This window comes from Streptomyces sp. NPDC127098, from assembly GCF_042722465.1.
GTDB lineage: Bacteria > Actinomycetota > Actinomycetes > Streptomycetales > Streptomycetaceae > Streptomyces > Streptomyces millisiae.
Window position 1 is genome coordinate 55,871 of the sequence record NZ_JBHXFJ010000005.1, and the last position, 56,393, is coordinate 112,263.

The following is a 56,393-nucleotide window of genomic DNA, read 5'->3' on the forward strand; positions in this document are numbered from 1 at the left end:
GCATGACGACGGCCAGCGACGGCGCGTGGTGCCGCACGCCGATGAGGTGGGGCCCCGCCGGGTCGGTCAGCTCCCGGAGGGCGGCCGCCACGGAGTCGTCATCGCCGGACGGGAGCCCTGGTGGATCGCTGGTGCGCATCGTCGTCAGTCCTCCAGGGCCGAGCGGAGGTCCCACAGGGTGCGCCAGGTGTGGGAACCCTGTTCCGCGCGGCGGCGGACGGCGGAGTCCCAGTAGCCGCGCAGGCAGGCGGCGTCGGCCGGCTCGTCCTTGCGGATCACGCCGAGCAGGTGGCCGGGCAGCAGACCGAGCACGTCCCGCTGCGAGGGGAAGTAGGCGGCGGCCAGGGCGAGCGAGCCGGCCACCGAGACGGCCTCCGCGGTGCTCATCACGCTGGTGGGGCGCTCCACCTCCCAGCCCTCGGTCGAGCGGCCCTCGCGCAGGTCGCGGAAGGCGGTGACCAGTGCTTCGAGGACGGCGTCGTCCACCTGGTAGGGGGCGCCGGCCCGCTCGACCGCGGCCCGGGACTGGCGGCGGACCAGCGCGGTCTCCTCGTCCAGGTCGGAGATGGGGCCGACGGTCTCGAAGTTGAACCGGCGCTTGAGCGCGGCGGACATCTCGGAGACGCCCTTGTCGCGCAGGTTGGCGGTGGCGATGAGGGCGAAGCCGGGGGCCGCGTGCAGTTGGGCGTCCGGCGTGCCGGCGAGCTCGGGGACGGCGACCCGGCGCTCGGAGAGCAGGGAGACCAGGGCGTCCTGCACCTCGGGCAGGCAGCGGGTGATCTCCTCGACCCGGGCGACGGCGCCGGTGGTCATGGCGGTGAGCACCGGGGAGGGCACCAGGGCCGCGCGGCTCGGTCCCTTGGCCAGCAGCAGGGCGTAGTTCCAGCCGTACCTGAGCTGGTCCTCGGTCGTGCCCGCGGTGCCCTGGACGGTGAGGGCGCTGGTGCCGCAGACCGCGGCGGACAGCAGCTCGGAGAGCATCGACTTGGCGGTGCCCGGCTCGCCGACGAGCAGCAGCCCGCGTTCGCCGGCGAGGGTGATGACGCAGCGTTCGACCAGCGCCCGCTCTCCCACGAACTTCCGCGTGACGACCAGCCGGCGCGGCAGCGCGGCGTCGGGCGCCTGGTCCTCGGGGAGAGTGAGGGCGCGCCCGCCGCTGCCCATCACGAAGGTGACCACGGCCCGCGGGGTGAGCCGCCAGCCGGGCGGGCGGGGTCCGCTGTCGTGCGCGGCGAGGAAGGCCAGCTCGGTGGCGAACTCGTCCTCCGGTGGCGTGATCTGCCGGGGCGGGGAGGCGGTGGGGGCGGTCATCGGCTGCCCTTCCTGGTGGCGCGGGTGATCAGCTCTTCGTAGGCGGGCGCGTCGCCGTCCCGGACGCGCGCCCAGGCGCGCTCGAACAACTCGGGGACGGGCAGGTGGGGCACGCCGTAGGTGACGGGGCGGGGCCGGTAGAGCGGCTCCTTCCAGGTCTCCACCGGAAGCAGCGGGGCCTTGTGGTCGGCCCAGCCGCCGGGCAGGAACACCCGGCGGCCGGCGCGGGCGCGCTGGGCGGTGACGACCAGGTCGGTGGCGGCCAGCTCGGCGTTGGCCCGCCTGATCCGGGCGGGTTTCCAGCCGGTCCACCGGGCCCGATTACGGTCCGTGGGGTCGGGCAGAGCGAGCAGTTGCAGGTAGCCGGCGGCGGCGTCCTCACTCAGGCCGAGCCGGGCGGCGACCTCGGCGACGAGTTCGGGGACGCTGCGCGACGGGTCCTGGGCGTATCCCTCGGCGCCCGGCGCGCCAGCTCGCACCGCTCGCTCGAGCTCGGGGCCGAGGACGGCGCGCAGCGCGTCGAGCGGGCGGCTGCTCCGGGCGCCGACGAGGCCCTCGACGAGGCCGAGCGTCGGGTCGTCGGGGCCGGTCAGGCCGGCCGGGCGCAGCCAGGTGGCCTCGGTGGCGCCGTACCAGGGGAAGACGACGAGCGCCTCGCCGATCCTGACCAGACTGTCCGCGCCGGCGCCGCCGGCCTCTGGCAGGCCGTGTGCCTGCCGCAGCCGCTTGGCGGTCGAGCCGCCGGCCTCGGCCCATTCGATGCCGATGTCGAGGACGAGTCCGGGGTCGGCGAGCCGGCGGCGCAGGCCGTCGAGCGCGCCCGGCAGGGCGGCTCGCAGCGGGTGACCGAGCGGCAGGCCGTAGGCCAGGGTGGCGAGCGCGGTGACGGCGGAGGCGAGCTCGTGCTCGTCGGGCACCGCCTCCGGGTCGTCGGCGCGCAGCCGGTTGTCCTGGAGCCGCTGGGTGGTGGTGGCGCGGAGCCAGGGGGTGTGGTCGGGGTTGAGCACGGCCGTGGCGGCGCGCGGGTCGAGGCCGAGTTCGGCGATCGCCTCCTCGGGCACCAGGTGGTGGCCGCCGAAGTGGCTCCGCCAGGCGCTCGCCGCGGCGGCGGTGGCCGGGCCTTCGGCCCAGGCGGTGGCCGGTTCCCGGGGCAGCAGGGCGCCGACCACGGTGGACGTGCCCCGGGTGCCGAGGGCGCCGAGCAGCTCCGCCGCGGCCTCCGCCTGCCGGGGCTTGAGGCCGAGCAGCGTCAGCGTCTCGCCGGCGGGTTGGCTGGGCAGGCCGGCCAGCAGCAGGGTGGCCTGGGCGTGGCCGAGCCCGGTGGCGGCGGCCAGGGCGGCGGCAGGCTCGGGGCGCCAGGCCACCGGTCCTTGCTCCCTGACCAGTCGGACCACGGCGGCGAGCTGCCGGGCCGGGGGCCGCCCGGGGAAGGCCCGCTCCTCGACGAGGGCGAGCGGCGGGACGGGCCCGAAGGCGCCGGTCGGGTCGTGGTCGAGGGCGAGCCAGTGGGTGCGGTCGGCCTCCCGGTCCTCGCGCAGCGCGCCCAGGATGACCACGGTGCGCTCGCCGTGGCGCAGCACCTGGCCGCCGCGCCGGGCGGTGACGCCCCGCTCGGCGAGCACCAGGCGGCGCAGGGCTCCCGGGCCGGCCAGCGGCCCCTCGGCGAGGGCGTCGAGGAGCAGCAGCAGGGTCTCGCGCTCGTCCTCGCCAAGGGCCGGTCCGGTGGCCCGGTGGGCGATGGCACGCTGGGCGGCGAGCAGCGGCGTCCAGTCGAGGGCGTGGGCGGGCGCGGTGCGCTCGTCGGTCGACCAGCCCCGGGGCAGCGGCTCGGCGCGGTACCTGACGGGCAGCGGGCGGCCCGTCGCCGGCCGGCCGGCGAGCACCTGGCCGACGGCGCGGAGCTGCTGGAGGACCGCCCAGGAGCTCGCTCCGGCGTAGGGCACCCGGACCGCGGGGGTGACCAGGCCTTCCACGGCCCGCAGCAGGCTGGCGTTGTCGCCGTGGCGCGGCCGGTACTCCTCGAACATGGCCGTGTCCGCCGGCTCTGCGTCCTGGGTCGCGCGGTCGGCGAGCCGGGCCGCGGAGGCGGCGATCCCGGCCGCCACGCCGGCGATGCCGGTCACGCCGCGCAGCAGTGCCTGGTCCGTGATCTCGGGCAGTTCCCGGGCGACGGCGGCGGCGAGGGCCCGCTCCTCGGCGCAGCGCCGCTCGGCCACGGGCAGCTCGTCGCCCGCTTCGAGGGCGGCGAGCTGGATCGCGCGCTGCTCGGCGGTGGCCGCCGCGACGGCCGCGACCAGCCGCTCGGCGGCCTCGTCGGTCAGGGCGCGCAGGGCCCGGGAGCCCGCCGCGTCGCGGGGGCGCAGCAGGTGCCAGAACGGGGCGGGCGGCACCAGCGGGGTGCCGGCGGCGAACGCGCCGCCTGGCTGGCCGAGGGTGGCGCTGCCCAGCGCGCCGCGGACCGGGTGGGCGCCGTCCTCGAAGAGGGTGAGGTCGCCGCCGTGGACCGCGAGCACCGGTGCGGCGCCGCCCGGCAGCCGGGGCGCGCCGACCGGTATCTGCCGGCGGCCACCGCCGGCGAGGGTCACGGTGCGGCCGTCGGGGGTGCCGGCCCTGAGGACCAGGCCGTCCTCCCCCTCGGCGCGCACCCACCAGCCGAGCTGGCGGCCGTCGGTGCCGAGCGGTGTGTCGGCGAGGGCGGGGGGCAGCGGCAGCAGCGCGCAGTGCTCGACCAGCAGTCGGGCGTCGTCGGTGACGGCGCCGGCCAGGAAGTCGGGCAGCGAGGCCCGGCCCGCGGCGCCGGTGGCCGGGTCGTACTCGTGCCAGGCCCACCGCCCGTCGCGCAGGGTGAGTGACCAGTGGCGGCCGGAGTCGTCGGCGAGGAGCGGCCGTTCCTCGGGCAGCGCGGTGTCGCCGGCGTGCAGCGGCCGGCCGCCGGTGGCGCGGCCGCCGCCGGGGAGGGCGAGGGAGACGGAGGTGTTGGGGCGGTGCCAGGCGCCGGGGCGCTCGCCGCCGAGCGTGAAGACCTCCTCGGGGCGGGCTGACCAGTAGGCGCGCTGCTCGCCGCGGTGCCACCAGGTGACCAGCAGCTCCCCGTCGACGTAGCGGAACTCGGGCCGCTGCCACTGCAGTTGGTCGGGGATGCGCAGCTCGTGCTCGAGCAGGACGCCCTCCGGGCCGACGACGACGGCGCGGCTGGCGTTGCCGACGATCAGGGCGGGCCACGCCTGGTGGACGCTGAGCTGCCGCTGCTGCCCGGCGCCGCCGGTCTCGCCGAGGAGCCGGACGGCCTCCTCCAGGGCGGGCCAGCCGAGCTCGTCGAAGATGCCGGCGCGCAGCGTGCGGGCGACGACCGGGCCCAGGCGGTGCCCCGCGATGCGGGCCACCGCCTCGGGGTTGACCTCGGCGACGGCGGTGCCGAAGGGCAGCAGCGCGTCCAGCGCGGTGCGGCCGGCGGGCAGGCCGGGCGCGGCGACGAACTCGTCGGTCCTGGCGCCGAGCCAGTCGCGCAGCACGCGACGCAGCACCGGGTGGGCGACGACGGCCGCGAGCGCCTCGCCGGAGCGCCTGCCGCCGGTCTCGCCGACGACGGTGGACAGGGCGGGGGCGAACCGGGGGTCGGCGGCGACGGCCGCCAGGTCACGGCGGTCGGCCTCGGGCGCGCCGAGCCAGCTGGTCAGGTCGAGCCTGAGCCGCGGCGGCGGGTCGGCCACCGGGAAGCCCTCGGCGAGGCAGAGGTCGAGCAGTTCGAGGTCGGTGCCGCCGCGCCAGCCGGTGGCCTGGGCGATGGTCACCGGCCGGCCGTCGGCCCGCAGCCTGGGCGCCATGCGGCGGACGAGCGCGTAGCTGGCGGGCGAGTGGCGCGGGCCACGCCACCCGCGGCTGAGGTGGGCGGCCCAGCGGGAGAGCCAGTCGGCCGCGTCCACCTCGGGCGCCGCCTCCTGGGCGGTGAGCAGGGCGTCGGCGCCGGCCTCGGCCAGCAGGCCGAGCCAGAGCGTGTCGCCCTCGTCCTCGGCGGCCAGGCTGCTGGGGATGATCTCGATCAGCCGGCGGCGGATCTCCGGGCGCTCGCGGCCGAGGGCGGCCAGTGCCTCGCGGTGCCCGGTCCAGAAGGACCGGGGCGCGCGGACGAGGGCCGGGGAGTCGAGCAGCTCGGCCAGCACGGCGCGCTCCTCGGCGGCCACGTCGAGCCCGGCCGCTCTGAGCAGCCGGCGGCTGTCCTGCGGGAAGGAGGCGTAGGGCGCCAGGCCGGCGGCGCAGCGCTCGACCGTCAGCTGCCGGAACTCGGCCCATGCCTCGGCGGCGGGCAGCCGCCGGGTGAGGTCCCTGACGTGCTCCTTGAGCTCCTTGGCGGTGAGCGCGCCGGCGAAGGCGAACTCCAGGAAGACGGCCCGCTGCCTGGCCTCGTCCACCGGCAGGCCGTGCGCCCGCTCCGCGGTGCGGGCCCGACCGAAGAACGCGGCGGCGTACCGGGGGTTCTCGGCGGCGAGGAAGGCGCGGGCCGCCTGCTCGTAGTAGGTGGGCAGGAAGTGCGGCACGGAGCGGGCGAGGCGCTCGCCGAGCTCCTCGAAGCCGTCCCTGGCGTGGCCGGCGCGCGGCCCGGCGAGCCGGGCGAGCCGCTCGATGTCGCGGACCAGGGCCAGGGCGTGGTGGCCGTTGGCCGGGTCGTTGACCAGGGCCCAGGCGGGGAAGCCGAGGGTCTCGCGGCGGACCTGGCCGACGACGGGGGCCTCGCCGTCGCGACGCAGGCCGAGGAAGTCGAGGGCCAGGTCCTCGGCCTCGCCGAGCGTGCCCGGGACGAGGCGGACGATCCGCCGGTCGTCGAGGACGGGGTGCGTGTAGGTGCGGGCGGTCAGGCCGTCCGCGTCCGCGCCGTCGTGGCTGCCGGGCAGCAGGATCGCGCCGGCCTCCAGGTCGGTGGCGTCGCTCACTTGTCCTTCTCCTTCTCGAGGTCGCGGCCGGCGTACAGCGCGGCGGCCATGCGCATGCCCTCGGACCAGGCGACGGGGCCGACGTCCCCGAGGCGCAGGCCGCGGCCCGCCGGGTCGCTCCAGGTGAGCGGCCCCGTCTCGGTCTCCTCGTAGCCGTCGTACTCGCCGAGCCAGACCCGGGCCTCGACGGTGCGGCCGGCCTCGAAGACGGGGCAGACGGCCTGGCCGCCGCGCACCCGGTAGCCGAGGGAGGTGGCGCGGCCGATGAGGAACCGCAGTTGCTTGAACCGGCCGCCGGCGAAGGTGTCGACGCGGTCGGCGGCCGGGTCGACGCCGCCCGGCCGCCACACCTCGCGGTGCAACTGCCCGACGCCCTGCCGCAGGTCGAGCTCGGTGGCGAAGTCCCGCAGCTCGTCGAGGTCGTCGAGGAGCACCGGGTGCGGGATACGCAGGCGCTCGGGGCGGACGCGCACGGTGTCGCCGTCCAGGTCGACCAGGCCGATGCCGCGCTCGGGGTCGGCGTCCCGCAGGAAGCCGGCGACGGCGCCGCTCTCGTCGGTGACGACGAGGTCCCGCAGGGCGGCCCGCCAGGCGGTGTCGGGCCAGACGGCGACGAGCGCCGCGGCGGGCACCGGCAGGGACCTGGTCATCCAGCGCTCGACGCTGGCCAGGCACTCGCGCTCGTGCCGCGCCAGCCACTCGGTGAGCTGGCGGAGCTGGACGACGGCCGGCTCGTCGGCGATCCTGGCGGGCACGGACCTGAGCTGGCGGCCCGCCCTGTTGCGGCAGATCACGCCGCCCGAGTCGTCGAGCGCGACCTCGTAGTCGCCTGCCCGGATCCACCCCATGACCATCTCCCTGTGGTCGTGCTTACGATGATCGCGACTCTAGAAGCAGCCACTGACAGTGGCCCCTGACAGCACGGCGCCCCCGGGAGGGCGCGCCGGACGGGAGTGAGATGGGGGACGGCGCGGATGCCGGGAGACGACCGGTGCGCTGGGGGATCCTGGCGACCGGCTCGATAGCGGCGCGGTTCGCGGGCGACGCGCTGTCGCTGCCGGACGCGGATCTGGTGGCGGTGGGTTCGCGGGCGTCGGGGCCGGCGCAGGCGTTCGCCGAGCGCTTCGGGATCCCCCGGGCGTACGGGAGTTGGGCGGAGCTGGTGGCCGACCCCGAGGTGGACGCGGTGTACGTGGCGACGCCGCACAGCGCGCACCACGCGGCGGTGCGGCAGTGTCTGGAGGCCGGCCGCGCGGTGCTGTGCGAGAAGCCGTTCACGCTGAACGCGGCGGAGGCCGGGGCGCTGGTGGCGCTGGCCAGGGCGCGTGGCCTGTTCCTGATGGAGGCCATGTGGATGTACTGCAACCCGGCCATCCGCCGGATGGTGGGCCTGGTGCGGGACGGCGCGATCGGCGAGGTCCGGTCGGTGCAGGCCGACTTCGGGATCGGCGGCCCGCTCGATCCCGGGCACCGGCTGCTGGACCCGGCACTGGGTGGCGGGGCGCTGCTGGACCTCGGCGTCTACCCGGTCTCCTTCGCCCACCTGGTGCTCGGCGAGCCGGACGAGGTGGCGGCCTGGGCCCGGCTGAGCGGCGGGGTGGACACCAACACCGGCCTGGTGCTCGGCTACGACTCGGGCGCGGTCGCGACCCTCAGCTGCTCACTGGTGGCGGACACGCCACTGGTGGCCTCGGTGACCGGCTCGGCCGGCCGGATCGAGTTCCCGCGCGGCTTCTTCTTCGGCGACCGCTTCGTGCTGCACCGGCCGGGACGGGACCCGGAGGAGTTCGTCGAGCCGGGTCCCGCGGCCTCGTTCGTCCACCAGATCACGGAGGTGACCCGCTGCCTGCGGGCCGGCGAGCTGGAGTCGCCGCTGGTGCCGCTCGACGGCAGCCTGGCCGTGATGCGGACGCTGGACGCCGCCCGCGCCCGCATCGGCCTGCGCTACCCGGGCGAGGCGGCGGCCTGACCCGGCCGCCGGTCGCCACCGGCCGTCCAGCGGGAGTCGGTCACGCCCCCCGGTCGTGGCCCACCCCGCCGGAGGCGGGCTCGCGGGCCGCGACCCACTCCCGCTGGCGGGCCAGCTCGGCCTTGGCGTCGGCCAGTTGGACGGCGACCGCCGACGGCGCCGTGCCGCCGCGGGCCGAGCGGGCGGCCAGCGCGCCCGGCACGTCGAGGACCGTGCGGACCTCGGGGGTGAGGCGCGGCGAGATCTTGGCGAACTGCTCGTCCGTCAGCTGGTCGAGCTCGATGCCCTCGGCCTCGCAGACCTTGACGCACTCGCCGGCGATCTCGTGCGCGTCCCGGAACGGCACGCCCTGCTTGACCAGCCACTCGGCGATGTCGGTGGCCAGCGAGAAGCCGGCCGGCGCCAGCTCGGCCATCCGCTCCTCGTTGACCGTGAGGGTGGCCAGCATGCCGGTGAACGCCGGCATCAGCACCTCGAGTTGGTCACAGGAGTCGAAGACCGGCTCCTTGTCCTCCTGGAGGTCGCGGTTGTAGGCGAGCGGCAGCGCCTTGAGGGTGGCGAGCAGCCCGGTGAGGTTGCCGATGAGCCGCCCCGACTTGCCGCGCGCCAGCTCCGCGATGTCCGGGTTCTTCTTCTGCGGCATGATCGAGCTGCCGGTGGAGAACGCGTCGTGCAGGGTGACGAAGGAGAACTCCTTCGTGTTCCAGACGATGATCTCCTCGGCGATCCGCGAGAGGTCGACGCCGATCATCGCGGTGACGAACGCGAACTCGGCGGCGAAGTCCCGGGAGGCGGTGCCGTCGATCGAGTTGGCCACCGAGCCGCCCTCGAAGCCGAGGTCGGCCGCGACCGCCTCCGGGTCGAGACCGAGCGAGGAGCCGGCCAGCGCGCCCGCGCCGTACGGCGAGACCGCCGTGCGCGCGTCCCACTGCCGCAGCCGCTCGGCGTTCCTGGCGAGCGCCTGGACGTGCGCCAGCACGTGGTGCGCGAAGAGCACCGGCTGCGCGTGCTGGAAGTGGGTGCGGCCCGGCATCGCCGCGCTCGGGTGGGCGTCGGCGAGGCCGATCAGCGCCTCGGTCAGGTCGGCCAGGAGGCCGGCGATGATCCGGGCGTGGTCCCGCAGGTACATCCGGAAGAGCGTGGCCACCTGGTCGTTGCGCGAGCGGCCGGCGCGCAGCTTGCCGCCGAGCTCGGGGCCGAGCCGCTCGAGCAGCCCGCGCTCCAGCGCCGTGTGCACGTCCTCGTCGGCGATGGTGCCGGTGAACGAGCCGTCGGCGACGTCGGCCGCGAGCCGGTCGAGGCCGGCGAGCATGCGGTCGAGCTCGTCCCCGGTGAGCAGCCCGGCCCGGTGCAGCACCCGGGCGTGGGCGCGGGAGCCGGCGATGTCGTAGGGCGCGAGTCGCCAGTCGAAGTGGACGGAGGCGCTCAGCCGCTCCAGCGCGGCGGCCGGTCCGTCCGCGAACCGGCCGCCCCAGAGACGGACGTCCTGGCCCTGGGTCGCGTCGGTCACTGGGCCAGGTCCCGCCGGGCCGCGATCTTGCTGGACATGCCGAAGATCTCGATGAAGCCCTTGGAGAGCGACTGGTCGAAGGTGTCGCCGGTGTCGTAGGTGGCGAGGCTGAAGTCGTAGAGCGACTGGGCGGACTTCCGGCCGGTGACGACGGCCCGGCCGCCGTGCAGGGTCATCCGGATGTCGCCGCTGACGTGCTGGTTGGCCTCGGCGACGAAGCCGTCGAGGGCGCGCTTGAGCGGCGAGAACCACAGGCCGTCGTAGACCAGCTCGGACCAGCGCTGCTCGACCTGCCGCTTGTAGCGGGCCAGCTCGCGCTCGACCGTGACGTTCTCCAGCTCCTGGTGGGCGGTGATGAGCGCGATGGCGCCTGGCGCCTCGTAGACCTCGCGGGACTTGATGCCGACCAGCCGGTCCTCGACCATGTCGATCCGGCCCACGCCCTGGGCGCCGGCCCGCTCGTTGAGCTCCTGGATGGCCTGCAGGGGGGTGACGGGGCGGCCGTCGACCGCGACCGGGACGCCGTGCTCGAAGCTGATGACGACCTCGTCGGCGCTCCTGGGGGTGGCCGGGTCCTGGGTGTACTCGTAGATGTCCTCGATCGGCGCGTTCCAGATGTCCTCGAGGAAGCCGGTCTCGATGGCGCGGCCGAAGACGTTGGCGTCGATGGAGTACGGGGACTTCTTGGTGGTGGCGATCGGGAGGCCCTTGTCCTCGGCGAAGGCGATGGCCTTGTCACGGGTCATCGCGTAGTCCCGGACGGGGGCGATGCACTTCAGGTCGGGGGCGAGGGAGGTGATGCCGGCCTCGAACCTGACCTGGTCGTTCCCCTTGCCGGTGCAGCCGTGGGCGACGGTGTCGGCGCCGTGCTTGGCGGCGGCGGCCACCAGGTGCTTGACGATCAGCGGCCGGGAGAGGGCGGAGACCAGCGGGTACCGGTCCATGTACAGGGCGTTGGACCTGATCGCCGGGAGGCAGTACTCGTTGGCGAACTCGTCCTTGGCGTCCACGACCTCGGCCTCGACGGCGCCGCAGGCCAGCGCGCGCTTGCGGATGACGTCCAGGCTCTCGCCGCCCTGGCCGACGTCGACGGCGACGGCGATGACCTCCGCACCCGTCGCCTCGGCGATCCAGCCGATGCAGACAGAGGTGTCCAGGCCACCCGAGTAGGCGAGTACGACGCGCTGGGTCACGGGGGTCTCCTTCAGATGCATGCGTGGACAGGAATAAGTATGCAGGGCTTCGCATGGTTCGTCAATGCGAGCGACAAGGCTGGGCAAACCCCCCGGACGGGTAGGACATACGGGCGAACGTACGACGACTCGCGCCGACCCCGGTCATCACACGCGGGAGAACGCCCATCTCACCCATACGAGTGAATTACGAGCAGGCGAACGCGCTCCGTTGCCCCTTTGGCCTGAGCGGACCCCCTGGTCAGGGCGGTCGAACAGATCGACAACGGCGCGCGTTGTCTTCTCCCGGCGCGCGGCGGATGCGAAACGCGCCGTTCCAGCGCGCCGGGGAAAACGGCCAAGCTGACAACACGATCGTTGTCCGCCGCCTCGGCCGCCCCGGCCGTCACGGCGAGGCGGCGGGCGCGTGCGCGGGACCGTCACCGCGCGGCGGCGAGCCGCCCCTCGCACCAGTCGACCGTGCCGGGTCAGCGGACCCGGCACCGAAGCCAGCGGAGGTCCCTCATGACCACACTCCCCGAGACCGCGGACGAGCGGGCCACGGCGCTCGCCGCCCTGGGGCGCACCCGCGAGCTGCTCGACCCGGGCCTGCGCGACTGGGTCGGCCGGCTGCCGGAGCCGGTGGCCCGGGTCGCCTCCTACCACTTCGGCTGGACGGACAGCGCCGGCCGCCCCGGCGCCGCACCGGCCGGCAAGGCGCTGCGCCCGGCCCTGGTGTTCGGCTGCGCCGAGGCGATGGGCGCCCCGGCCACCGAGGCGCTGGACCCGGCGGTGGCCGTGGAGCTGGTGCACAACTTCTCGCTGCTGCACGACGACATCCTGGACGGCGACACCACCCGCAGGCACCGGGCCACGGCCTGGGCCGTCTTCGGCTCGTCGGCGGCGCTGCTCGCGGGGGACGCGCTGCTGGTCCAGGCCAGCCGGGTGCTGACCGAGGACCCGCTCGGCAGGGCGCGCACGGTCACCGGATTACGGTGGCTGGCCGAGGCCACCACGCGGCTGATCGAGGGCGAACAGGCCGACATCGGCTTCGAGGAGCGCGCGCACGTCTCGCTGGCCGAGTGCCTGGCGATGACCGAGCGCAAGACCGCGGCGCTGCTCGCCTGCGCCTGCGCTCTGGGCGCGCTGTGGGGCGGCGGCCCGCCGGAGCGGATCGAGGCACTGCGGCGGTTCGGCACCCACCTGGGCATGGCTTTCCAGCTCGTCGACGACCTGCTGGGGATCTGGGGCGACCCGAAGGTCACGGGAAAGCCGGCCGGCGCCGACCTGGCCAGCCGCAAGAAGTCCCTGCCGGTGGTCGCCGCGCTCGACTCGGGCACCCCCGCCGGGCGGCGCCTCGCCGAGCGGTACGGCGCCTCGCGGGGGCGCTCCGCCGAGGCGGAGCCGGCCGAGATCGCCGCGCTCGCCGAGCTGGTGTCCGAGGCCGGCGGCCGCGCCTGGGCGGAGGAGGCGGCGGAGCGTGAGTTCACGCAGGCCATGGAGGCCCTGCGGGCGGCCGAGCCGGCCGAGCCGGCCGCCGCCGGGCTGGCCGCGCTGGCCCGTCTCGCCTGCCGCCGCGACCACTGAGCCGACGAGAGAAGGCGGGAGCCCGCGGAGAGCCCCCGAGGAAGGAAGCGTCACCGATGGGGAAGGTACTGCTGGCCGCGCCGCGCGGCTTCTGCGCCGGCGTCGAGCGCGCGGTCGCCACCGTTGAGGAGGCGCTGTCGCGGCACGGGCCGCCGGTCTACGTGCGCCGCCAGATCGTGCACAACACGCATGTGGTCCGGGAGTTGGCGGCGCGCGGCGCGGTGTTCGTCGAGGAGCTGACCGAGGTGCCCGAGGGGGCCCTCGTGGTGTTCTCGGCGCACGGCGTGGCGCCGGCCGTGCACCGGCAGGCGGCCGAGCGCCGGCTGACGGTGGTCGACGCGGTCTGCCCGCTGGTGACCAAGGTGCACCGGGAGGCCGAGCGCTTCGCCGCGGACGGCTACGAGATCGCGCTGATCGGCCACGCCGACCACGAGGAGGTCGTCGGCACCGTCGGGCACGCCCCGGGGCGCATCCACGTCGTCGAGTCGCCGGCGGAGGCCGAGCGGCTCGACCTGCGGGATGAGACCCGGGTGGTCTGGCTCTCGCAGACCACGCTCGCGGTCGACGAGGTCGCCGAGACGGCGCGGGTGCTGCGCGAGCGCCTGCCGGCCCTGGCCGACCCGCCGGGCGACGACATCTGCTACGCCAGCCAGAACCGGCAGGACGCGGTGCGGGCCATCGCGCCGCGCTGCGACCTGCTGCTGGTGGTCGGCTCGGCCAACTCCTCCAACTCGGCGCGGCTGGTGGAGGTCGCGCTGCGCGCCGGCGCCCGGGCCGCCCGGCTGATCGACACGGCCGACGAGATCGTCGACGCGTGGTTCGAGGGCGTCTCCACGGTGGGCGTGTCGGCCGGCGCCTCGGTCCCCGAGGCGCCGGTGACGGAGCTGGTGGCGGCGCTCGCCGAGCGCGGCTACCGGGAGGTGGAGGAGGTGCCGGTGGCCCGCGAGACGCTGCGCTTCACGATGCCACGGCGGCTGGCGCCCGGCTGACGGCGCCGTGCCACCGCGAGACGGGTGCCGGCGCGCGCCGGCGTCGGCCGTCAGTCCGCGGGCTCCTCCCGCTCCCGCTCCTTCTGTTTCTGGGCGAGGCGCAGCAGATGCCCGGCGAGCGACTGCCCGCCCGCCGGGTCGCGGCTGATGAGCAGCAGGGTGTCGTCGCCCGCGATGGTGCCCAGGATGTCGTGCACCTCGGCCTGGTCGATCGCGGAGGCGAGGAACTGCGCGGCGCCGGGCGGGGTGCGCAGCACGACGAGGTTGGCGGAGGCCTCGGCCGAGATCAACAGCTCCCCGGCGAGCCGGGCGAGCCGCTCCTCCTTGGCCGACTCGCCGAGCGGCACCCGGGGGGTCCGGAAGCCGCCCTCGCTCGGCACCGCGTAGATCAGCTCCCCTCCCGCGTTGCGGATCTTCACGGCGCCGAGCTCGTCCAGGTCGCGGCTGAGCGTCGCCTGCGTGACGCTCAGCCCGTCGTCGGCGAGGAGCTTGGCCAACTGGCTCTGTGAACGCACCGGTTGACGGTTGAGAATCTCCACGATGCGCCGGTGCCGTGCGGTCCTGGTCTGGGGCACGGACGATCCCTGTGGTCCCAGAGCCTTCTGCCCGGCCGTCACGGGCTGCCGCTCGTCGGTCATGCTCCCCCTTCGGGTCATCTGGCTGACGCCGACGCGTCCGCGTCGTCGAGGATCCGGGGCAGCGCCGCGAGCAGCGCGTCCACCTCGGCGTCGCCGATGATCAGGGGCGGAGCGAGCCGCACCACCTCGGGGGTGGCGGCGTTGACCAGGAATCCGGCCTGCTGGGCCGCCTGCTGCACCTGCGCGGCCAGCGGCTCGGTGAGCACGATACCGAGCAGCAGGCCCGCGCCCCTGACACGGTCGACCAGCGGATGGCCGAGATTCCACACGCCGTCACGCAGCCGCTCCCCCGCGGCCTTGACCCGCTCCAGCAGCCCCTCGGACTCGATGGTGTCGAGGACCGCGAGGGCAGCGGCGCAGGAGACGGGGTTGCCGCCGAAGGTGGAGCCGTGCTTCCCGGGCCCGAACAGCTCGGCCGCCTCGCCGAAGGCGAGGGTGGCGCCGATCGGCAGGCCGGCGCCCAGCCCCTTGGCCAGGGTGACCACGTCCGCCTCCACGCCCTGTGCCTGGCCGGCGAACCAGTGGCCGGTGCGACCGATACCGGTCTGCACCTCGTCGAGCACCAGCAGCGTGCCGGTGGCCCTGGTGATGGCCCTGGCCTCGGCCAGATAGCCCTCGGGCGGCACGATCACGCCGTTCTCGCCCTGGATCGGCTCCAGGATCACCAGGGCGGTGTCGGTGGTGACGGCCGCGCGCAGCGCCTCCGCGTCGCCGTAGGGGACGTGGGTGACGTCGGCCGGCAGCGGGTGGAAGCCCTCCTGCTTGGCCGGTTGGCCGGTGAGCGAGAGCGCGCCCATCGTGCGGCCGTGGAACCCACCCTGGGTGGCCACCATGTGGGTCCTGCCAGTGAGCCGGCCGATCTTGAAGGCCGCCTCGACCGCCTCGGCGCCCGAGTTGGAGAAGTAGGCGCGGCCCGGCCGCCCGGACAGGGCGAGCAGCCGCTCGGCGAGCGCCACCGGGGGCTCGGCGACGAAGAGGTTGGAGACGTGGCTGAGCAGGGCGACCTGGTCGGAGACCGCGCGCACCACGGCCGGATGGCCGGTGCCGAGGGAGTTGACCGCGATGCCGCCGAGGAAGTCCAGGTACTCCTTGCCGTCCGCGTCCCAGAGGCGGGCGCCCTCGCCGTGGGTGAGCGGGACCCGGGGGGTGCCGTAGTTGTCCATCAGCGCGCCCCGCCAGCGCGTGGTGAGGGCCTCGTTGCTCGTGGCTGTGCTCGTGGCGGTGCTCGTGCCGGTACTCATGACGGCTGTCCCGTCCCCTCTCCGTTGTCGTGTGCGGCCGGCGGGTCCGGCACGACCATGGTGCCGACACCCTCGTCGGTGAAGATCTCCAGCAGGATGGCGTGTTGGACCCGGCCGTCTATCACGCGCGCGGTGCCCACGCCGTTGCGCACGGCGTGCAGGCAGCCCTCCATCTTGGGCACCATGCCGCTGGCCAGCTCCGGCAGCAGCCGCTCCAGCTCGCTGACGGTGAGCCTGCTGATCACCTCGTCGCTGGTCGGCCAGTCCGCGTACAGGCCCTCGACGTCGGTCAGCACCATCAGGGTCTCGGCGCCGAGCGCGGCGGCGACGGCGGCGGCCGCGGTGTCGGCGTTGACGTTGTAGACGTGGTGGTCGTCGGCGCTGCGGGCTATCGAGGAGATCACCGGGATGCGTCCGTCGTCGAGCAGCGCCTCGACGGCGCCGGTGTCGGTCGCGGTGATGTCGCCGACCCGGCCGAGGTCCACCGGCTCGCCGTCCACCTGGGCGTAGCGCTTGGTGGCCGTCATCAGGTGGGCGTCCTCGCCGGTCATGCCCACGGCCAGCGGCCCGTGCCGGTTGAGCAGGCCGACCAGCTCGCGCTGCACCTGGCCGGCCAGCACCATGCGGACCACGTCCATGGTCTCCGGGGTGGTCACGCGCAGTCCTGCCCGGAACTCGGAGGTCAGGCCGAGCCGGTCGAGCTGGGCGTTGATCTGCGGGCCGCCGCCGTGCACCACGACGGGCCGCAGGCCGGCGTGCCGCAGGAAGACGACGTCCTGCGCGAAGGCCGCCTTGAGCTCCTCGTCCACCATGGCGTTGCCGCCGAACTTGATGACGACGGTCTTGCCGTGATGGCGGGTCAGCCAGGGCAGCGCCTCGATGAGGATCCGGGCCTTGGGGAGCGCGGTGTGCTTGCGGGTGGTGCTCTTCTGCGGTGTCGTCGTCATGAGGAGTAGGCGCTGTTCTCGTGCACGTAGTCGGCGGTGAGGTCGTTGGTCCAGATCACGGCGGTCGCGTCGCCGGCGGCCAGGTGGGCGGTGATGCGGACCTCGCGGTAGCGCATGTCGACCAGGGCGCGGTCCTCGCCGAAGGAGCCCTTGCGGCAGACCCAGACGCCGTTGATGGCGACGTCGAGCTGGTCGGGGTCGAAGGTCGCCGAGGTGGTGCCGATGGCGGAGAGCACCCGGCCCCAGTTGGGGTCCTCGCCGTGGATGGCGCACTTGAGCAGGTTGTTGCGGGCGATGGAGCGGCCGACCTCGACGGCCTCGTCCTCGGTGGCGGCGCCGGTGACCTCGATCCTGATGTCCTTGGAGGCGCCCTCGGCGTCCCCGATCAGCTGCCGCGCGAGGTCCGCGCAGACGGTCCTGACCGCCTCGGCGAAGGCGTCCGGCTCGGGCACCACGCCGGAGGCGCCGGAGGAGAGCAGCAGCACGGTGTCGTTGGTCGACATGCAGCCGTCGGAGTCGATCCGGTCGAAGGTGGTCCTGGTGGCGGCGCGCAGCGCCGCGTCCAGCGCCGGGGCCTCGACGTCGGCGTCCGTGGTGAGGACCACCAGCATGGTGGCGAGCCCCGGCGCGAGCATACCGGCGCCCTTGGCCATGCCGCCGACGGTCCAGCCGGCGCCCTCGGCGACGGCGGTCTTGTGCACGGTGTCGGTGGTCCTGATGGCGATGGCGGCCTTCTCGCCGCCGTGCGCCGAGAGCTCGGCGACCGCCTTGTCGACACCGGGCAGCAGCTTGTCCATGGGCAGCCGGAGGCCGATCAGGCCGGTGGAGGCCACGGCCACCTCGCCGGCGCTGTGGCCCAGCGCCTCGGCGACGCGCTCCGCCGTGGCGTGGGTGTCCTGGAAGCCGAGCGGTCCCGTGCAGGCGTTGGCGCCCCCGGAGTTGAGGACGACGGCGGTGACGGCGCCGCCCTTGAGCACCTGCTCGGACCAGACCACGGGCGCGGCCTTGACCCGGTTGCTGGTGAAGACGCCGGCGGCGGCGCGACGGGGGCCCTGGTTCACCACGAGCGCCAGGTCGGGCGCACCGCTCTCCTTGATTCCGGCGGCGACGCCGGCGGCTGTGAAGCCCTTGGCGGCGGTGACACTCATGGCGCGACTCCGATCGTGGAAAGGCCGAGCTCCTCGGGGAGGCCGAGGGCGATGTTCATGCTCTGCACCGCGCCACCCGCGGTGCCCTTGGTGAGGTTGTCGATGGCGCTGACGACGATCAGGCGGCCGGCCGACTCGTCGAGCGCGACCTGGAGCAGCGCGGCGTTGGACCCGGCGACGGCGGCCGTGTTCGGCCACTGCCCCTCGGGCAGCAGCCGGACGAATGGCTCGCCCGCGAGCGCCTTTGCGTACGTCTCGCGCAGCTCGGCGGCGGTCAGCCCCGGCCTGGCCCTGGCCGAGCAGGTGGCCAGGATGCCGCGGGACATGGGCGCCAGGGTGGGGGTGAACGAGACCGTGACCCGCTCGCCGGCGACCGCCGAGAGGTTCTGGATCATCTCGGGGGTGTGCCGGTGGCCGCCGCCGACGCCGTAGGGGCTCATGGCGCCCATGACCTCGCTGCCCAGCAGGTGCGGCTTGAGCGAGCGGCCGGCGCCCGAGGTGCCGCTGGCGGCCACGATCACGGCCTCCGGCTCGGCGAGGCCGGCGGCGTAGGCCGGGAAGAGCGCCAGCGTGACGGCGGTCGGGTAGCAGCCGGGCACGGCGATCCGCCGGGCACCGCGCAGCGCCTGCCGGCCGCCGGGCAGCTCGGGCAGTCCGTAGGGCCAGGTGCCGGCGTGCGGCGAGCCGTAGAACCGCTCCCAGTCGGCCGCGTCGGAGAGCCGGAAGTCTGCGCCGCAGTCGACGATCAGCGTCTCGTCGCCGAGCTGCTCGGCGACAGCGGCCGAGTGGCCGTGCGGCAGGGCGAGGAAGACGACGTCGTGACCGGCGAGCGCGGCCGGCGTGGTCTCCTCGACCACGCGGTCGGCCAACGGCAACAGCTGCGGCTGGGACACGCCGAGCCGCTGCCCGGCACTGGTGTTGCCGGTCAGCGTGCCTATCTCCACCTCGGGGTGCCCCAACAGCAGCCGCAGGATCTCCCCACCCGCATAGCCGCTCGCTCCCGCCACCGCAGCGCGCAACGCCATCGCCTCCTTGTTACGATGGCATGACTATACGCAGCGTGGCACTTTTATGCAACGGGTGCCTCGTGTGGGGCGCCACGCGAGGTCTGCCCACCCACCAGCCCTTTCACGCGTCGCGCGCGGCGGCGGCTCCGCGGCCGCCGGGGCGTTCCGTGTCGGGTTTTCCCCCACCCACCCGCCCGCGCTTCGCGCGGGGGCGGGCACGCGGCGGCTCCGGCCCCGCCGTGCGCCCCGGTGCTGCACGCGGGGGTTTGTTCCCCACCCACCCACCCTTCTCCGCCCTTCGCGCGAGGTGGCGGCTCCCACCGCCGGCCGGTCCCGTTCCCCGCGCTGCGCGCGGCGGCCCGCTGCGCGTGGTGAGCGGGCCGGCAGGAGCAAGGGCCCATGGCGGCTTCGCCGCCGGGCCACCCGGCCCCCGCCGCGCGAGGCCACCTGCCAAGGGCGGGTGGGTGGGCGCGGCACGGCCGCAGGGCGCGGCTCGTGGCGGCGAAGCCGCCAAGCCGGGCTCTGCGGGCCACCGCCCCCGCACGGCGCCGCCACGCGGTGACAGGTACCACCTAGACCGCAAGGCGTATATGTATTCGAGCCGCCTGCCGCGTCGGTCCGGGCTCAGCCGAGCCGCAGGCTCCAGTGCCCGCGGCCGCCGCTGAGGCTGACGACGGAGAGCGGGTGGACCTCGGTGCGCCAGTAGGAGAGCGGGGGCGCCTTGAGCGCGTAGAGCATGGCGGCCCTGATCACCGAGGGTTCGGTGACGGCGACGACCCGGCCGTCGTCGTCGATGGGTCGGGTGTCGAGCCAGCCGCCGACCCGGGAGACGAAGGACAGCAGGGCCTCGCCCCCGTGCGGGGCGGAGCGCGGGTCGGCGAGCCAGACGTCGACCGCGGCCGGCTCGCGGGCGGTGACCTCCTGTAGAGTCAGCCCGTTCCAGCGCCCCATGTCGCAGTCGCGCAGGGCGGGTTGGGCGAGCGGGGCGAGGCCGATGGCCTCCCCCGTCTGTCGGCTGCCCGGGGTCGGCGAGCAGTAGCGGAGCTCGGCGGCGGTCAGCGGCAGCAGGGCCGGGATAGCGCGCTCCAGCGCTCGCCAGCCGGCGGTGTCGAGTGGGCGGTCATCGCCGAAGCGTGCGTCGAGCAGGCTGGAGCTGCGGGCTGCGGCGATCAGCGTGACCAGCATGGCGCGATCGTACGAGCACTCGAATATCCGCACCACTACGCTGAGGTAAATCTCACGACGGTTCCGGTGGGCCGCCCAGCGCGTCGCGCCAGGCCGCGCCCAACCGCCGTACCCCCTCGACCAGCTCGGCGTGCCCGGCGGCGGGCGCGAAGCTGAGGCGGACGTGGGCGGCGGGCGGCTCGGCCGCGAAGTACGGGCGGCCGGGCGCGACGGCGACGCCGGCCCGCAGCGCGGCGGCCGTGAGCGCGGCCTCGTCCGAGCCGGGTGGCAGCGGCAGCCACAGGTGGTAGCCGCCGCGCGGCGGAGGCGCCTGGGGCCCGGCGGGGCCGGCCGCGAGCGCCCGCGTCATCGCCTCCCGCCGCTCCCGCAACTCCCGTGCCACCGCTCTGAGATGACGGCCCCACGCGGGTGCGCCGACGAGTTCGAGCGCCGTCTCCTGGAGCGGTCGCGGGACGAAGAAGCTGTCGACGATCTGGATGGAGCGCAGCCGCTCGGCGACCGGACCACGCGCGGCGAGGGCCCCGACCCGCAGGCTGGCCGAGGTGACCTTGGTCAGCGAACGGACGTGCACCACCGTGCCGTCCGGGTCGTCGGCCGCCAGGCTCGCCGGCAGCGGCCCCGCGTCCTCGTGGCCGAGCAGCCTGGCGAAGTCGTCCTCGACCACGAAGGCGCCGGCGGCCCGCGCCGCGGCGAGCACCTCGGCCCTTCGCTCCGGCGCGAGCACCGCGCCGGTCGGGTTCTGGAAGAGCGGCTGGCAGACGAAGACCCGCGCCCCGCTGGCGCGGAACGCCTGTCGTAGCAGGTCTGGGCGTACCCCGTCGGCGTCCACCGGCACGGGGACGGGACGCAGCCCCGAGGCCCGGGCGACGGCCAGCATCCCGGGGTAGGTCGGCGACTCCACGAGCACCGGGGCACCGGGCGGTGCGAGGGCGCGGAGCGCGGTGGTGAGGGCACTCTGCCCGCCGGCGGTGATCAGCACGTCGGCGGCGGCCACCGTGCCGGCGCCACCGTCGATCTCGCGGGCGAACCAGGCCCGCAACTCCGGCAGACCGGCCATCGGCGGGCGCTCCCAGGCGCCCGGGCGGCGCCCGGCCCTGGCGAGCGCGGCGGCCAGCGCCCGCTCCGGCCGCAGTGCGGGCGCCAGGTAGCCGCCGTTGAGCTCGATGACGCCGGACGGCGGGGGGACCAGGGTCGCCAGCACGCCCTCGGCCTCCACGGTGCGCGGTACCTCGTCGGGTGAGGGCTCGGCGGTGAGGGCGATCTGCTGCCAGGAGGTGTCGCCCGGCGGCGGGGTCGCCGGGCGCGGCCCGGCGCGGAAGGCACCGGCGCCCGGGCGGGTCACCACGAGACCCTCGGCGGCCAGCGCCGCCAGCGCGCGGGCGACGGTCCCCGGGCCGACCTGGTGGCGCCGCATCAGCTCCCGGCTGGAGGGCAGCCGCGCCCCCGGCCGGTAGCGGTCCAGATCCCGACGCAGCAGGCCGGCCAGCTCCGCCTCACTGCTACCGTGTTTCATGACGGATCACCATAGCGCTACCGCCCGCGCGCCGATAGCGGTGCCGGCCGGAACGACGGACCGGGGTGGCATCGCCCTCGCCGCCCTCGGGGTCCTCGCGTTCTCGTTCACCTTCCCCGGCACGGTCTGGGGTCTGGACGGGCTCGGCCCCTGGACACTCACCTGCGCCCGCGTCGCGCTGGGCGCGGTCGTCGCCGTCGGCTGGCTCGTGCTGGCTCGCGTCCCGCCGCCCGAGCGCCGGCACTGGCCCGGCCTCGCGACCGTGGCCGCCGGCACCGTGATCGGCTTCCCGCTGCTGACCACGCTCGCCCTCCAGACCTCGTCCACCGCGCACGCCGCCGTGGTGGTCGGGCTGTTGCCGATCAGCACCGCCTGCTACGTCACGCTCCGGACGGGCAGCCGCCCGTCCCGCGCCTTCTGGGGCGCGGCGCTGGTCGGGGCGGCCGCGGTGCTGGTCTTCGCCATCCAGCAGAACGGCGGCGCCCCCACGGCCGGCGACGGCTACCTGCTGCTCGCGCTGCTGATCTGCGCCGCCGCCTACGGCGAGGGCGGCCGGCTGGCCGGCGAGATGCCGGGCTGGCAGGTGATGGCCTGGGCCCTCACGGCCAGCCTGCCACCGGCCACGGTCGGCCTCGTCGCCGCGCTGGCGACCGAGCCGGCCGAGCTCACGGCGCGCTCGGCCGTCGGCCTGCTGTGGGTGGCCTTCGGCTCCCAGCTCCTGGGCATCGCGGTCTGGTACCGCGGCCTCGCCCGCGCCGGCATCGCCAGGGCCAGTCAGTTGCAGCTCGCCCAGCCGCTGCTCACGCTGGGGTGGGCGGTGCTGCTGCTCGACGAGCGCCTCACGCCGGCCGCACCACTGACGGCGGTGGCGGTGCTGGTCTGCATCGTGATCACCCAGCGGTCCCGCGGCTGACGTGCCCCGGCGCGGCGCTGGCGCCAAGTCGGCCAAACCCACAGCCCGCCCGACCGCCATCCTCCGCCCCCGGGGCATCGCGGACTCGCCCACGCCGGCATCACCAGGACCAACCAGCCGCACCCCGACGGTGGTGGTGCCGGAAACCGCATCGTGATCACCCAGCGGTCCCGCGGCTGACGTGTCAGAGGGCGCGACGTAGACTGAAAGTGGTGACGTAGGTCACACCGGAGGTGGCGGCCAGTCCGCTGTCGAAGGGCGACCCGCCGCGGGCCTCCGGGAACGGCGAGAGGCGACGGGAGGGTATCCCGATGCGAGCGAAGACAGGCGACCGGATGGTCACGCACGGCAGGACCGTCGGCGACACCGACCGGGTCGCCGAGGTCATCGAGGTCCTGGGCGAGAACGGCGAGCCGCCCTTCCGGGTGCGCTCGGCCGACGGCCACGAGAGCGTGGTGTCCCCGGGGCCCGACTCGGAGATCAGGAGCGGGCGCCGCCGGATCCTCGGGCGCGGCTGACGCCGCACCCCACCGTGAGCGGGCGCCGCGGCGCCCGCTCACGCGTAGTGGTCGCGGTACACCCGGGACATCGCGCCGAGCGGGTCCGCCTTGACCTGCTTGGCCGAGTAGAAGGCGTTGCCGCCCACCTCCGGGTGGTCGGCGCACAGCGTGAGGTGCCGGGACAGCTCGGCCGGGTCCTGCCAGGCCGAGCCCTGCGCCGGATCCCCCACCTTGTAGATCGCCTCACCGATGTGGAGTTCGACGCCGGTGCCCCTGGCGACCTCCGACCACCAGGAGACGACGGTCGCGTAGTCGGCGCCTTCCTGCCCGATGTGCCAGTAGGCCTGGGGCAGCACGTAGTCGATCCAGCTCTCCCGCACCCACGTGCGGGTGTCCGCGTACAGGTCGTCGTAGGTCTGCACGCCGGCGTCGGTGTCCGAACCGAGCGGGTCGGTCGTCTTGTTGCGCCAGACGGCGAACGGGCTGACGCCGAAGGCCACGTCCGGCTTGGCCTCGCGCACGCGCGCCGCCATCTCCCGCACCAGCAGGTCGATGTTGTGCCGCCGCCAGTCACCGCGGTCGTCGAAGTCCCCGCCGTGCTCCTCGAAGGCCGCGTCGTCGTCGAACTCCTCGCCGGACACCGGATAGGGGTAGAAGTAGTCGTCCCAGTGCACGCCGTCGATGTCGTAGGACTCGACGGCGTGCATCATCGCGTCCTGCGTGAAGGCGCGCACCTCGGGCAGGCCCGGGTTGTAGTAGAGCCGGCCGCCGTAGGGCACCGCCCAGCCGGGGTTCCGGCGCGCCGGGTGATCGGCCGTCAGCCGGGAGGGGTCGGCGTGCGTCGCGATCCGGTAGGGGTTGAACCAGGCGTGCAGCGCCAGGCCGCGCTCGTGCGCCTCGGTGACCGCGAAGTCCAGCGGGTCCCAGCCGGGATCCCGGCCCTGGGTGCCGGTCAGCCACTCCGACCACGGCTCGTGCGGCGAGGGCCAGAACGCGTCGGCCGTGGGCCTCACCTGGAGGAAGACCGTGTTCAGACGCCAGCGGGCCGCCGCGTCGAACAGGGTCGTCAGCTCGGCCCGCGCCGCGTCCGCCGAGAGCCCCGGCTTGCTCGGCCAGTCGATGTTGGCGACCGAGGCGATCCACATGCCGCGCAGCCGCGTCGCTCTCGCGCCGCCCCCGGCCGCCGCGCCGGGCGCGGCCAGCGGAACCGCTCCGCGGCCGGCGGCGACCGAGGACTGACTGAGCGTCAGCGCCCCTGCCATCGTGCCCAGCGTGGCGATCGCCAGGCTCCTGCGGGTCATGCGTGCCATCGAAAGCCCCCTGTCGGTATCACCATGTTACGTATACCCAGCACAGCGTGACGGACTCTCAGTCGCAACGAGCACGTGACACACCCCTTATGCGAACAACATTCGACAGTTAGCATCGGCCGCACGCACACCTGGGAGCGCTCCCACCCTTGTTGCCACCCCCAACCGCCGCCCGCGGCGGACGAGTAAGGAGAGGAGCGCCAGCGTGCGAAGAGGGAGACCGGCGACGGCCCTGCTGGCCGGTATGGCTCTCACCGGCGGGCTGCTCACCGCCGCGACGACGGCTCCGGCGAGTGCCGCGGCCGACCGGGCCCGGGAGGCGGTCGACGCCGAGGTCGAGGCGGCCGCCGACTACACGTGGGACAACGTCGCGATCGGCGGCGGCGGTTTCGTGCCGAGCATCGTCTTCAACCGGACCGAGCCGGACCTGGTCTACGCCAGGACCGACATCGGCGGCGCCTACCGCTGGAACCAGTCGGACCAGTCCTGGATCCCGCTGCTCGACCACGTCGGCTGGGACGACTGGGGCCACACGGGCGTCGCGTCCATCGCGACCGACCCCGTCGACCCCGACCGCGTCTACGCCGCCGTCGGCAGCTACACCAACGACTGGGACCCGAACAACGGCGCGATCCTGCGCTCCGCCGACCGTGGCGAGACCTGGCAGACCACCGAGCTGCCCTTCAAGCTCGGCGGCAACATGCCGGGCCGCGGCATGGGCGAGCGCCTGGTCGTCGACCCCAACGACAACGACGTGCTCTACCTGGGCGCGCCGAGCGGCGAGGGGCTGTGGCGCAGCACCGACGCCGGGGTGAGCTGGCGGGAGGTCACCTCGTTCCCCAACCCCGGTGACTACGCGCCCGACCCGAGCGACTCCACCGGGTACCAGAGCGAGCTGGTCGGCGTCGCCTGGATCACCTTCGATCCGTCGACGGGCTCGCCCGGCAGCCCCACCCGGACCATCTACGCCGGCGTCGCCGACCTCGGCGAGAGCGTCTACCGCTCCACCGACGGCGGCGCGACCTGGCAGGCGGTCCCCGGTCAGCCCACCGGCTACCTGCCGCACAAGGGCGTACTCGACGAGGAGACCGGCGACCTCTACATCGCCACCAGCGACGACGCGGGCCCCTACGCCGGCGCCGACGGCCAGGTCTGGCGGTTCGACACCGGCGCCGGCACCTGGACCGACGTCTCCCCGGTGGCCGCCGGCAGCGACCGGTACTTCGGCTTCAGCGGCCTGACCGTGGACCGGCAGAACCCCGGCACCGTGATGGTCACCGCCTACAGCTCCTGGTGGCCGGACACCCAGATCTTCCGCTCCGCCGACGGCGGGGACAGCTGGAGCCGGTCCTGGGAGTTCACCAGCTATCCCAACCGGAGCAAGCGCTACACGATCGACATCTCCTCGGTGCCCTGGATGGACTTCAACGCCACGCCGCAGCCGCCCGAGGAGTCGCCCAAGCTCGGCTGGATGACCGAGGGCATGGAGATCGACCCGTTCGACGCGGACCGGCTCTTCTACGGCACGGGGGCCACGCTCTACGGCACCACCCAGCTCACCAACTGGGACCGCAACCAGACCTTCACCATCCGCCCCTTCGTGCGCGGCCTGGAGGAGACGGCGGTCAACGACCTGGCGAGCCCGCCGAGCGGCGCCCCGTTGCTCAGCGGCCTCGGGGACATCGGCGGCTTCCGGCACACCAGCCTCACGCAGGTGCCGTCCGACGCCTTCCCCTCCTTCGGCACCACCACAGGCCTGGACTTCGCCGAGCTGGCGCCGGCCACCGTGGTGCGGGTAGGCAACCACGTCAGCGAGTCCACGGCACCGACCGTGAACTTCTCCACCGACGGGGGCGGCAACTGGTTCGCCGGCACCGCGCCGGCCGGGGCGCACGGCGGCACGGTGGCGGCGGCGGCCGACGGCAGCCGCTTCGTGTGGAGCCCGGAGGGCGCCGGGGTGCACTACTCGGTGGGCTTCGGGAACTCGTGGACCGCCTCCCAGGGCATTCCGCAGGGCGCGCGGGTCGAGGCGGACCGGGTGAACCCCAGCCGCTTCTACGGCGTCCACCAGGGCACGTTCTACGTCAGCACCAACGGCGGGGCCTCCTTCACGGCCGCCGCCACCGGGCTGCCGACGGGCGACGTGCGCTTCGCCGCCGTGCCGGGGCGCGGCGGCGACATCTGGCTGGCCGGCGGCGGCCTGTGGCGCTCCACCGACTCCGGCACCAGCTTCGCCCGGATCTCCGCCATCGACGCCGACACCGTCGGCTTCGGCGCCGCGGCCCCCGGCGCCGCGTACCAGACGCTCTACAGCAGCGGCGTCGTCGCCGGCGTCCGCGGCATCTACCGTTCCACGGACACCGGCGCGACCTGGGTGCGGATCAACGACGACGAGCACCAGTGGGCGTGGACCGGCGCGGCCATCACCGGCGACCCGCGGGTGTTCGGCCGGGTGTACGTCAGCACCAACGGCCGGGGCGTGATCTACGGCGAGACCGCCGAGCCAGGCGGCGGGGACCCCGGCGGCCCGGAGGACCCGGAAGAGCCGGGGGAGCCGGGGGAGCCTGGGAACGCGCCGTGCCGGGTCGGCTACCGGGTGTCCGGGCAGTGGCAGGGCGGCTTCCAGGGTGAGGTCACGGTGACCAACACCGGCACCACGGCCCTCAGCGACTGGCGGCTGACCTGGTCCTTCCCCGCCGGGCAGACCATCAGCCAGCTGTGGAACGGCAGCCACACCCAGAGCGGCCGGAACGTGACCGTCACCCCGGCCTCGTGGAACGCCACCCTCTCGCCGGGCGGCTCCACCACCGTCGGCTTCCTCGGCAGTTGGAGCGGCGCCAACGGCAGTCCGACCGCCTTCGCGGTCAACGGCACCTCCTGCGCCGTCGGCTGAGCCGGGCGGGAGGGCCGGCCCGGCCGGCCCTCCCCCTCCGCCCCGGGGGGTAACGTCATCCCTGCGACGACGATCACGTGGCACGGCAGGCGGCGGAGCGGAAGGGCTGGTCGATGAGTGACATCGAACGCGTCGGGGTGGTGGGCTGCGGCCAGATGGGCGCCGGGATCGCCGAGGTGTGCGCCCGCTCGGGCCTTGACGTGATGGTCGCCGAGACGACGGGCGAGGCGTTGGAGCTCGGCCGCACCCGGCTGGTCGCCTCGCTGGACCGCGCCGTCGAGCGCGGCAAGGTCACGGCGGCCGACCGGGACGCGGCGCTCGACCGGCTGACCTTCACCACCGATCTGGGTGAGTTCGCGGAGCGCGACCTGGTGATCGAGGCGGTGGTCGAGAAGGAGCCGGTGAAGACGGAGATCTTCCAGGTGCTCGACCAGGTCGTCACCCGACCGGACGCCATCCTGGCGTCCAACACCTCGGCCATCCCGCTGGTCAACCTCGCGGTGGCCACCACACGGCCCACCCAGGTGCTCGGCATCCACTTCTTCAACCCGGCCCAGGTGCAACGGCTGGTCGAGGTCATCCCCGCGCTCACCACGGCGGACGGGACGGTGCGGCGGGCCGAGGCGCTGGTCACCGGGGTGCTCGGCAAGCATGTCATCCGCGCCCAGGACCGTTCCGGGTTCGTCGTCAACGCGCTCCTGATCCCCTACCTGCTGGCGGCCGTCCGGATGTTCGAGTCCGGTGCGGCCAGCAGGGACGACATCGACAGCGGCATGGAGCTCGGCTGCGCCCATCCGCAGGGCCCGCTCAAGCTCGCCGACCTGATCGGGCTCGACACGGTGGTCTCCATCGCCGAGTCGATGTACGCGGAGTACAGGGAGCCGTCGTACGCCCCGCCGCCCCTGCTGCTGCGAATGGTCGCCGCCGGCCAGCTGGGCAGGAAGACGGGCGCCGGCTTCTACCGCTACTGAGGCGGGCGGCCGGGATGCGATCTCCGATCCGCCGGGGTGCCATGGGAGTGAGGTGAGGAGGTGCTCCCATGGCGAGGGCGATCTGGAGCGGCGCGCTGTCCTTCGGCCTGGTCGCGATGCCGGTGCAGCTCTTCACCGCTACCCGGAGCCACACCATCCGCTTCAACCAGATCCAGCGCGGCACCTCCGACCGGGTCCGCAACAAGCGGGTCAACGAGCGCACCGGTGACGAGGTGCCGGCCGAGGACATCGTCAAGGGCTTCGAGATGGGTGACGAGTACGTCATCGTCGAGCCGGGCGAGCTGGACGACATCGCGCCGGGGCGCTCCAAGGGCCTGGAGATCTCGGGCTTCGTCGGCCTGGACCAGGTCGACCCGATCTACTTCGACCGGTCCTACTACCTGGCCCCGAAGGGCCCCGAGTACGCCAAGGTGTACTCCCTGCTGCTGGACGCCCTCACCGAGTCCAACAAGGCGGGCGTCGCCACCTTCGTGATGCGCAACCGGGAGTACCTGGTCGCCGTCAGGGCGGACGGCGAGGTCCTTGCGTTGCACACCCTGCACTGGGCGGACGAGGTGCGCGAGCCGCGCCGCGAGATCGGCGACCTCCCGGAGCGGGCGAACATCTCGGACAAGGAACTACGCACCGCCATCCAGCTGGTGGACGCACTGAGCATGGAGTGGAACCCCGAGGAGTTCCACGACACCTACCAGGAGCGGGTGCTCGAACTGGTGGAGGCGAAGCGCACCGGCGCGACCGTGGAGAAGGGCGCCCCGCCGCCGCGCTCCACCAACGTGATCGACCTGATGGACGCGTTGCAGGCCAGCGTCGAGAGCGCGCGCGGCCGACGCGGCGGGGGCGGGGGCGGCGAGCGCAAGGGGGCGCGGGCCCGTAGCCGGGGGCGCGCGGGCGACAGGCGGCGCGCCGAGCTTGAAGGCCTGAGCAAGTCCGAGCTGTACCAGCGGGCCACCGAGGCCAGCATCCCCGGCCGCTCCTCGATGAACCGCGAGGAGCTGATCAGGGCGCTCGCGGCATGACGTCGCAGGTCGTCACCGTGGACGGCCACCGGGTCCCCCTGTCCAACCTGGACAAGGTCATCTACCCGGACGGCACCACCAAGGGCGAGGTGCTGCACTACTACGCGACCCACGGCGACGTGCTCCTCCCCCACCTGCGGGACCGGCCGCTGAGCCTGCTGCGCTACCCGGACGGCCCCGAGGGCGAGCGGTTCTTCACCAAGCACGTGCCGCCCGGCACCCCGGAGTGGGTGACCGCCCGCGACGTCCCGCGCTCCGGCGGGGGCACGATGCGGCAGGTGCTGGTGCAGGACCTGCCCAGCCTGGTGTGGGTGGCCAACCTGGTGGTCGAGCTGCACACCCCGCAGTGGCGGGTGACCGACCCCGGCGTCGCCGATCGCCTCGTCCTCGACCTCGACCCGGGCGAGCCGGCCACCATCGTGGACTGCTGCCGGGTGGCGCTGTGGCTGCGGGACCGGCTGGCCACCGACGGGCTGACCGCCTACGTCAAGACCTCGGGGGCCAAGGGGCTGCACCTGCTGTGCCCGCTGCGGCCGGTGGCATCGGTCGACTCCTCCGACTACGCGCGGCTGTTGGCCACCGAGGCGGCCAGGGAGCTGCCGGACCTCGCCATCGCGGTGATGGCGCGGCGGCTGCGGCCCGGCCGGGTCTTCATCGACCACAGCCAGAACGCGGCGCGCAAGACGACGGCCACGCCGTACACGCTGCGGGCGCGGGCCGCGCCGACGGTGTCGGCGCCGGTGACGTGGGACGAGGTCGCCTCCTGCGGGTCTCCTGCGGAGCTGGACATCCGGCTGCCGGACGTGCCGGGACGGCTGGCCGAGCACGGCGAGCTGCTGGCGGGACTGGCCGCCGGCGAGGACGCGGCGGCGCTTGGCCCCTACTGAGCGCGTGAGCGCTCCGCGCCGGGGTGCGGAGGCGCTGCGCGCGGGCCCGGCGGCCGAGAGGGGCGGCTGCGCCGCAGGGCCGTGCCCGGCGCTCCGCGCCGGGGTTGCCCCCACCCACCCGCCCTTTTTCACGCGCTGCGCGCGGTACACGGCCCGGCGGGGTCGAAGGCCCGCGGCGGCTGCGCCGCCGGGCCACCCGGCCCGTGCCGCGCGACGACCCGCCCGGAGGGCGGGTGGGTGGGCGCGGCACGGCCGCAGGTCGACACGGCCGCAGGCCCGACCTCGGCGGCTACGCCGCCTGGTCGGCCGGTGGCCAAGGCCAAACGACACCGCCCCCAGCCAACGGGACGTCCGTGGCCGAGGTCCCTTCGAGCCGCTCAGGCCGGCAGGCCGACCGTCACCACCGAGACGCCCTCCGCCCGCAGGGCGGCGACGGCCGACGGGTCGGCCGTCGCGTCGGTGACCAGGGTCCAGTCGCCGGGCAGCCTGGCCCAGGCGTGGAACGGGCGGCGGCCCACCTTCGCCGCGTGCGCGAGGACGTAGACGCGTTCGGCACGGCGGGCCATCAGCTCCTTGAGCCGGGTCTGCCGCAGGTCGGCCTCGCAGATGCCGAATCCGGCGGCGACCCCGTCGGTGCCGAGGAAGAGCCGGTCGAAGCTGAGGTGTTCGAGGGCGGCCTCGGTGAAGGGGCCGACGAAGCTCTGGCTGACCGGGCGGAGGGTGCCGCCCAGGCACTCGACGCGTACGCCGTCCGCGTCGGCCAGCTCCTCCAGGGCGGGGAGCCCGACGGTGGCGACGGTCAGGAGCTCGGCGTGGCGCAGTTCGTGGGCCAGCGCGCGGACGGTGGTGCCGCCGTCGAGCAGGATCGTCTCGCCGGAGCCGATCTGGTCGGCGGCCCAGCGGGCGATGGCCCGCTTGGCCTCGAACGCCTCGCCGGTGCGCTGCCGCAGCGACGCCTCCGGGTGCGCGACGAGCGCCATCGCCCCGCCGTAGGTCCTGGCCATCCGTCCCTCGGCGGTGAGCTGGGCCAGGTCACGGCGGATGGTGGAGGGCGAGACGCCGAAGCTGCGCGAGAGGTCGGCGACGCTCGCCAGTCCTGTGGTGGTGGCGAGGCGCACGATCTCGTCGCGGCGGGTGCGGGATCCGGCGGGCGGCATGGCGGTCCCCGTCAGGAGGTCGGCCTGGTGGCCATCTCGGCCGCCTGGCGCAGCGCCTCGACCATGCTGCCGGCGTCGGCGGTTCCGGTGCCGGCGATGTCGAAGGCGGTGCCGTGGTCGACGGAGGTGCGGATGACGGGCAGGCCGACGGTGAGGTTGACGCCGGCCTCCAGGCCGAGGACCTTGACCGGGCCGTGGCCCTGGTCGTGGTACATGGCGACGATCAGGTCGTAGTCACCGCGCCCGGCGAGGAAGAAGGCGGTGTCGGCGGGGAGCGGCCCGCGGGCGTCGATGCCCTCGGCGCGCACCTGCTCCAGCGCGGGGACGATCTTCTCCTCCTCCTCGCCGTAGCCGAAGAGGCCGTTCTCGCCGGCGTGCGGGTTGATGCCGCAGACGCCGATCACCGGGGCGGGGACGCCGGCGCGCACCATGGCCTCGTGGCCGCGCCGCACGGTCCTGGCGACGAGCCCCGGCTCGATGCGGTGAACGGCGTCGATCAGGCCGATGTGGGTGGTGACGTGAATGACCTTCACGGTGGAGGTCGACAGCATCATGGAGACCTCGTCGACGCCGGTGAGCTTGGCGAGCAGCTCGGTGTGGCCCGGGTAGAGGTGGCCGGCGGCGTGCAGCGCCTCCTTGTTGAGGGGGGCCGTGCAGATGCCCTGGACGGCGCCGGCCTGGGCGAGTTCGGCGGCGACCCGCACGAACTGGTAGGCGGCGTCGCCGGCGACCGGCGAGAGGCGGCCCCAGGGGAGGTCGGCCGGGAGCAGGGCGAGGTCGATGACGTTGATCCGGCGGGGGGTGAACTCGGCCTCCGCGGGCGTCTTGACGGGCACGATGTCGACCTCGGACGCGCGGCCGAGGAGCGTGGCGGCCTGGCGGAGGCGTTCGGCGTCGCCGATGACGACGGGGCGGCAGCGGGCGAGGGTGTCGGGGTGCAGCACCGCCGGGACGATCACCTCGGGGCCGATGCCGGCACCGTCGCCCATGGTGACGGCGATGAGCGGCAGCGGCCCGGTGCCGTCGCCGGTGTTGCCGGCGGGGGCGGCGGGGGTGGTTGACGAGCTCATGGGTGGACCTTCCGCTTGGTGGGGGTGGTCGGGGCGGTGGGTGAGGCGGTGGGTGAGCCGGGGCGTAGGGCGCGCACGATCCGGCGCAGCGAGTCGGGGCCGCCGAAGCTGCCGGGGCGGGTGACGACGGACCGCTCGTCGCGGGTGCGGGAGAGGACCGCGCCGTGGTGGATCTGTCCTCGCGGTTCGAGTTCGTGGACGGCCAGCGTCTCCAGGACGCGGCGGGCGGTCTCGCCGCCGGTCAGGACGAGGTCGACGGGGCGGGGGGCGGCGGCGACGGTGGCGGCGGCGAGCGCGGCGAGGCCGCGGACGACGGCCCGTGGGTCCTCGCGCCGTTCGCCGGTGCCGGTCGGGGCGACGCTGAGCACGGTCACGTCCTCGGCGAGCGGCAGGGCGCCGAGCGGTGAGGGGGCGACGGCGGCGGCGAGGGCCGCGCTCGGCAGGGCGTGGTGGACGGCGCCGTCGGCGGTGAGCTGCGATATCTGCGCGGCGGTGACGGGTTCGGCGCTGCCGACGACGACGAGCACGGGCCGGTCGCCGCGCGGCGGCGGCAGCGACGGCGGGCCGCCGGCCTGGTCGGAGGCCAACTGGCGGCCGAGGGCGGCGGCCAGGCCGCCGGCGCCGATGAGGCGGGGCGCCCTGGGCAGGGCGAGGGCGGCGCCGGCGATGGCGTCGAGGTCCTGGTCGGTCTCGGCGTCGCAGGCGGCGAGCCGGCCGGCGGCGGTGGCGGTGGCGAGCGCGGCGGCCAGCCGGGCGCGGGGGGCGCGCACCGTGCCGAGGTCGATGAGCTCGACGGGCAGCGGCGCGAACGCGTCGGCGAGGGAGCGGGGCGGGGCGGTGGTCTCGACCCGCCAGGCGTCGGTGAGGTGCAGGGGGGTGTCGCCGAGGTGGACGACGCCCGAGCGGACGGTGCGGCCGGCGGCGGGCAGCGCGGGCGCGGCGAGCACGGGCGCGCCGCCCTCGGCCAGGGCGGCCGCGGTGGCGGCGGTGTTGCCGCGCAGCAGGGAGTCGATCTTGGCGAGCACGGGGGTGCCGGGGTCGACGCCGGCCAGTGCGGCGCGGACCCGGTCGGCGGCGGGGGCGGGCGGCAGATAGCGGGAGTCGAGGTCGAGCACGGTGGCCTCGCCTGGCGAGCGCGGGGCATCGGCGTGTTCCTGACGAAGTGTCACCGGATGAACGAGGAGCACTCGGCTGCGCGTTGTGCGCGAAAGCAGCCCGGCGGCGGTCTCGGCAGCGCCGGACAGGTCGTCCGCGATGGCGAGCAGTCGCCGGCTGGGGGCGGGTGGCACGTGGCCTCCTCGTGCGCGCGGTTCGCGCTGGTGGGATCCGGTGAGATCAAGGTGTGGCGCGCTGGCCGACGCGCCTTCGCGGACGACGTGGGCCGGCGTGCTGCGGTCGATGATGGCACACGGCGCGTGATTTACGCGAGGGGTCTTGCGCACAACGCGCATGCATGCGACTGTGGCCGACACGACAGCCCGGCCGGGTCATCTGCGGGCCGCCCTGTCGAGGCCACTGAGTCACAACCCCTCAGAACACCCCGCTGAACAACAGGGACCACTTCCCCGGTCCCCCTCCAAGCGTCAAGAGGTCAACGATGACCCGATTCACCCCTCCGATCCTCGGCCGCCGCACCCTGCTGGGCCTGGGCGCCGGCCTGGGCGCCGGGCTCACTCTCGGCCCGTTGACCGCCTGCGCGGGCCCGACCGGGGCGCCGGGGCCCGGCACCGTCAGCCTCGGCCTCAACCGCTCGCTGGTCAGCCTGGACAACAAGCTCAACCAGTTCGACGCCGCCGTCACCGTGCAGCGCGCGGTGCGTCAGGCGCTCACCAACATCGGCCGGGACCTCAAGCCCGAGCTGGTGCTCGCCGACCGCTTCGACCTCGACGAGTCGGGCGTCTGGACCGTCCGGCTGCGCGACGGCGTCCACTACTCGGACGGCACCCCGGTGACCGTCGAGGACGTGGCCACCGCCGTGCGCTACTACGGCGAGGTCAGCGGCTCCTTCATCGTCGGCCTCTTCCCCGAGATGCCCACGGTCGAGCCGGTCGACGACCGCACCTTCCGGCTGCACACCGAGCGGCCCGTCGCGGTGCTCGACTACCTGATGGCCAACATCCACATCACCCCGGCCGCCGCCAACGAGCCGGCCGAGCTCTCCGGCGGCGTCGGCTCCGGCCCGTACGTGGTGACCCGCGCCAACTCGGGCACCGGCGAGTACGAGCTGGCCCGCAACGAGCGCTACTGGGGCCCCGCGCCGAGCGTCCACGGCGTGCGGGTGCGGTTCGTGCCCGAGGAGTCGAGCCGGGTGGTGGGCCTGCGCAGCGGCGAGCTCGACGTGATCGACTCGATCAGCCCGGACTCGGCCGACCAGCTCGACGGCATGCGGGGGGTGCGGATCCAGCGCTCCCCCGGCACCCGGATCAACCAGCTGTTCTTCAACTTCCGCAAGCCGCACGGCCATCCGCTGGCCGACCCGGCCGTACGGCAGGCCCTCAGCTACGCCATCGACGGCCGGGCCCTGATCGACAACGTGCTCACCGGCTCGGCCCAGCAGGCCGAGGGCGTGGTGCCGGCCGCCCTGGAGGGCGCGGCCCGCACCGGCGCCTACACCTACGACCCCCGGCAGGCGCGGCAGCGCCTCGACGCGCTCGGCGTCCGCGACCTCGAGGTGCGGATCATCTGGGAGACGGGCGAGTTCGCGGCCGACAGCTTCATCATGGAGGCCGTCCAGGAGATGCTCCGCGACATCGGGGTCCGCGCCACCCTCAGGCAGTTCGAGCCGGGCGGCGACATCCTCCAGTGGCGGCAGGGCCGCCGCGGCGACTGGGACGTGCTGGGCAACGGCTACGGCAACCCGACGGGGCTCGCGCTCACCAGCCTCCAGGGCATGTACGCCGGCACCCCGGAGCGCGAGGAGACCAGGGACACCTACCAGGGCTTCGTGTTCCCCGAGATAGCGGGGCTGATATCCGACGCCACCGCCGAGCCCGACCGGGACGCCCGCAACCTGCTGCTGACCGACGTTCAGCAGCGGATCTGGGACCTGTGGCCCTGCCTGTGGGCCTTCGTGCCGGACGCGGTGCTGGCGCACCGCACCCGGGTGGCCGACCCGCCGCTCAAGCCCGTCAACTCCTACGACCTCGCCGCCGTGCGGATGGAGGGCTGAGCGATGGTCCGTTACCTCGCCCGCCGCCTCGGTCAGAGCCTGCTGACCATCTTCCTCACCGTCTCCACCGTCTTCATCCTGGTCCGCCTCGCCCCCGGCGACCCGGCCACCTCCTACGCGGGGCCCAACGCCACCACGGAGGACCTGGCCAGGATCCGCGAGCAGTTCGGCCTCGACCGCGGGGTGTTCACGCAGTACCTGATCTTCCTGCGCGACCTGTTCACCGGCGACCTGGGCACCAGCTACTCCTTCCACGCGCCCGCGTTCGACGTGGTGATGGACCGGCTGCCGTACACCACCACGCTCGCCATCTCCGCGATCGCGCTGACCACCGTGGTCGCCGTGCCGCTCGGCGTCTGGATGGCCAGGCGCGCCGACACCAACCGGGAGCTGGGCACCAACATCGTCACCATCGCGGGGCAGTCCATGCCGGACTTCTGGAGCGGCGTGATGCTGCTGACCGCGTTCGCCGTGCTGATCCCGGTGCTGCCCTCGTCGGGCTTCACCACCTGGGGCGGCCTCGTGCTGCCGACCGTCACCGTGGCGATCCTGCAGATGGCACTCATCTCCCGCCTGGTGCGCCGCGAGATGGCCGGCGCCCTCGCCTCCCCCTACATCACCGTGGCCCGCTCACGCGGCGTCTCGGAGCGCGCCCTGACTTGGCGTTACGGGATGCGCAACTCGGCCATCCCGGTGCTGACCGCGCTCGGCACCCGGTTCGCCGCGCTGCTCAACGGCGTGGTCGTGGTCGAGGTCGTCTTCGGTTGGCCCGGCGTGGGCTCCCTGGTGGTTCGGGCCCTGGAGACCCGCGACTACCCGCTGATCCAGGCGACGGTGCTGGTCACCGCCGCCCTGGCGATCCTGGTCCAACTCCTCATCGACCTGGCCTACCCGCTGCTCGACCCGCGGGTGCGCCTCGGAAAGGCGGCCTGAGCCATGAGCACCGCCCTGGAAACCACCGCCGGCTCCGGACGTCCGAGCGCCGTCACCGCGAAGCAGCTGGCCGCGGCGACCGCCACCAGGCGCCGCCGCGCCGCCCGGCTCAAGCTGTGGATCGGCTCCGTCTGCACCCTGCTCGTGGTGCTGCCGATCGCCCTCGCGCGGGTCCTGCCGCTGCCGGGGCCCGACGACCAGGACCTCGCGCAGCGCCGGCTCGCGCCGTTCACCGACGGGCACCTGTTCGGCACCGACCAGCTCGGCCGGGACCTGCTGTCACGGATCCTGCACGGCGGCCAGGTCTCGCTGACCATCGGCGTGCTGGCGGTGGTGGTCTCCGGCGTCATCGGCATCGTGGCCGGCGCCTCCGCCGGCTACTTCGGCGGCTGGGTCGACTCGGTGGTCTCCCGGCTGCTCGAGGCCCAGATGTCGCTGCCGCTGCTGATGATGCTGCTGCTCGTGGTCGCCCTGTTCGACCCCTCGGTGCCGGTGATCACCAGCGTCATCGCGGTCGCCCAGTGGCCCGAGGTGGCCAGGCTCACCAGGTCCCTGGTGCTGGTGGAGCGCGAGAAGCCCTATGTGGCGGCGGCCAGGATGCTGGGCCTGCGCCGGGTGCAGATCCTGCTCCGGCACATCCTGCCCAACATCATCCGCCAGGCCACGCTCGTCGTGCTCCTGCTGCTGGCCCAGGCCGTGCTGCTGGAGAGCGCGCTCAGCTACCTGGGCGCCGGGCCCCAGCGGCCGTTCGCGACCTGGGGGCGGATCATCTCCGACGGCCAGGACTACATCACGACCTCCTGGTGGCTGGTCACCCTGCCAGGACTGGTGATCGTGCTGCTGGTGGTCGGCGTCAACCTGATCGGCGACGGGCTGCGGGACCGCTCCCGGGTGCGCAGGACCGTCGCCGCGGCAACGGAGGGCAACTGATGGCCACCACAGAACCCAAGCCGGCCGCCCCCGACGAGCCGCTGCTCGACGTGCGCGACCTGGGGATCGAGCTCATCACCGAGCACGGCGTGGTGCGCGCCGTGGACGGCGTCAGCTTCAGCATCGACAGCGGTGAGACCGTGACCCTCATCGGCGAGTCGGGCTCGGGCAAGTCGACCACCGCGATGGGCATCCTGCGGCTGCTGCCCGAGGGCCTTGCCGTGGTCTCGGGCACCGCCAGGATCGCCGGCGTCGACACCGTCGCCGACCCGGGCGCGATGTCGAGGATCCTGGGCCGCAAGGTCTCGCTGATCCCGCAGGACCCGATGACCGCGCTCAGCCCGGTGCACACCGTCGGGCGGCAGCTGGGCGAGGCCCTCAGGCTGCGCCACCCCGAGCTGTCCAGGGCCGAGGCCCGCGCCCGCGGGGTGGAGCTGCTGGCCCAGGTCCGGATCAGCAAGCCGGAGAGCCGCTGGGACGCCTACCCGCACCAGCTCTCCGGCGGCATGCTCCAACGGGTGCTGATCGCCATCGCGCTCGCCGCCGAGCCCGTGCTGCTGGTGGCGGACGAACCCACCTCGGCGCTCGACGTCACCGTGCAGGCCGGCATCCTCGACCTGCTGCTCGAACTCCAGGAGCGCACCGGCATCGGCATCCTGATGATCACCCACGACCTGGGCGTGGCGCGGCTGGTATCCGACCGCATCCACGTGATGCGCGAGGGCCGCTTCGTCGAGTCCGGGCCCGTGGAGCAGGTCGTCGACGCGCCCGCCGAGCCCTACACCAGGAAGCTGCTCGCCGCGGTGCCGGTGCTCGGCCCCTGGGACGAGGGCGACCCCGCAGACAGCGTCCCCGAGGAGGCCGGACGATGAGCACCCCCTTTCTGTCCGTCAGCGGACTGCGGGTCGACTACCCCGTCCCCGGCGGCGTCCACCGGGCCGTCGACGACCTCAGCTTCAGCGTCGAGCGCGGCGGCTCGCTGGCCATCGTCGGCGAGTCCGGGTGCGGCAAGTCCACCGTGGCCCGTTGCCTGGTGCGGCTGCTCAAGCCCACGGCGGGCCGGATCGAGCTGGACGGCGTCGACCTGGCCCCGCTCTCCGAGCGCCGGCTGCGCCCGCTGCGGCACCGGGTGCAGATGGTCTTCCAGGACCCCTACGGCTCCCTCGACCCGCACTCCACGGCGCAGGAGATCGTCGCCGAGCCACTGCGCGTGGCGGGCGACCGCGACAAAGCCCACCGCGCGAAACGCGCGGCCGAACTGCTCGACCGGGTCGGCCTGCCGACCAGCGCGCTGCACCGCAGGCCCGCCGAGTTCTCCGGCGGTCAGCGGCAGCGGATCGGCATCGCCCGCGCCCTGGCCAGCAACCCCGAGCTGCTGATCTGCGACGAGGCCACCTCGGCGCTGGACGTCTCGGTGCAGGCGCAGGTGCTCAAGCTGCTGCGCGAACTGCGCGAGGAGTCGGAGCTGACGTTCATCGTGATCTCCCACAACCTGGGCGTGGTCCGGGAGATCAGCTCGGAGATCATCGTGATGCGGGACGGCCGCCTCGTGGAGTCCGGGTCGACCGAGCGGGTGCTCGCCGCGCCGTCCGACCCCTACACCAGGGCGCTTCGGCGCGCCGCCCTTGACCCGGCGGCGATGCGGGGCCGCAAGCCGCGCTCCGTGGTCAACACAGTCAGCGCCCGGAGCTCCGGGCCGTCGAGAGGAGAAGTCGCGTGAGCACCGAGTTGCCCGGCGTCCGGGTTCCGCTGTCCCCCCTGGTGCTGGGCACCATGACCTTCGGGGACACCGTCGACCCGGCGGGCGCCGCGGCGATGCTCGACCTGGCGCTCGACGCCGGGATCACCGCGGTCGACACCGCCAACGCCTACGCCGGCGGCGCCACCGAGGAGATCCTGGCGGACCTGCTGACGCCGGCCCGCCGGGAGCGGATCATGCTGGCCACCAAGGCCGGCATGCCGCACCCCGACGCCGGTGACCACAGCCCGCTCTCGCCGGCCGGCATGCGGGCCGCCCTGGAGGGCAGCCTGCGGCGTCTCCGTGCCGACCACGTCGACCTGTTCTACCTGCACCAGCCGGACCGCTCGGTGCCGCTGGCCGACACCCTCGGCACGGTCGCCGAGTTCGTCGCCGAGGGCAAGATCAGGGCGCTCGGGGTGTCCAACTACGCCGCCTGGCAGATCTCCGAGCTCGGCCGGGTCGCCGACGCGGTGGGCGCCCCGCGTCCGGTGGTCGCCCAGCAGCTGTACAACCTGCTGGCCCGCCGGGTCGAGGAGGAGTACCTGGAGTTCGCGGCCACCTCCGGGCTGCGGACGATGGTCTACAACCCGCTGGCCGGCGGCCTGTTGACCGGCCGGCACCACTTCGAGGACGCGCCGGGCGCGGGCCGGTTCGGCGACTCGCGGCTGGCCCCCATGTACCGGCAGCGCTACTGGAACCCGCGGCTCTTCGAGGCCGTGGCGCGGCTCGCGGACATCGCGGAGCAGGCCGGCGTGGGCCTCGCCGAGCTGTCCGTGCGCTGGCTGCTGGGCCGCGACGGGGTGACCGCCGTGCTGCTCGGCGGCTCCCGGATCGAGCACTTGCGGGCCAACATCGCGGCCGCGCAGGCCGGGCCGCTCCCCGCCGACGTGCTGACGGCCTGTGACGAGGTCGGCGCCGAGCTGCGCGGCCCCATGCCCGCCTACAACCGCTGACCGCCGACACCCCCATCCCCCCGCACACACGACCGAGAGTGAGGCCGACCCCCGTATGGATTCCGCCCGTTTCGCCGCCGCCCTGCGCTCCCGCGAGAAGCTGATCGGCTACTGGTCGATCGTCGGCTCGCCCGTGATCAACGAACGGCTCGCCAGGCTCGGTTACGACTACGTCTGCCTGGACGCCCAGCACGGGCTCTTCGGATACCAGGAGATGCTGCAGTCGCTGACCGCCATCGACGCGGGCGGGGCCTCGGTCGGCATGGTGCGCGTGGTGGCCAACGACCCGGCGCCCATCGGCCGGGCGCTGGACGCCGGCGCCACCGGCGTCATCGTGCCGCTGATCGACACGGCCGAGCAGGCCGCGGCGGCCGTCTCCGCCTGCCGCTACCCGCCGGTCGGCCGCCGCTCCTACGGGCCGATGCGCGCCCAGCTGCGGATCGGGCCCAAGCCGGCCGAGGCGCACGAGGCGACGGTGGTGCTGGCGATGATCGAGACGGCGGCCGGTCTGGCCAACCTGGACGAGATCTGTGCCACCCCTGGTCTCGACGGCGTCTACGTCGGCCCCTCGGACCTGCGGATCGCGCTGGGCGGCGAGACGTCGACCGACCCGGCGCTCGACACGGAGTTCGAGGCCGCGCTGGTGCGGGTGCGGGAGGCCGCCGCGGCCGCCGGGATCGCCGCCGGCATCCACACCTCGGACGGCGCCTCGGCCGCCCGGCGGCTCGCTGAGGGCTACACCTTCGCGACCGTCTCCTCCGAACTGATCCACCTGGAGCAGGTCGCCCGCGACCACCTGACGACGGCCAGGTCCTGAGCCGGGCGACGCGAAGGAGTTGAGTGGCATGAGCGACACGCCAGCGTGGGGCGAGGCGCCGCCCGAGCACCCCGACGGGGTGCTGCGGCCGCGTCCGGAGGACCCGGGCGTGGTCGAGGCGTACCTGCCGGCGCCCGCCGTCCAGAACCACGCCGCGAGCCTGACGGTGCTGCCGGACGGCGCCCTGGGCTGCGTCTGGTTCGGCGGCACCCAGGAGGGCGTGCCGGACATCTCGATCTGGTTCTCCCGGTTGGCGCCGGGCGGCGCCGGCTGGGAGCCGCCGGTGCGGCTCTCGGACGACCCGACCCGCTCCGAGCAGAACCCCCTGCTGTTCCCCACCCCGGCCGGCGACCTGTGGCTGCTGTACACCGCCCAGCGCGCCGGTGACCAGGACACCGCCGAGGTCAGGCTGCGGGTTTCCCGGGACGGCGGGCAGAGCTGGGACGGTCCGCGCACCCTCTTCCCGGCCGGGCCAGAGGGCGGGGTGTTCATCCGCCAGCCGCCCGTGGTGCTGCCCTCGGGACGCTGGCTGCTGCCGATCTTCCGCTGTGTGCCGGTGCCGGGCGCCAGGTGGACCGGCGAGCGCGACACCAGCTCGGTGCTGATCAGCGACGACGCCGGGGCGAGCTGGCGGGAGCGCCCGGTGCCGGAGAGCACGGGTCAGGTGCACATGAACGTCCTGCCCTTGGCGGACGGCACGCTCGTCGCGCTGTTCCGCAGCCGGTGGGCCGACAGCGTGTACCGCTCGGTCTCCCTCGACGACGGGGAGAGCTGGACGCCGCCGACGCCCACGGAACTGCCCAACAACAACTCCTCGCTACAGTGCGCGGTGTTGGCGGACGGTCGGCTGGCGCTGGTCTTCAACCACAGCAGCGCCGCCGACGCCACGGCCCGCCGCGTCTCGCTCTACGACGAGATCGACGAGGCGGGCCGGGCGGGCGAGGCGGGCCCGCCGGCCGCCGAGCCGGCCGGGCGGGCCTTCTGGGGCGCACCGCGGGCGCCGCTGACGCTGGCGATCTCGCCGGACGGCGGCCTGAGTTGGCCGCTGCGCCGGGATCTGGAGGCGGGCGACGGCCACTGCCTGACCAACAACTCCCGGGACCGGCTCAACCGGGAGCTGTCCTACCCGACGATCCGGCAGACGCCGGACGGCGCGCTGCACGTCGCGTTCACCTACTGGCGGCAGACCGTCAAATACGTTCGGCTGCCGCCGGACTGGGCGGACGGACCAGCCACCGCCGGTCGAGCCGGCTGACGGAGGCCCGGTCGAGGAGGGTGGCCGTGGCGCAGCCGGTCGGCAGCGTGCCCGCCTCGACGTCGGCTATCAGCCGGGCCACCGCCCGCCGGTGCCGGCCGAACGCCGGCACCGACACCGCCCGGCCGCGGGCGAGCTGGCCGGCCAGCGCCGCCTCGGCCGGAACGTCGAGCAGCAGCAGGTGGAAGCCGCGCGCCCGCCGCCTGGCGTCCCTGGCCAACCAGCGCCTGACGAACGCGTTCCGGCCGCAGTCGTGCACCAGGACGCCGGCGGGCGAGCGCAACGCCCGCCATAACCGGACGTAGTGGGTGATCCTGACAGCCGGCCGGTAGGCCCCGTACGGCAGCCAGCGGGGCAGCCGGGCCGCCCAACGCTCGCGCTCGTGCTGGGAGTCCACCAGCACGAGCCGGCCGCCGGCGGGCGCCGCCACCCGGCTCATCAGGGTGGACTTGCCGCTGCCCGGCAGCCCGGAGACCACCACCCGGTCCCCCGGCCGCCACGGCGGCGCCGGGGCCGCGCGGGCGGCCGCCGGGCCGCGCAGATCGAGGACCGGCGTGCCGCCCGCGGGACCGCCCTCCGGACCGCTCGTGCCCTGTCGGAGCATGTGATCACTCCCCGCCTCGTGAGGCCCTCCGAACCGAGGAACCTCTTTGCCGTTCCTTTAACGGTCCGTGCCCCCGATGTTATCCGCCGGCGCCGAAACGCGGGGGTGCCCGCCGGAATTCGGACACCGATCCGCGCCACCCGGCCGGTCCCGCGTGGAGGCGCGCGACGAGCCGGAGCGAGGCGGGACACTGCCGGTATGACGGGGATGAGACTGTTCGCCGCGGTGTTGCCGCCCAAGCCCATGTTGGACGAACTCGCCGTGGTCGTCGAGGAGTTGCACCGCCTGCCGGGCGCCGGGCGGCTTCGCTGGACCGATCCCGGCGGCTGGCACCTGGTGTTGGCGTTCTTCGGCGACGTGCCACCCGAGCGGGTGCCGGAGCTGCGCGAGCGGCTTGGGCGGGTGGCGGCCCACCGCGCCCGGCACGAGCTGTGGCTCGCGGGCGGCGGCCGGTTCGCGCAGCGGGTGCTGTGGGCCGGGGTGGACGGGGAGGTGGCCGTGCTGCGGGGTCTCGCGGCGGCGACCTCGGCCGCCGCCCGCCGCTCGGGGATCGCGCTCGACGACCACCGCGCCTACCACCCGCATCTGACCATCGCCCGCGGCCGGGACCGGGTGGACCTCGCGCCCTACGCGGCGGCCCTGGGCGACGTGGCGGGCACCCCGTGGACGGTCGGCGAGTTCACCCTGCTGCGCAGCCACCTGCCGGCCGAGGGCATCCCTGGACAGCGCCCGCGCTACGAAACGCTGGCCAGCTACGCGCTGCGGCCCGCCGACGCCGGCAGAGGACGGGCGTAGGCCGCGGCGGCACCTGCCGGGTCCACCAGGCGAACCACCCGCGCCAGGTCGTCCGGGGCGGCCGCGAGCCTGACCGGCGTTCCCGCGTCGTCGAACTCGGCGACGTGCCAGCTCCGCGGGACGGTCTCGCCGTCGGCGCCCCTGGCCCGCCTGACCTCCCTGAGGCGGAGCCGCCCGGTCGGGATCGGCCGTGCCGCGAACCGGCCGGGGCCCGAGTGCGGCGTCACCGCGGGCGGGCCGCCCCCGATCACGACATGGGTGCCGAAGCCGTGCGGACTGTAGTCGGTGTGCTCCAGGAACCGGGCGGAGACGAACACGTCCTGGTCCGGGGCGGCCGGCGCCGCTCCCCCCGCGACGGTCTCCGGGCGCCGGACCCGGGTGGCGCGCCAGGCCCAGGCGAGCAGGCCGACCGTGACCAGCGAGCCGGCGGCCGCCCAGCCGGCCGTCTCCGCGGAGCCGAGCGGGGCGGTGGGCCGCAGGTAGCACAGCGGCAGCAGCCACAGCGCGGTCCCGCCGAGCGCCCCGGCGAACGGCAGGGCCGAGGGCAGGACCTCGTCCTCGGGCAGCCGGCCCCAGCGCCGGAGCAGCACCAGCCTGGCGGCCGGGTAACCGGCGGCCAGCGCGAGAGCGGCGGAGACGACCGGCAGCTCACCGGCGCCCGGTACGTGCTCGCGCCACACGTGGCGCTCACCCGCGACTTCCATCGCGCGGCCCCGCCAGAAGGTCAGCTCGACGGCGTCGCCGGGCTGGAAGGCGTGGGCGGCCTCCGCCGAGACCGCGACGCGCTCCAGCGGCCGGCCGTCGGCGAGGTACAGCCAACTGCTCTGCCGCGCCCGGTTCTCCGGGGCCGGGTCGGTCTCGGCGATCACGGCGGGCAGGATGGTCAGGCACTCGTCGCCCTCCCCGGCCGGCGTCTGGTCGGCGCACGGCACGGCCGACCGCCACGCCCGCCGCTCGGAGGCAAGGTGTGGCGCGAGCAACGCGGCGCCGACCGCCCCCGCGAGCAGCAGCACGGTCAGCACCAGCGGCACCAACCGGCGGCCGCCGCCGGCGGTGCGGTTCGAGATGACCACCAGACGGTCGGACTCCGGCGCCCCGTACCTGCGGTGCAGCGCGCGCAACGCCGCCACGTCCGCGTCGAAGCTCCCGTCGTCCGCGGCTCCGCCGCGGTAGGGCAGGGGCAGACGCCACTCCCGCCCCTGCCGCGTCAGCACGCTGACGCGGTAGTACTGCCCGTACTTGTAGGTGTCCGTCACCCGCACCCGCAGGTCGGCGACGTCGGCCCAGGCCACCCTCCGCCGGCGGACCATGACCCGCGAGCGCAGGCCGTACGCGTCGGCGCTCACCCGGGCGGAGAGCCCGTAGGGCCCGCTGACGCCCAGCACGGCGAAGAAGAAGCCGGCGGTCAGCCAGAGGGGCAGGAGTTCGCCCCACATCACCCCGGCCACCGCGGCCAGGGCGACACCGGCCGCCCCCACCACGGTGAGAATCCACAGGGCGGTTCTGCGGTCGGCCCGGAAGTCCAGATCCCCCACGTTGTTCATGCCACGCATCATGCCTTGCCGACACCGCCACACGCAGGGCCGCGTCGCGGCAGCACTTCCGCCCGTCAGCCAGCCGGATTACGGCAGGCTGACGGGCGGAGGGCCCGCTTACGGCGAGTGGTCGTCTTTACGGCGAGTGGATGTCCGCGCCCGGGCCCAGCGGCAGGTCGAACCCGTAGAAGATGCCGAGCACCGCGAGCCAGGCGATCAGGAAAGGCACCACGAACACCGACAACCTGGAGAGCAGCGTGCCGAGTTGGGCGCTCGGCTCGTAGCGCCGCAGCAGCGCCAGGGTCAGGAACAGGTAGGGGTTCATCGGCGTGATCATCTGGGTGGCCGAGTCGCCGATGCGGAACGCGGCCTGGGTGAACGCCGGTTCCAGGCCGAGCAGCATGAAGGTGGGCACGAACACCGGCGCCATCAGCGACCACAGCGCGGAGCCCGAGGTGATGAAGAGGTTGAGCACGCACACCAGCAGCACGAACAGCGCGATGCCGAGGAAGCCGGTCAGGCCCGCCGACTCCAGCAGCGAGGCGCACTTCACGGCCAGCAGGGTACCGACGCCCGACCAGTTGAAGACGCCGATCACCTGCGAGATCGCGAAGATCAGCACGATGTAGCCCGACATGTTGGTGACCGAGTCGGCCATCAGCCGGGGCACGTCGTCGGCCTTGCTGAGGCTGCGGACGGTCACCCCGTAGACGACGCCGGCCAGCAGGAAGGCGACGAACAGCAGCGGCACGATGCCGGTCAGCACCGGGGACGGCACCAGCGCGCCGCCCTCGCCGCGCAGCGGCGAGTCGGGCAGCAGCCAGCCGGTGACCACCACGGCGGCGTAGCCGAGGAACACCAGGGCCGCGTTGCGCAGCCCGCGCCGCTCGACGGCCGTGACCTCGGTGGTGACGCCGTCCGCGCCGAGTTCGCTGCTGGGGTCCAACTCGGGCTGCGGCAGCCGGGGTTCGAGCACCCGGGCGGTGAGGAAGCCGCCCATCAACGCCAGCACCGCGCTGGCGGCCGCGGTGAAGAAGTAGTTGACCAGGATGTGGGTGGGGGCCTCGGCGCCGTTCGGCAGCACGGTCACCGCGGTCTGGGTGATGCCGGTGTAGAGCGCGTCGAGCGAGCCGATGATGAAGCCGGCCGCGTAGCCGGCGCAGACGCAGGCGAAGGCGCCGATGAGCCCGGCCACCGGGTTGCGGCCCGCGCTGCGGAAGGCGAGCGCGGCCAGCGGCGGGATCACCAGGATGGCGATGTCGCTCATCACGTGGCCCTGGCAGGCCACGAACGCCATCGCGTACGGCAGCACCCGCGCCGGCGCCCGGGCGATGGTGGCCCGCACCACGGCCTCCAGCAGCCCCGTCTTCTCGGCCACGCCCACCGCCATCATCATCAGCAGCACGGTGCCGAGCGAGGGGAAGCCGGTGAAGTTGGGGATCAGGTTCTCCAGCAGCCAGCGCAGGCCCTCGCCCGTCAGCAGCCCCTTGACCTGCAACTCGTCCTCGGTGCCCGGCACGGTGACGCTCGCGTCGAACGCGGCGAGCACCGTGGAGACCACGGCGAGCACCACGAAGAGGAGGGTGAACAGGTAGAACGGGTGGGGCAGCCGGTTGCCGGCGCGCTCTATGCCGCCGAGCACGCGGTCCAGGAGCCCGGGGCCGGAGCCCGGGCCGGTTCCTGGTCCTGGCGAGGCCTGGGCGAGGGTGTCCTGCATCTCGGGGATACCTTTCAGGGGACGAGCTTGTTCGACCGGCGCCGCGTCAGCTCACGGTCACGGGCGCCTTGCGGACGACGCCCTGCTGGACGACGTAGCGGACGTTGTCCGGCGTGGCCAGGACGGCGATGTCGGAGAGCGGGTCGCCGTCGCAGACGACGAGGTCGGCGGCCTTGCCGGCCTCGAGGGTGCCGATCCGCTCGGCGAGGCCGAGGAGTTCGGCGGCGGTGCGGGTGCCGGCGAGGATGGCGTCCATCGGGGTCATGCCGAGCGCCACCAGGTGCATCAGCTCCCTGAGGTTCTGCGCGTGCGGGCAGACGCCGGCGTCCGTGCCCATCGCGATCCGCAGCCCGCGCTGGATGGCCCGGGAGATGTTCTCCCGGGTGATCCCGGACCAGCGGATCTTCTTCTCGTAGTGGTAGGGCGCCATCTTCGACTTGTCGATGCCGTCGAAGACGGTGGACAGGGTGGGCACGACGAACACGCCGCGCTCCCCCGCCAGGTCGCAGGCCTCGTCGTCGAGGCCGTAGCCGTGCTCGATGCTGGTGACCCCGCCGCGGATCGCGTTGAGTATGCCCGCGGTGCCCTGGGCGTGGGCGGCCACCGGGCGCCCGCCGTGCCTGGCCACCTCCGAGACCACGGCGCGGATCTCGTCCTCGGTCAGGCCCTCGTCCTCGGGCTGGTCGTGCGGGCTGCCCATGCCGCCGGTCGCGCACAGCTTGATGACGTCGGCGCCGTCCCGCAGCAGGCGACGAACCGCGATCCGCACCTGGTCGACGCTGTCGGCGATCTCGCCCATCCCCCCGCTGGTGTCGACGCCCGAGGGGGTGGTGAAGTCGGCGTGGCCACCGGTGTGGCCCATGATGCGCACGGCGGTGTGCAGCCTCGGCCCCTCGATCAGCCCCTCGGTCACGGCGGCGCGGAAGCCGGCGGGCGTGCCGCCGAGGTCACGGGCCGTGGTGATGCCCGCGTGCAGGGTGCGGCGCATCCGCTCGGCGGTGCGCAGCACGCCCACCGTCGGGTCGGCGGCGAACAGCGTCGGGATCTCGGACATCGACCCCACGCCGAAGTGCACGTGGCAGTCGATGAACCCGGGCAGCACGGTGCGGCCCGCCACGTCGACCACCCGCGCGTCCGGCGCCCGCTCGGGGGCGCCGGCGGCCGGGCCGACATAGGCCAGGTCGCCGCGCTCGTCTGTCTGGATCTCGCCGTTCACGACGGGCTCGGCGCCCGTCCCGTCGATGATCCGGGCACCGGTGATCGTCAGCGGTGTGGTCGGCACAGCGGCTCCTCGCGGTAGGGGTCTGTCCGGCGGATATGGTCCGTACCCTGGATTTCTCGACGGTAAAATCGCCGGATTCGAGTCAGGAGGAGACGGTGCGCGCAGGATTCGATCCCGCTTCGAGGGCGCAGAGATCGACCACCTCGGTCGGCCTCGATGAGCTGGATCTGGCCATCGTGCACGCCCTGCAGGTCCAGCCCCGCGCGCCCTGGACGCTGATCGGCGAGGTCCTGGAGATCGATCCGGTCACCGCGGCCCGCCGCTGGGCCAGGCTGCGGGACTCGGGGGCCGCCTGGATCGACGGCTACCTCTCGCCCGCGCACGACACGCTGGCCAGGGCCCAGCTGGAGATCACGGTGGACGGCGCCCGGCTCGCCGACGTGGCCAACACGCTCAGCAACGACCCTGCCGTGCTGAGCCTCAAGCAGACCTCGGGCACCAGGGAGCTGCTGGCCATCGTGTGGGCGCGGGACCTGGACTGGCTCGCCGAGTACGTCACCGAGCGGGTCTGCCGGGTGCCGGGGGTGCGCACCACCCGGCTGCACGTGATCACGGCGGCGCCCTTCGAGGGCAGCCAGTGGCGGCTGCGGGCGCTCAGCCCGGCCCAGGTGGAGCGGCTGCGGCCGGCCGAGCCGCGCTCCAGGACCGCCGCCTCACCCGACGAGCCGCTGCGCCCACTGGAGCGCCGCATCGCCGTGGCGCTCGGCTCCGACGGCCGGATGCCGCTGGCCGAGCTGGCCACGGTGGTGGAGAGCAGCGTGGCCACCACCCGGCGCGGCCTCGGCCGGCTGCTGCGCGACGGCCTGCTGTCGCTGCGCTGCAACCTGGCCAGGCCGCTCACCGGCTGGCCGGTGTCCGCCGTCTACTTCGCCTCCGTGCCGGCGGAACACCTGGAGACCGCGGCCGCCGCCCTGCGCACCCTGCCGGAGCTGCGGCTGTGCACCATGACGGCCGGCCCGCACAACCTGATCCTGGACGTGTGGCTGCGGACCCTGCACGACGTGCACGGTCTGGAGGCGCACCTCGCCCGCGAGCTCGGCCACCTGCGGCTGCGGATCACGGACCGCGCCGTCGTGCTGCGCACCTACAAACACGTGGGGCGCGTGCTCGACCGGCGCGGTCACAGCGTGCGGGCGGTGCCCACCGACCTGTGGGACTGACCGCCGACTAGCCCGCGGCCTCGGCCGCGGCGGGCGCCACCTCCTGCTCGACCGCGACCCCGGTGGCGGCGGACGGCGCCCGCACGGTGGCGCGCAGCGCCGCGGCGTACGCCTCGTCCGGGTCGAGCCGGCGCAGCTCCTCGGCGATCAGCTCCGCGGTGCTGCGGACCTTGAGCGCCAGGGTGCGGTCCGGCTGCCCGGGGATGGCGAGCTTCGCCACCGCTCCCTCGGGCCGGTCGATGTGGATCTCGCCGCCGGCCGTCCGCAGCCGGACGGCGGTGACCACGGGACCTTCCGTGACCACCTGCTCCACCGACACCCCGAGCCGGGCCGCGAACCAGCGGGCGAGCAGCTCGGCGCTGGGGTTCTCCGCCTCGCTCTCCACCACGGCCGACAGCACGTCGGCGCGCGCCTGGTCGAGCGCGGCCGCCAGCATGGAGCGCCAGGGGGTGAGCCGGGTCCAGGCCAGGTCGGTGTCGCCGGGCGCGTACGACGCGGCCCGCGCCGCCAACGCCTTCAGCGGCTCCTCGACGGCGTAGGAGTCGGTGATCCGGCGCTGCGCGAGCGCCCCGAGGCGGTCCCGGGCCGGGTCGACCGGCGCCTCGACCGGCCACCAGACCACCACCGGCGCGTCCGGCAGCAGCAGCGGCAGCACCACCGAGTCGGCGTGGTCGGCCAGTTCGCCGCGCAGCCGCAGCAGCACCGTCTCGCCGTTGCCCTCGTCGCCGCCGACCCGCACCTCAGCGTCGAGCCGCGACTCCGTGCGGCGCGCGGCGCCGCGGCCAGGGCGGCGGATGATCACCAGGATCCGGCTCGGGTGCTCACGCGCCGCGTCCCGCGCCGCCTTCAGCGAGTCGTGCGCGTTCTCCTCGTCGGTGACGATGACCAGGGTCAGCACCATGCCGACGGCGGGGCTGCCGGCGGCGCGCCTGGCCTCGACGAGCGCCGCGTTGATCCTGCTCGATGTCGTGCCGGTCAGTTCGATGCTCATGGCCGCCGCCAGCTCCTTCCCTCTTGTGCCAGCATCCGGTCCGCCTCGACCGGCCCCCAGGTGCCGGCCACGTAGGGCGCCGGCCTGCCGTGCCGGTCCCAGTACTCCTCGATGGGGTCGAGGATCCGCCACGACTCCTCGACCTCCTGGTGGCGGGGGAAGAGGTTGGCGTCGCCGAGCAGCACGTCGAGCAGCAGGCGTTCGTACGCCTCGGGGCTGGACTCGGTGAAGGACTCGCCGTAGGCGAAGTCCATGGTGACGTCCCTGATCTCCATCTGGGTGCCGGGCACCTTGGAGCCGAACCGCACCGTGACGCCCTCGTCCGGCTGCACCCGGATCACCAGCGCGTTCTGCCCGAGCTCCTGGGTGTCGGTGGTGTCGAACGGCGAGTGCGGGGCGCGCTGGAAGACCACCGCGATCTCCGTCACCCGGCGGCCGAGCCGCTTGCCGGTGCGCAGGTAGAACGGCACCCCGGCCCACCGCCGGTTGTCGATCTCCAGCTTGACGGCCGCGTAGGTGTCGGTCTTGGACTGCGGGCTGATGCCCGCCTCCTCCAGGTAGCCGAGCACCTTCTCGCCGCCCTGCCAGCCGCCCGTGTACTGGCCGCGCACGGTGTGCCGGCCCAGGTCGGCGGGCAGCTTGACGGCCCGCAGCACCTTCAGCTTCTCCTCGACCAGCGCGTCCGCGTCGAAGCCGGAGGGCTCCTCCATGGCGGTGAGGGCGAGCAGTTGGAGCAGGTGGTTCTGGATGACGTCGCGCGCGGAGCCGATGCCGTCGTAGTAGCCGGCACGGCCGCCGATGCCGATGTCCTCGGCCATGGTGATCTGCACGTGGTCCACGTACGACCGGTTCCAGATCGGCTCGAACATCGTGTTGGCGAACCGCAGCGCCAGGATGTTCTGGACCGTCTCCTTGCCCAGGTAGTGGTCGATCCGGAACACCTCGCGGGGCGGGAAGACCTCGTGCACCACCGCGTTGAGCTCCTCGGCGCTGGCCAGGTCGGAGCCGAAGGGCTTCTCGATCACCGCCCGCCGCCACGAGCCGTTCGGCGCCTCCGACAGGCCGTGCCGCTTGAGCTGCCGCACCACCTGGGGGAAGAACTTCGGCGGCACGGAGAGGTAGAACGCGAAGTTGCCGCTGGTGCCCCGCGCCGCGTCCAGCTCCTCCACGGTCTCGCGCAGCCGCTTGAACGCCTCGTCGTCGTCGAACACGCCGGGGACGAACCGCATCCCCTGGCTCAGCTCCTCCCAGACCTCCTCGCGGAAGGGGGTGCGGGCGTGCGCCTTGACGGCGTCGTGCACCTCCTTCGCGAAGTCCTCGTGCTCCCAGTCCCGGCGGGCGAAGCCCACCAGCGAGAAGCCCGGCGGCAACAGACCCCGGTTGGCGAGGTCGTAGACCGCCGGCATCAGCTTCTTGCGCGACAAATCACCCGTCACACCGAAGATCACCAGACCGGAGGGGCCCGCGATGCGCGGCAACCGCCGGTCGGTCGCCGGGTCGTGCAGCGGGTTGACCCAGCTGTCCCGGCTGTCGTGGTCGGTCATCGTGGTCAGGCCCCCTTGGCGGCCAGCCGCGCCAGGGCGGCCTCGGTGGAGTCCAGCAGCTCCTGCCAGGCCTGCTCGAACTTGGCCACGCCCTCGTCCTCCAGGAGCTGCACCACCTCGTCGTAGGAGACGCCGAGCTCACCCAGCGCGTCGAGGTCGGCGCGGGCCTGGGCGTAGCCGCCGGTCACCGTGTCGCCGCTGATGACGCCGTGGTCCTCGGTGGCCAACAGGGTCGGCTCCGGCATGGTGTTGACCGTGCCGGGCGCCACCAGCTCGGTGACGTAGAGGGTGTCGGGGTAGGCCGGGTCCTTGACGCCCGTGGAGGCCCACAGCGGCCGCTGCGGGTTGGCGCCCTCCCGCGCCAGGGCCTGCCAGCGGTCGGCCGCGACGACCTCCTCGTACGCCTGGTACGCGAGGCGGGCGTTGGCGAGGGCGGCCCGGCCCTTGAGGGCCTTGGCGGCGTCGGTGCCGAGCGCGTCGAGTCGCTTGTCGATCTCGGTGTCCACGCGCGAGACGAAGAACGACGCCACCGAGTGGATGGTCGACAGGTCGAGCCCGGCGGCCTTCGCCTTCTCCAGGCCCGCCTGGTACGCGTCCATCACCTCGCGGTAGCGCTCCAGGGAGAAGATCAGCGTCACGTTCACGCTGATCCCCTGCGCGATCACCTCGGTGATGGCCGGCAGCCCGGCCCGGGTCGCCGGGATCTTGATCAGTGCGTTGGGCCGGTCGACCAGCCACGCCAGCTGCTTGGCCTCGGCTATCGTCGCGGCCGTGTCGTGCGCGAAACGGGGGTCGACCTCGATCGACACCCGGCCGTCCGCCCCGCCGCTCGCCTCGTACACCGGACGCAGCACATCGGCCGCGTCCCGCACGTCGACGGTGGTGATCATGCGGATGGCCTCGTCGACGGTGACCTTCCGCGCGGCCAGCTCCGTCAACTGCTCCTCGTAGCCGTCGCCACCTGAGATCGCCTTCTGGAAGATCGCCGGATTGGTCGTGACCCCGACCACCTGCCGGCCCTCGATCAGCCCAGCCAGATCCCCCGACGCGATCCGCCGCCGGGACAGGTCGTCCAGCCAGATCGCCACCCCCTCGTCGGAGAGCCGCTTGAGTGCGTCGGTCTTGGACATCTCGTCTCCTGCTGTCAGTGTTCCGTGCTTGTCTCAGTGCGCGCCGGCCCTCGAAGATTCCCGAGTGCCCCGCCCAAGCTTCCGCCCTCGCGCGCACATCAGTCCAGCGCGATCCGCCCTGCGGGCGGCCCGACCTGCGCCAACCCCGGGCCGGCGCTGGCCGGTTGCGGCCCGGGGCCGCTTCTCCTCGTCCCCCGTTACGCGAAGGGCGAACGCGGCCGCCGGCCGCGCCGGGGAGCGACGGCGGAAATTCCCTACCGCGGTGGCCGGAAAGGGCGGAGACTCGCCTCGTGCTTGAGATGGAGGCGTTCCGCGCGGCGGTCACCGCGTGGGCGGCCGGCGGCCCCGGCGACCGGGCGCGCGAGTTGGCGACCCGACTGTCCCCCCGGGTGGTCGTCCTGCTCGAAGGACCGAGCGACGTGGCGGCGGTCGACGCGCTCGCCGCGCGCCGTGGCCGGGACCTGGCGGCCGAGGGGGTCTGCGTCCTGTCGATGGGCGGCGCGATGAGCGTCGGCCGCTTCGCCAGCCTCCTCGGGCCACCCGGTCTCGGGCTCCGGCTCACGGGGCTCTGCGACGAGGCGGAGCACGGCTTCTACACCCGCGGCTGGGAGCGGGCCGGCGTGGCGCCGCGGGGGATCTTCGTCTGCGCGGCGGACCTGGAGGACGAGCTCATCCGCGCCCTGGGCGTGGCCCGGGTGCGGGAACTGATCGGGGCGGAGGGCGACCAGCGCGCCCTGGAGACCTTCCTGCGCCAGCCCGCGCAGCGGAGCCGCACCCCGCAGCAGCAGTTGCGGCGTTTCCTCGGCACCAAGAAGGGGCGCAAGATCCGCTACGGCCACGTCCTCGTCGAGGCGCTCGACCCCGACCGGGTGCCCCCGCCACTCGACGGCCTGCTGGCCGACGTCTGACCGGGGCGGAGGAGCGGGTCACCGCCGGCCCGCAGAAGCCGACATCGATGAGCCGCACGGCACACCCCACGGCAGCCGCCATGGCGCCGCGCGCGAAGCACCCCGCTGGCCGACGTCTGACCGCGGCGCGGCAACCGCTATGGCGCCGCGCGCGAAGCGCCGCGCGCGACATTTGTCGGGCAACGCCCGACCACCGCACGGCTATTGACATGGGCAGAACGTGCCCCCTACGGTCGACAGCGCGAGGTTGAATCGTTTCACCGCGTGACGAAGGAGTGCCGTGTCGTTGCTCCAACTACGCGAGGTCACCAAGTCCTTCGGGCCCGTCGCCGCCGTGCGGGACGTGTCCTTATCGCTCGAACCCGGCCGGGTGCACGCCCTCGTCGGGGAGAACGGCGCCGGCAAGTCGACGATCGTCAAGATGCTGGCCGGCGTCCACCAGCCCGACACCGGGGCGGTCGTGCTCGACGGACGGCCGACCCGGCTCGGTGGCCCGGCCGCGGCGCTGGACGCCGGGATCGCCGTCATCTACCAGGAGCCCACCCTCTTCCCCGACCTGTCCGTCGCCGAGAACATCTTCATGGGCCGTCAGCCCACCACCCGCCTCGGCCGCATCGACCGGGCCGCGCTGCGCGCCGCCACGACCCGGCTCTTCGAACGGCTCGGCGTCGCCGTCGATCCCGACCGGCCGGCCCGTGGCCTGTCCATCGCCGACCAGCAACTCGTCGAGATCGCCAAGGCCCTGTCCGTCGAGGCGCGGGTCTTCGTGATGGACGAGCCGACCGCCGCCCTCTCCGGCGTCGAGGTGGAGCGGCTGTTCGCGGTGGTCCGCGGCCTGTGCCGGCGCGGCGCCGCCGTGCTGTTCATCTCGCACCGCTTCGACGAGGTCTTCTCGCTCTCCGACGACATCACCGTGCTGCGCGACGGCGGCCTGGTCTCCACCGATCCCGTCGCCGAGGTGACGCCGGAGACCGTGGTGCGCCGGATGGTCGGCCGGGACATCGCCGCGCTGTTCCCGAAGGAGGAGACCGAGCCGGGCGAGACCGTGCTCGAGGTGCGCGGCCTTGGCCGGGCGGGCGTCTTCCACGACGTCGGCTTCTCGGTGCGCGCCGGCGAGATCGTGGCGTTGGCCGGCCTGGTGGGCGCCGGCCGCAGCGAGGTGGTGCGGGCGGTCTTCGGCGTGGACCGCTACGACACCGGCGAGGTCCTGGTCGCCGGTCGCCGGCTGCCCCCGGGCTCCCCCGCCCGGGCGATGGCCGCCGGCCTCGCGTTGGTGCCCGAGGACCGCCGGCAGCAGGGGCTCGTGATGGAGCTGTCCATCGAGCGCAACGCCACCCTGACCCGGCTGCGCCACCTGACCCGGCTCGGCCTGCTGACCGGCGGCGGCGAGCGGCGGGCCGCGGCCGAGTGGGCCGAGCGGCTGCGGGTGCGGTTCGGTCGGCTCGCCGATCCGGTGGCCACGCTCTCCGGCGGCAACCAGCAGAAGGTGGTGCTGGCCAAGTGGCTGGCGACCGGGCCGCGGGTGCTGATCGTGGACGAGCCGACCCGCGGCATCGACGTCGGCACCAAGGCCGAGGTGCACCGGACCATGTCCCGGCTCGCCGGCGAGGGCCTCGCGGTACTGATGGTCTCCTCGGAACTGCCGGAGGTGCTCGGCATGGCCGACCGGGTGCTGGTGATGCGCGAGGGCCGGGTCACCGCCGAACTGTCGCGGGACGAGGCCACCGAGGAGTCGGTGATGTTCGCGGCCACCGGGCAGCGGGGGGTGGCGGCATGAGCGCGACCGGCACGGACTCCTCGGTGGCCCCGCCCAGCCAGCGGCCGGCGCGTCCGCGCCGCGGCGAGGGACTGCGCCGGCTCGGCGCGGCCAGGGAGTTGGGGGTGCTGCTGGCGCTCGCGGCGCTGGTAGCGGTGACGGCGGCGTCCAACTCCCGCTTCCTCTCCGCCCAGTCGATCCAGGACGTGCTGCTGAGCGCCGCCATCCTGGTGGTGCTCGCGGTCGGCCAGACGCTGGTGATCGTGACCCGCAACATCGACCTCTCGGTCGGCTCGGTCCTGGGCCTCGCGGCCTTCGGCACCGGCCAGTTGATGTCCTCGGCGCCCGGCACGCCGATCCCCCTCGCGCTGCTCGCCGGGCTCGCGCTCGGCGCGCTGTGCGGGGTGGTCAACGGCGCGCTGATCGCCGCGGCCCGGGTGCCGGCGCTGGTGATCACGCTGGGCACGCTGTACGTCTTCCGCGGCGTCGACCACAGCTGGGCGGCGGGCGAGCAGATCAACGCCGCCGACATGCCGCGCGGCTTCCTGGACTTCGGCACCGCGACGGTGCTCGGGGTGCCGGTGCTGGCGCTGATCGCGGTCGCGGTGCTCGCGCTGGTGGGGAGCTACCTGGGCTCGTACCGCGGCGGTCGTGAGCTGTACGCGATCGGCTCGGAGCCGACGGCGGCCCGGCTCTCCGGGATCCCGGTCGGGCGGCGGGTGTTCGGCGCCTTCGTGGCGAGCGGCGCGCTCGCCGGCCTCGCCGGGGTGCTGCACGCGGCCAGGTTCGGCACGGTGGACGCCACGGTGGGCACCGGGCTCGAACTCCAGGTGGTGGCCGCGGCGGTGGTCGGCGGGGTGGCGATCTTCGGTGGCAGCGGGTCGGCGTACGGCGCGGCGCTCGGCGCGCTGCTGCTGACCACCATCGGCAGCTCGCTCGCGGTGCTGCGGGTGGATCCGTTCTGGCAGCAGGCCGTGGTGGGCGGGTTGATCCTCGCGGCGATCGGGCTCGACCGACTGCTGGCGGCCCGGGTGGCCGGCCGGCGGAGCAGGAGGGTGTTCGATGGTGCGTGACACGCTCTACGCGAGTTCCCAGGAGTCGCGGGACGTCCGGGCCCGGGCCGGGCTGGCCTCGTTGGTGCGGTGGGAGAGCGCGGTCGTCCTGGTCCTGCTGCTCGTGGTGGTGGGCGCGGGGCTCGGCGTGGACGGCTTCGCCGACGCGCGCAACGCCAGGTTCCTGATGCTCGACGCGGTGGCGGTGCTGCTGATCGCGCTGCCGGTGACGCTCGTG

General features: G+C 74.4%; 47 protein-coding genes (2 of these 47 running past the window's edge). 23 read left to right on the forward strand and 24 right to left on the reverse strand.

Annotated features, from left to right (window positions below):
• The 4 genes in view from ACFWI8_RS05410 to ACFWI8_RS05425 are tightly spaced (at most 5 nt apart) and all read right to left on the reverse strand, a layout consistent with a single transcriptional unit that may run on beyond the window.
• Nucleotides 1–139 carry the 5' portion of a DUF5682 family protein gene (locus tag ACFWI8_RS05410; protein WP_387086005.1) on the reverse strand. The gene continues 3,602 nt to the left of window position 1, outside the view, so 139 of the gene's 3,741 nt are visible here — the first part of the coding sequence; its start codon is at nt 137–139; the stop codon falls past the left edge of the window.
• 5 nt (nt 140–144) lie between these two features.
• Complete coding sequence (locus ACFWI8_RS05415; RefSeq protein WP_387086008.1) at nt 145–1,311, reverse strand: AAA family ATPase; 1,167 nt, start codon at nt 1,309–1,311, stop codon at nt 145–147.
• Nucleotides 1,308–6,239, reverse strand: a complete 4,932-nt coding sequence (locus tag ACFWI8_RS05420) for a hypothetical protein (protein WP_387086011.1) — start codon at nt 6,237–6,239, stop codon at nt 1,308–1,310. Before ACFWI8_RS05420 ends, ACFWI8_RS05415 begins: the two co-directional genes overlap by 4 nt.
• Complete coding sequence (locus tag ACFWI8_RS05425) at nt 6,236–7,087, reverse strand: DUF4132 domain-containing protein (RefSeq protein ID WP_387086014.1); 852 nt, start codon at nt 7,085–7,087, stop codon at nt 6,236–6,238. Before ACFWI8_RS05425 ends, ACFWI8_RS05420 begins: the two co-directional genes overlap by 4 nt.
• 110 nt (nt 7,088–7,197) lie before the next feature.
• Between ACFWI8_RS05425 and ACFWI8_RS05430 the strand changes: the two genes are divergently transcribed.
• Nucleotides 7,198–8,208: a Gfo/Idh/MocA family protein gene (locus ACFWI8_RS05430; RefSeq protein ID WP_387086017.1), complete on the forward strand. Its 1,011-nt coding sequence runs from the start codon at nt 7,198–7,200 to the stop codon at nt 8,206–8,208.
• 40 nt (nt 8,209–8,248) lie between these two features.
• On the opposite strand, the gene argH is transcribed toward ACFWI8_RS05430, so the two are convergent.
• Entirely contained in the window at nt 8,249–9,718 is a 1,470-nt protein-coding gene (gene argH, locus ACFWI8_RS05435; protein WP_387086020.1) for an argininosuccinate lyase, read from the reverse strand.
• The gene (locus tag ACFWI8_RS05440) at nt 9,715–10,911 is read right to left on the reverse strand and encodes an argininosuccinate synthase (RefSeq protein ID WP_387086023.1); all 1,197 of its coding nucleotides are present in this window, start codon (nt 10,909–10,911) and stop codon (nt 9,715–9,717) included. The genes argH and ACFWI8_RS05440 overlap by 4 nt, the downstream gene beginning before the upstream one ends.
• 504 nt (nt 10,912–11,415) lie before the next feature.
• On the opposite strand from ACFWI8_RS05440, the gene ACFWI8_RS05445 reads away from it, so the two are divergent.
• Nucleotides 11,416–12,477, forward strand: a complete 1,062-nt coding sequence (locus tag ACFWI8_RS05445) for a polyprenyl synthetase family protein (protein ID WP_387086026.1) — start codon at nt 11,416–11,418, stop codon at nt 12,475–12,477.
• A gap of 56 nt (nt 12,478–12,533) precedes the next feature.
• A complete protein-coding gene (locus ACFWI8_RS05450) occupies nt 12,534–13,466 on the forward strand; it encodes a 4-hydroxy-3-methylbut-2-enyl diphosphate reductase (protein ID WP_387086029.1) in 933 nt (310 codons plus the stop codon).
• Nucleotides 13,467–13,516: 50 nt separating this feature from the next.
• Here the strand turns inward: ACFWI8_RS05450 and ACFWI8_RS05455 are convergent, their stop codons facing one another.
• The 7 genes from ACFWI8_RS05455 to ACFWI8_RS05485 all read right to left on the reverse strand — a co-directional run bounded on the left by ACFWI8_RS05455 (nt 13,517) and on the right by ACFWI8_RS05485 (nt 21,145).
• Nucleotides 13,517–14,104 (reverse strand): arginine repressor, encoded by a 588-nt coding sequence (locus ACFWI8_RS05455; protein WP_387086032.1) that lies wholly within the window; start codon nt 14,102–14,104, stop codon nt 13,517–13,519.
• Between the two features lie 14 nt (nt 14,105–14,118).
• Nucleotides 14,119–15,345 (reverse strand): acetylornithine transaminase, encoded by a 1,227-nt coding sequence (locus ACFWI8_RS05460; RefSeq protein WP_387086035.1) that lies wholly within the window; start codon nt 15,343–15,345, stop codon nt 14,119–14,121.
• Nucleotides 15,342–16,292 (reverse strand): acetylglutamate kinase, encoded by a 951-nt coding sequence (gene argB / locus ACFWI8_RS05465; protein ID WP_387086038.1) that lies wholly within the window; start codon nt 16,290–16,292, stop codon nt 15,342–15,344. Before argB ends, ACFWI8_RS05460 begins: the two co-directional genes overlap by 4 nt.
• Nucleotides 16,289–17,440, reverse strand: a complete 1,152-nt coding sequence (gene argJ, locus ACFWI8_RS05470; protein ID WP_311600911.1) for a bifunctional glutamate N-acetyltransferase/amino-acid acetyltransferase ArgJ — start codon at nt 17,438–17,440, stop codon at nt 16,289–16,291. The genes argB and argJ overlap by 4 nt, the downstream gene beginning before the upstream one ends.
• Nucleotides 17,437–18,465: an N-acetyl-gamma-glutamyl-phosphate reductase gene (gene argC / locus ACFWI8_RS05475; RefSeq protein WP_387086041.1), complete on the reverse strand. Its 1,029-nt coding sequence runs from the start codon at nt 18,463–18,465 to the stop codon at nt 17,437–17,439. Before argC ends, argJ begins: the two co-directional genes overlap by 4 nt.
• Nucleotides 18,466–19,071: 606 nt before the next feature.
• Nucleotides 19,072–19,632: a histidine phosphatase family protein gene (locus ACFWI8_RS05480; protein WP_387086044.1), complete on the reverse strand. Its 561-nt coding sequence runs from the start codon at nt 19,630–19,632 to the stop codon at nt 19,072–19,074.
• A 52-nt stretch (nt 19,633–19,684) separates the two neighbouring features.
• Entirely contained in the window at nt 19,685–21,145 is a 1,461-nt protein-coding gene (locus ACFWI8_RS05485) for a PLP-dependent aminotransferase family protein (RefSeq protein WP_387086047.1), read from the reverse strand.
• On the opposite strand from ACFWI8_RS05485, the gene ACFWI8_RS05490 reads away from it, so the two are divergent.
• Together ACFWI8_RS05490 and ACFWI8_RS05495 are read left to right on the forward strand one after the other, a co-directional pair.
• Nucleotides 21,144–22,058 (forward strand): DMT family transporter, encoded by a 915-nt coding sequence (locus tag ACFWI8_RS05490; protein ID WP_387086049.1) that lies wholly within the window; start codon nt 21,144–21,146, stop codon nt 22,056–22,058. The genes ACFWI8_RS05485 and ACFWI8_RS05490 overlap by 2 nt on opposite strands.
• A gap of 311 nt (nt 22,059–22,369) precedes the next feature.
• Nucleotides 22,370–22,576 (forward strand): DUF1918 domain-containing protein, encoded by a 207-nt coding sequence (locus tag ACFWI8_RS05495; RefSeq protein ID WP_387086052.1) that lies wholly within the window; start codon nt 22,370–22,372, stop codon nt 22,574–22,576.
• Between the two features lie 38 nt (nt 22,577–22,614).
• Here ACFWI8_RS05495 and ACFWI8_RS05500 read toward each other — a convergent pair whose 3' ends face one another.
• Nucleotides 22,615–23,868, reverse strand: a complete 1,254-nt coding sequence (locus ACFWI8_RS05500; RefSeq protein WP_387086054.1) for a glycoside hydrolase family 10 protein — start codon at nt 23,866–23,868, stop codon at nt 22,615–22,617.
• A gap of 205 nt (nt 23,869–24,073) precedes the next feature.
• Here ACFWI8_RS05500 and ACFWI8_RS05505 point away from each other — a divergent pair, with 205 nt between their 5' ends.
• From ACFWI8_RS05505 to ligD, 4 genes are all read left to right on the forward strand, one after another.
• Nucleotides 24,074–26,761, forward strand: a complete 2,688-nt coding sequence (locus ACFWI8_RS05505) for a cellulose binding domain-containing protein (RefSeq protein WP_387086057.1) — start codon at nt 24,074–24,076, stop codon at nt 26,759–26,761.
• Between the two features lie 113 nt (nt 26,762–26,874).
• Nucleotides 26,875–27,732 carry a 3-hydroxybutyryl-CoA dehydrogenase gene (locus ACFWI8_RS05510; RefSeq protein ID WP_387086059.1) on the forward strand — a complete coding sequence of 286 codons (858 nt, stop codon included), beginning with the start codon at nt 26,875–26,877 and terminating at the stop codon, nt 27,730–27,732.
• Between the two features lie 68 nt (nt 27,733–27,800).
• Nucleotides 27,801–28,769, forward strand: coding sequence for a Ku protein (locus tag ACFWI8_RS05515; protein ID WP_387086062.1), 969 nt, complete (start codon nt 27,801–27,803; stop codon nt 28,767–28,769).
• On the forward strand, nt 28,766–29,656 hold the full coding sequence (gene ligD, locus ACFWI8_RS05520; RefSeq protein ID WP_387086065.1) for a non-homologous end-joining DNA ligase: 891 nt from the start codon (nt 28,766–28,768) through the stop codon (nt 29,654–29,656). The genes ACFWI8_RS05515 and ligD overlap by 4 nt, the downstream gene beginning before the upstream one ends.
• A gap of 377 nt (nt 29,657–30,033) precedes the next feature.
• Here the strand turns inward: ligD and ACFWI8_RS05525 are convergent, their stop codons facing one another.
• The 3 genes from ACFWI8_RS05525 to ACFWI8_RS05535 are packed head-to-tail and all read right to left on the reverse strand — an operon-like array spanning nt 30,034 to nt 33,172.
• Entirely contained in the window at nt 30,034–30,813 is a 780-nt protein-coding gene (locus tag ACFWI8_RS05525) for a DeoR/GlpR family DNA-binding transcription regulator (RefSeq protein ID WP_387086067.1), read from the reverse strand.
• An 11-nt stretch (nt 30,814–30,824) separates the two neighbouring features.
• On the reverse strand, nt 30,825–31,883 hold the full coding sequence (pdxA, locus tag ACFWI8_RS05530) for a 4-hydroxythreonine-4-phosphate dehydrogenase PdxA (RefSeq protein WP_387086070.1): 1,059 nt from the start codon (nt 31,881–31,883) through the stop codon (nt 30,825–30,827).
• The gene (locus tag ACFWI8_RS05535; RefSeq protein WP_387086073.1) at nt 31,880–33,172 is read right to left on the reverse strand and encodes a four-carbon acid sugar kinase family protein; all 1,293 of its coding nucleotides are present in this window, start codon (nt 33,170–33,172) and stop codon (nt 31,880–31,882) included. Before ACFWI8_RS05535 ends, pdxA begins: the two co-directional genes overlap by 4 nt.
• A gap of 308 nt (nt 33,173–33,480) precedes the next feature.
• Between ACFWI8_RS05535 and ACFWI8_RS05540 the strand changes: the two genes are divergently transcribed.
• The 8 genes from ACFWI8_RS05540 to ACFWI8_RS05575 are packed head-to-tail and all read left to right on the forward strand — an operon-like array spanning nt 33,481 to nt 41,681.
• On the forward strand, nt 33,481–35,052 hold the full coding sequence (locus ACFWI8_RS05540) for an ABC transporter substrate-binding protein (RefSeq protein WP_387086076.1): 1,572 nt from the start codon (nt 33,481–33,483) through the stop codon (nt 35,050–35,052).
• 3 nt (nt 35,053–35,055) lie between these two features.
• Entirely contained in the window at nt 35,056–35,985 is a 930-nt protein-coding gene (locus tag ACFWI8_RS05545; RefSeq protein ID WP_387086079.1) for an ABC transporter permease, read from the forward strand.
• Nucleotides 35,986–35,988: 3 nt separating this feature from the next.
• Nucleotides 35,989–36,915: an ABC transporter permease gene (locus ACFWI8_RS05550; protein ID WP_387086082.1), complete on the forward strand. Its 927-nt coding sequence runs from the start codon at nt 35,989–35,991 to the stop codon at nt 36,913–36,915.
• A complete protein-coding gene (locus tag ACFWI8_RS05555) occupies nt 36,915–37,787 on the forward strand; it encodes an ABC transporter ATP-binding protein (protein WP_387086085.1) in 873 nt (290 codons plus the stop codon). The genes ACFWI8_RS05550 and ACFWI8_RS05555 overlap by 1 nt, the downstream gene beginning before the upstream one ends.
• Nucleotides 37,784–38,635: an ATP-binding cassette domain-containing protein gene (locus ACFWI8_RS05560; RefSeq protein ID WP_387086088.1), complete on the forward strand. Its 852-nt coding sequence runs from the start codon at nt 37,784–37,786 to the stop codon at nt 38,633–38,635. Before ACFWI8_RS05555 ends, ACFWI8_RS05560 begins: the two co-directional genes overlap by 4 nt.
• A complete protein-coding gene (locus ACFWI8_RS05565) occupies nt 38,632–39,609 on the forward strand; it encodes an aldo/keto reductase (RefSeq protein ID WP_387086091.1) in 978 nt (325 codons plus the stop codon). The genes ACFWI8_RS05560 and ACFWI8_RS05565 overlap by 4 nt, the downstream gene beginning before the upstream one ends.
• Before the next feature lie 55 nt (nt 39,610–39,664).
• Nucleotides 39,665–40,426, forward strand: coding sequence for an HpcH/HpaI aldolase/citrate lyase family protein (locus ACFWI8_RS05570; RefSeq protein WP_387086094.1), 762 nt, complete (start codon nt 39,665–39,667; stop codon nt 40,424–40,426).
• A 28-nt stretch (nt 40,427–40,454) separates the two neighbouring features.
• On the forward strand, nt 40,455–41,681 hold the full coding sequence (locus ACFWI8_RS05575; RefSeq protein ID WP_387086097.1) for an exo-alpha-sialidase: 1,227 nt from the start codon (nt 40,455–40,457) through the stop codon (nt 41,679–41,681).
• On the opposite strand, the gene ACFWI8_RS05580 is transcribed toward ACFWI8_RS05575, so the two are convergent.
• Nucleotides 41,617–42,285 (reverse strand): AAA family ATPase, encoded by a 669-nt coding sequence (locus ACFWI8_RS05580; RefSeq protein WP_387086100.1) that lies wholly within the window; start codon nt 42,283–42,285, stop codon nt 41,617–41,619. The genes ACFWI8_RS05575 and ACFWI8_RS05580 overlap by 65 nt on opposite strands.
• 198 nt (nt 42,286–42,483) lie before the next feature.
• Between ACFWI8_RS05580 and thpR the strand changes: the two genes are divergently transcribed.
• Nucleotides 42,484–43,080, forward strand: a complete 597-nt coding sequence (gene thpR / locus ACFWI8_RS05585) for an RNA 2',3'-cyclic phosphodiesterase (protein WP_387086104.1) — start codon at nt 42,484–42,486, stop codon at nt 43,078–43,080.
• On the opposite strand, the gene ACFWI8_RS05590 is transcribed toward thpR, so the two are convergent.
• From ACFWI8_RS05590 to ACFWI8_RS05600, 3 genes are all read right to left on the reverse strand, one after another.
• Nucleotides 43,038–44,624, reverse strand: a complete 1,587-nt coding sequence (locus ACFWI8_RS05590; protein WP_387086107.1) for a PH domain-containing protein — start codon at nt 44,622–44,624, stop codon at nt 43,038–43,040. The genes thpR and ACFWI8_RS05590 overlap by 43 nt on opposite strands.
• Nucleotides 44,625–44,751: 127 nt before the next feature.
• Nucleotides 44,752–46,332 (reverse strand): AbgT family transporter, encoded by a 1,581-nt coding sequence (locus ACFWI8_RS05595; RefSeq protein ID WP_387086110.1) that lies wholly within the window; start codon nt 46,330–46,332, stop codon nt 44,752–44,754.
• 46 nt (nt 46,333–46,378) lie between these two features.
• The gene (locus ACFWI8_RS05600; protein WP_387086113.1) at nt 46,379–47,614 is read right to left on the reverse strand and encodes an amidohydrolase family protein; all 1,236 of its coding nucleotides are present in this window, start codon (nt 47,612–47,614) and stop codon (nt 46,379–46,381) included.
• A 95-nt stretch (nt 47,615–47,709) separates the two neighbouring features.
• Here ACFWI8_RS05600 and ACFWI8_RS05605 point away from each other — a divergent pair, with 95 nt between their 5' ends.
• A complete protein-coding gene (locus tag ACFWI8_RS05605) occupies nt 47,710–48,774 on the forward strand; it encodes an Lrp/AsnC ligand binding domain-containing protein (protein WP_387086116.1) in 1,065 nt (354 codons plus the stop codon).
• Nucleotides 48,775–48,781: 7 nt separating this feature from the next.
• On the opposite strand, the gene opcA is transcribed toward ACFWI8_RS05605, so the two are convergent.
• From opcA to tal, 3 genes are read right to left on the reverse strand one after another with little or no spacing between them, the layout of a single operon-like run.
• Nucleotides 48,782–49,765, reverse strand: a complete 984-nt coding sequence (gene opcA / locus ACFWI8_RS05610; RefSeq protein WP_387086119.1) for a glucose-6-phosphate dehydrogenase assembly protein OpcA — start codon at nt 49,763–49,765, stop codon at nt 48,782–48,784.
• Nucleotides 49,762–51,309 carry a glucose-6-phosphate dehydrogenase gene (gene zwf, locus ACFWI8_RS05615; protein WP_387086122.1) on the reverse strand — a complete coding sequence of 516 codons (1,548 nt, stop codon included), beginning with the start codon at nt 51,307–51,309 and terminating at the stop codon, nt 49,762–49,764. Before zwf ends, opcA begins: the two co-directional genes overlap by 4 nt.
• A 5-nt stretch (nt 51,310–51,314) precedes the next feature.
• Complete coding sequence (gene tal, locus ACFWI8_RS05620; protein ID WP_387086125.1) at nt 51,315–52,439, reverse strand: transaldolase; 1,125 nt, start codon at nt 52,437–52,439, stop codon at nt 51,315–51,317.
• A gap of 299 nt (nt 52,440–52,738) precedes the next feature.
• Between tal and ACFWI8_RS05625 the strand changes: the two genes are divergently transcribed.
• The 4 genes from ACFWI8_RS05625 to ACFWI8_RS05640 all read left to right on the forward strand — a co-directional run.
• Nucleotides 52,739–53,347: a TOPRIM nucleotidyl transferase/hydrolase domain-containing protein gene (locus ACFWI8_RS05625; RefSeq protein WP_387086341.1), complete on the forward strand. Its 609-nt coding sequence runs from the start codon at nt 52,739–52,741 to the stop codon at nt 53,345–53,347.
• Nucleotides 53,348–53,627: 280 nt separating this feature from the next.
• Nucleotides 53,628–55,124, forward strand: a complete 1,497-nt coding sequence (locus ACFWI8_RS05630; protein WP_387086128.1) for a sugar ABC transporter ATP-binding protein — start codon at nt 53,628–53,630, stop codon at nt 55,122–55,124.
• Nucleotides 55,121–56,176: an ABC transporter permease gene (locus ACFWI8_RS05635; RefSeq protein ID WP_387086131.1), complete on the forward strand. Its 1,056-nt coding sequence runs from the start codon at nt 55,121–55,123 to the stop codon at nt 56,174–56,176. The genes ACFWI8_RS05630 and ACFWI8_RS05635 overlap by 4 nt, the downstream gene beginning before the upstream one ends.
• Nucleotides 56,166–56,393 carry the start of an ABC transporter permease gene (locus ACFWI8_RS05640; protein WP_387086134.1) on the forward strand. The gene runs 795 nt beyond the window's last position, so 228 of the gene's 1,023 nt are visible here — the first part of the coding sequence; it begins with the start codon at nt 56,166–56,168; its stop codon lies beyond the right edge, outside the window. Before ACFWI8_RS05635 ends, ACFWI8_RS05640 begins: the two co-directional genes overlap by 11 nt.

Bases quoted from the DNA above. Each gene is read 5' to 3' on its own strand.
- ACFWI8_RS05415 (WP_387086008.1), bottom strand. From the start codon at position 1,311: ATGACCGCCCCCACCGCCTCCCCGCCCCGGCAGATCACGCCACCGGAG.
- ACFWI8_RS05425 (WP_387086014.1), bottom strand. From the start codon at position 7,087: ATGGGGTGGATCCGGGCAGGCGACTACGAGGTCGCGCTCGACGACTCG.
- ACFWI8_RS05430 (WP_387086017.1), top strand. From the start codon at position 7,198: ATGGGGGACGGCGCGGATGCCGGGAGACGACCGGTGCGCTGGGGGATC.
- ACFWI8_RS05445 (WP_387086026.1), top strand. From the start codon at position 11,416: ATGACCACACTCCCCGAGACCGCGGACGAGCGGGCCACGGCGCTCGCC.
- ACFWI8_RS05450 (WP_387086029.1), top strand. From the start codon at position 12,534: ATGGGGAAGGTACTGCTGGCCGCGCCGCGCGGCTTCTGCGCCGGCGTC.
- ACFWI8_RS05455 (WP_387086032.1), bottom strand. From the start codon at position 14,104: ATGACCGACGAGCGGCAGCCCGTGACGGCCGGGCAGAAGGCTCTGGGA.
- ACFWI8_RS05460 (WP_387086035.1), bottom strand. From the start codon at position 15,345: ATGAGTACCGGCACGAGCACCGCCACGAGCACAGCCACGAGCAACGAG.
- argB (WP_387086038.1), bottom strand. From the start codon at position 16,292: ATGACGACGACACCGCAGAAGAGCACCACCCGCAAGCACACCGCGCTC.
- argJ (WP_311600911.1), bottom strand. From the start codon at position 17,440: ATGAGTGTCACCGCCGCCAAGGGCTTCACAGCCGCCGGCGTCGCCGCC.
- argC (WP_387086041.1), bottom strand. From the start codon at position 18,465: ATGGCGTTGCGCGCTGCGGTGGCGGGAGCGAGCGGCTATGCGGGTGGG.
- ACFWI8_RS05480 (WP_387086044.1), bottom strand. From the start codon at position 19,632: ATGCTGGTCACGCTGATCGCCGCAGCCCGCAGCTCCAGCCTGCTCGAC.
- ACFWI8_RS05490 (WP_387086049.1), top strand. From the start codon at position 21,144: ATGACGGATCACCATAGCGCTACCGCCCGCGCGCCGATAGCGGTGCCG.
- ACFWI8_RS05485 (WP_387086047.1), bottom strand. From the start codon at position 21,145: ATGAAACACGGTAGCAGTGAGGCGGAGCTGGCCGGCCTGCTGCGTCGG.
- ACFWI8_RS05495 (WP_387086052.1), top strand. From the start codon at position 22,370: ATGCGAGCGAAGACAGGCGACCGGATGGTCACGCACGGCAGGACCGTC.
- ACFWI8_RS05500 (WP_387086054.1), bottom strand. From the start codon at position 23,868: ATGGCACGCATGACCCGCAGGAGCCTGGCGATCGCCACGCTGGGCACG.
- ACFWI8_RS05510 (WP_387086059.1), top strand. From the start codon at position 26,875: ATGAGTGACATCGAACGCGTCGGGGTGGTGGGCTGCGGCCAGATGGGC.
- ACFWI8_RS05515 (WP_387086062.1), top strand. From the start codon at position 27,801: ATGGCGAGGGCGATCTGGAGCGGCGCGCTGTCCTTCGGCCTGGTCGCG.
- ligD (WP_387086065.1), top strand. From the start codon at position 28,766: ATGACGTCGCAGGTCGTCACCGTGGACGGCCACCGGGTCCCCCTGTCC.
- ACFWI8_RS05525 (WP_387086067.1), bottom strand. From the start codon at position 30,813: ATGCCGCCCGCCGGATCCCGCACCCGCCGCGACGAGATCGTGCGCCTC.
- pdxA (WP_387086070.1), bottom strand. From the start codon at position 31,883: ATGAGCTCGTCAACCACCCCCGCCGCCCCCGCCGGCAACACCGGCGAC.
- ACFWI8_RS05540 (WP_387086076.1), top strand. From the start codon at position 33,481: ATGACCCGATTCACCCCTCCGATCCTCGGCCGCCGCACCCTGCTGGGC.
- ACFWI8_RS05545 (WP_387086079.1), top strand. From the start codon at position 35,056: ATGGTCCGTTACCTCGCCCGCCGCCTCGGTCAGAGCCTGCTGACCATC.
- ACFWI8_RS05550 (WP_387086082.1), top strand. From the start codon at position 35,989: ATGAGCACCGCCCTGGAAACCACCGCCGGCTCCGGACGTCCGAGCGCC.
- ACFWI8_RS05555 (WP_387086085.1), top strand. From the start codon at position 36,915: ATGGCCACCACAGAACCCAAGCCGGCCGCCCCCGACGAGCCGCTGCTC.
- ACFWI8_RS05560 (WP_387086088.1), top strand. From the start codon at position 37,784: ATGAGCACCCCCTTTCTGTCCGTCAGCGGACTGCGGGTCGACTACCCC.
- ACFWI8_RS05570 (WP_387086094.1), top strand. From the start codon at position 39,665: ATGGATTCCGCCCGTTTCGCCGCCGCCCTGCGCTCCCGCGAGAAGCTG.
- ACFWI8_RS05575 (WP_387086097.1), top strand. From the start codon at position 40,455: ATGAGCGACACGCCAGCGTGGGGCGAGGCGCCGCCCGAGCACCCCGAC.
- ACFWI8_RS05580 (WP_387086100.1), bottom strand. From the start codon at position 42,285: ATGCTCCGACAGGGCACGAGCGGTCCGGAGGGCGGTCCCGCGGGCGGC.
- thpR (WP_387086104.1), top strand. From the start codon at position 42,484: ATGACGGGGATGAGACTGTTCGCCGCGGTGTTGCCGCCCAAGCCCATG.
- ACFWI8_RS05590 (WP_387086107.1), bottom strand. From the start codon at position 44,624: ATGAACAACGTGGGGGATCTGGACTTCCGGGCCGACCGCAGAACCGCC.
- ACFWI8_RS05595 (WP_387086110.1), bottom strand. From the start codon at position 46,332: ATGCAGGACACCCTCGCCCAGGCCTCGCCAGGACCAGGAACCGGCCCG.
- opcA (WP_387086119.1), bottom strand. From the start codon at position 49,765: ATGAGCATCGAACTGACCGGCACGACATCGAGCAGGATCAACGCGGCG.
- zwf (WP_387086122.1), bottom strand. From the start codon at position 51,309: ATGACCGACCACGACAGCCGGGACAGCTGGGTCAACCCGCTGCACGAC.
- tal (WP_387086125.1), bottom strand. From the start codon at position 52,439: ATGTCCAAGACCGACGCACTCAAGCGGCTCTCCGACGAGGGGGTGGCG.
- ACFWI8_RS05625 (WP_387086341.1), top strand. From the start codon at position 52,739: ATGGAGGCGTTCCGCGCGGCGGTCACCGCGTGGGCGGCCGGCGGCCCC.
- ACFWI8_RS05635 (WP_387086131.1), top strand. From the start codon at position 55,121: ATGAGCGCGACCGGCACGGACTCCTCGGTGGCCCCGCCCAGCCAGCGG.